Below are 56,379 nucleotides of genomic sequence, written 5' to 3' on the forward strand. Positions count from 1 at the left end.
GGACGGTGATGCCGTAGGCGCGGGCGACGGCGCGGTCCGGGTCGGCGAGCAGGGGGAAGCCGAGGCGGTGCTTGCGGACACGGTCGGGCCCGGATCGGTCAGACAGCTCTCGGGCGTGCAGGGAGAGGTGGGAAGCCAGACCGACACGGTGTCAGTCCGAGGTGGTGGAGGCGGCGGGCGCGGCGGGGGCCTGCGGGGCGGCGCCGGCGGAGAGGAAGTGCCGCAGGTAGCGCGGGTCGGTCCGCTCCAGCGAGAGCAGCACGTACAGGTCGGCGGTGTTGAAGTCCGGGTCGTGGGCGGGCTCGCCGCAGACCCAGGCGCCGAGACGGAGGTAACCGCGCAGCAGCGGCGGGATGTTGGTGCGCTCGGGGCGGAGCACGCCGGTCGGGTCCCAGCGGCGGATCGGGGCCACCCGGTACTCCTCCGGGGAGAGGTGGCGGGCCGTCATGGCGTCCCAGACCCCGGCGGCGGTGGCGCCGCCGTCGGCCAGCGGGACGGAGCAGCAGCCGGCCACCCAGGTGTTGCCGGTGTCGACCAGGTAGCGGGCGATGCCGCCCCACATGAGGTTGATCACGGCGCCGTTGTCGCGGTGCCGGATGTCGATGCAGGAGCGGCCGACCTCGACCATGTCCTTGCGGATCCCGGCCAGCCTGCGGAGGTCGAACTCGGTCTCGGAGTACAGGCGTCCGGCCTTCGCGGCCTGCTCCGGGCGGAGCAGCCGGTAGGTGCCGACGACCTCGCCGGTCTCGTTCTCGCGCACCAGCAGGTGGTCGCAGAACTCGTCGAACGGGTCGATGTCCAGGCCGGGCTCGGGGGTGTCGAGGACGGCTCCCATGCCGTTGGCGAACACGTCGTGCCGCAGCCGCTGGGCGGCCCGGACGTCCGCCTCGTCGGTGGCGAGGGAGACCGAGTAGGCCGGGGCGGCGCCGTTGCGCGGGGTGGGCAGCTTGGCGGCCGGTGAGGTGGCGGTGGCAATGGCCATGGCAGGCTCTCCAGGGGCGTGGGTTGGAGCGCGAGATCGTGTTGCCCCTATGTCTCTCCAGACCGGTTGGCGTTCGTATGACGAACCGGGGGAGTTGAGATGTGCACCTGTTGAATGCCGGACCCTTATCGGACCTTTATCCCCGACGGTCAGCGCGGCCGGGCTCCGAGCGGGGCCGTTCCCTGCGTCGCGAGTGCGTGGGCGAGGCCCAACAGTTCGTCCACGCCCGCCCGTTCGGCCCTCCGGCGGGCGGGTGGCGGGGTCGGGCGCGCGGCGAGTGCGGCGAGCGCGGCGGCCTCGGCGGGGGAGAGGGCGGCCGGCGGACGCTCGAGGAGCGCGCCGGGGTGGTGGAGGTCGTGGACCAGGGTGACCCACTCCGGGGACGGGCGCCGCCGGGAGGGCTCGGCGGTGGGCCGTCCGGCGGCCGCGACGTACCGGCCGTCGGGCGAGACCGCGACCACCTTGAGCTGGAGGTCGGTGGCCAACTGGACCGGGACGGGCACCGGCTCCAGCGCGTACGGGTCGAAGAAGTGCACCCGCCCCTCGCCCGGCGCGTAGCCGCCGACCACCCCCCAGGCCGGGACGGCGAACAGGTTGTGCAGCAGCGGCCCGGGCTGCCAGGCCGTCAGCCGCAGCACCGTGCCGTCCGGCTCCCAGCGCCCGAGGCCGCCCCGGGCACCCGAGGTGATCAGCGCGCCCGGCCCGGCGAAGGCCAGGTCCAGCAGCTCGCCGAGCTCGGCCGGCACCGAGGCGGTGGCCAGCGCGGCCCGCAGCCGGGAGTCCACCGCGACCAGCCGGGACCCGTCCGAGACCACCAGCCGCCGCCCGCTGGGCTCCACCGCCAGCAGGTCGCCCCGGGTCAGGCCCCAGGGCCGCAGGTCCACCGGCCGCGCCGCGTCCCGGCCCTCCTGGACCAGCGCCCCCGGCGCCAGCCGGAGCCCCGAGACCTGCCCGTCGCGGGTCGGCACGGTACGGGCCCCGGCCATCGCCGGGCCGGCGCCCAGCACCGCCGTCGCACCCTCCGGGCCGCGCCGCACCAGTTCGAAGACCCCCGCCGCCTCCGGGCCGGGCAGCGCCGGCCGCCAGGCGGCCACCACCTCCTCCGGGCCGAGGCAGGCGATGGCCGAATGGCCGATGGCACCCTGATGGAGCGTCAGGCTGCTGCCCCGCTCCAGGTCGAGCACCCGTACCGACTCCTGCTGCGCCGCCGAGTCGATCGCGGCCACGGCCAGGGCGGGCCGGCCGTGCGCGAAGGCCAGGTAGTCGGCGCTGAACAGGTCGAACTCGGCGGGCAGCCGGACCGGCACCGAGGCCGCCTCGGCGGCCACCAGGTCGGCCGTCCGGCGGATGCTCAACCCAGCCAGTCTGCGGGCGAGTTCGAGCTCGGCCGGGTGGTCCGGCTGCCAGCGGCGCAGCGGGAGGCGGCGGGCCAGGCGGGCGGCGTCGGCGACCGGCACCGACCGGGCCAGCGCCCAGAGGCCGGGCCAGTCCCGCTGCCGGGCCAGACGGTCGGCGAGGGCGGCCAGGGCGGCCGGGTCCTCGTGGGGCCGGGTGCGTGGTTCGGGGTGGCCGGCGCGCCAGCCGTGCACCGCGAGTGAGGGCGGCGGCGAGGGGTGGCGGTCGGAGGCGGCGCCGACCGCCGGGGTCGCCGGGGTGTGCCGCTCCCTGGGCCCGGCCGCCCGGTCCTCGCCCTGCCCGTGCACGTCCTCCCCGTGGACGTCCGCCCCGGGCCGGTCCTGTCCGGCTCCGCCCTGTCCGGCGCCGCCCTCCCCGGGACCGCCCGGGGCGGCGAACAGGCGCTGTCGGGACGGCCGTTCGGGAGCGGGCCGGTCCGAGGTGTCCGGGGCGGCGTCCTCCTCCACCCACTCCTGGCGCAGGTGACCCCCGGGCGGGCCCTGCGGGGTGGCGGGAGCCTGCGCGGGGTCGGCGGTGCGGGGGAGGGGGACGGCGGTGGCGGCGGGGCCGGGCGCGGCGAACGAGCGGCCCGGGGCGGCCGGGTGGGGCACGCGCGGGGCGGTGTTCCTCGGCTCCGGCTCGGGCGGCAGGCCGGCGGCCCGCAGCACGTCGTTCTGGCCGTGCAGGGCGCCGAGCAGCGAACGCCGGTGCACGGCGGGCGCGCGCTCCGCCAACTGCCGCCAGACGCCCACCGCTTCGGCGCCGACGGACACCGCCTCCGGGTGCCGCCCCTCCTCGGTGAGGCTGTTGCGCAGCTTGCCGAGCGCGGCCGCGAAGGCGGCGGTGTGCCGCTCCGGGTCGGTGGCCGCCAGCCAGCGGTGCACCGCCACGCCCTCCTCGGCCGCCGCCACTGCCTCGCCCCGCCGCCCGGCCCGCGCCAGGTCGTGCCGCAGCCGCAGCAGCGCGGCCGCCAGCGCAGGACGGTGCGCGGCCGGGTCCTCGGCGGCCAACTCCCTCCAGAGCCCGACCGCTTCGCGGGCCGGGTCCAGCTCGTCCGTCTCGTCGACCCCGCGCAGCGAGAGCGCACCGGCGGCCGACAGTGCGGTGGCCAGCCCGGCCCGGTGGCCCGGGTGGCGCCGCGCCAGTTCGCGGTAGCGGTGCACCGCCGCCCACCCGGCCCGGTGCGCCTCGCCCCAGCGGCCCGCCCGCTCCAGCAGTGCACTGTGCGCGACCAGCGCGGCGGCCAGCCCCGGCCCGTGCCGGGCCGGATCGGCCGAGGCCAGCGCCGAGCGCACCTCGACGGCCCGCTCCTGGGCGGCCAGCGCCTCCGCTCCGTGCCCGGCCCGGTCCAGCAGTACGGAGAGCGCGCCGAGGGCCTCACCCAGGACGGCCCGGTGCTCGGCGGGCTCGCCCGCAGCCAGCGCGGTGAGCAGCTCCACCGCTCGCCGCCCGGCGGTGGCGGCCTCCTCATTCCGTCCCAACTCGGCGAGCGAAGAGGCCAGTTCGCGGAGCACGGCGGCGTGCTCGGCCGGTTCGGGGTGCCGCGCCAACCGGTGGCCGGCGAGCTTGACCAGCAGGGCGGCCCGGCCCGGTCGCAGGTCCGGGGGAGGATCGGCGGGCAGGGTGGCGAGCACCCGCTCCAGCAACTCGTGCTCGATGCCCGGGAGTTCGGTGAGGGCCAGCAGGACGGGCGTACCGCCGGCGGTGGCCAGGGACGGATCGGCGGAGAGCAGCGGGTGCAGCAGCTGCGGCAGGACATGGGGCCAGCGGGCGGCGGTGAGGGCGAGTTGGAGCACCGCGGCCCCGGCGGCGGGGTCCGCCCCGTCCCCGTGGGCGCCGGCGCTGCTGACGGTGCGGGCACCGGGACCGGCCCCGTACCCGGCTCCGTACCCGTAGCCGGAACGGCCGGCCGCCCCGAGGCCGAGCACGGCGGCGGCGTCACCGGCGGCCCACGGCTGCGCCGGGTACCCGACGGCGTGGCCCGGGAGGGTGAGGGCGAGGAAGTCCTCGGCGAGGGTGGCGGGCCGCAACGGCGCCAGCTCGCGGCCCGGTTCGGAGGGCGGGTAGCAGAGCGCGTGGTCGGCGAGCACCGCCGAGACGGGGTGGTCCAGGCCGAGCGCGCCGAGCAGCTCGGCCGCCTGGTCGGAGGCCCGGGGGCCGCCCAGGGCGGCGGCGAAGACGGCCCTGCTCATCACCCACGGCGGAGTGCTGAACCTTCCCGCCGTCGGTCTGCGGTGCAGCAGCGCCCAGTGTGCCTGCTCGCGGTCGAGCAGCCGCACGGTGAGCGCGGCGCGGTCGACAGCGGTCGCCTCGACGACCGAAGGCTCCGCGGTCTCCGCGGGCTGTGCGGCGTCGAGGACGCTGTCCAGGGCGGAGAGCAGCACGGTGAGCGCCAGGCCGAACTCCGGATGGCCCAAGTCCCGTTCCCGCAGTGGCTGTCCGACCCCGTACTGGGCGGCGAAGGCGGCCACCGCCGCCCGGTGCAGCGCGCGCCGTGCCTCCGGCCCCAGCGGGCCGAGCGCCTGGGAGTCCGTGACGGTCGGCTGCTCGGAGGCGGCCTCCAGCGGGTGCCGCAGTCCGTCGCCGCGGGCCAGCAGCAGCACCCTGGTCGGCACCCCGGGCACGGGCGGCACCGCCGAGGCCAGCAGCCGGGCCAGCTCGGAGACCGGCCTACGGTCCGCCTGCTCGACCAGCACCAGCAGCCCGGCGGCCCGTTCGTCCGGGGTCGTACCGCCAGGGCCGGCCGGACGCCCCGGCCCGCCGCCGCCCTCCGGCCCGTCGACGCTGACCACCTGCCAGCCCGACTGCCGCTGCTCCTCGGCGAGTTGGTCGGCCAGCCGGGTCTTGCCCTGGCCGCCCGGGCCGTGCAGCCAGCGCACCGCGTGCGGACGGTCCTGCGCGCACCAGACCCGCAACGACACCAACTCCGGCTCCCGGCCGGTGAACCCGACCACCGCGAACCGGGCGTCCAGCAGCCTGCTCGGCTGCTCCACCAACCACCCGGAGTCCAGCGGCGGCGGCGACTGCCAGGCCGGCGGAAGGTACCGCCCCGCGGCATCGGCCGCGCCGGTTCCGACACTGGTGCCCCACGACTCAGCCAGCATGGACAACCCCGATCAGCTGCGCCCTCCCCGGGGCCCACCCCACCCGCTCGGTCGGGGACCATGCTGCCACCAAGGACACGGATGTGACAGGTGATTGACCTGTTTCCGGAGGAACCCCGTGCGCTCCGCGCCCGGGGGTGCCGGTCCGTCAGCTGTCGAAGCCCAGGCCGAGGCGGTCGAGGGTGCGCAGCCAGACGTTGCGGTGTCCGGCGTTGGCGTCGGCCCGGGTCAGTGACCACTGGGTGACCCCGATGCCGGCCGAGCGGATCGGCTCGGGCGGGAAGGGCAGGGGCTTGCGGCGCACCATCGACAGCTCGGTCCGCTCGGTGCGGCGTCCGGCCAGCAGGTCGAGCATCACCTCCGCGCCGAAGCGGGTGGCGCCCACGCCGAGGCCGGTGTACCCGGCGGTGTAGGCGACCTTGCCCCGGTGCGAGAGGTCGAAGAAGGCGCTGAACCGGGTACAGGTGTCGATCGCCCCGCCCCAGGCGTGGCTGAACCGGACGCCCTCCAGCTGCGGGAAGGTCTCGAAGAAGTGCCGCGCCAGGGTGGCGAAGGTCTCCGGCCGCTGGTCCCGCTCGGCCCGCACCCGGCTGCGGTACTGGTGGACGACGTCGTACCCGCCCCAGAGGATGCGGTTGTCCGCGGAGAGCCGGACGTAGTGGAAGTGGTTGGAGCTGTCGGCGAAGCCCTGCCGGTTGCGCCAGCCGACCGAGGCGAGCTGGTCGTCCGTCAGCGGTTCGGTCATCAGCGCGTAGTCGTAGACCGGGACGGTGTACGGCCGGTGACGGCGCAGCAGGGAGGGGAAGGCGTTGGTGGCCAGCGCCACCCGCCGGGCCGCGACCCGGCCGTACGGGGTGCGCACCACGACGCCGGGGCCCGACTCGGCGAGCCCGGTGGCCCGGGTGTGCTCGTGCAGCCGCACGCCCAGCTGGAGGCAGGCCCGGCGCAGGCCCCAGGCGAGCTTGGCCGGGTTCACCATGGCGACGCCCTCGCGGTCCCAGAGGCCGCCCAGGAAGGTGGGGGAGTCGATCTCGGCGCGCACCTGATCGCGGTCCAGCGGGGTGAGGCGGCCGCCGTAACGCTCCGCCAGCTCGGCGAACTCGCGCAGCCCGTCGAGCTGGTAGGGCTCGGTGGCGACCACGATCGAGCCGGAGCGCTCCCAGTCGCAGTCGATGGCGTAGCGCTCGAGGGTGTCCTCCATGCCCTGGAGGTTGCGGGCACCGAGGCGCTCGAGGGTGGCGAGCTCGTCGGGCCAGCGCTGGTGGCCGTTACCCAGTCCGTGGGTGAGGCTGGCCTCGCAGAAGCCGCCGTTGCGCCCGGACGCGGCCCAGCCGGTCTCCTGGGCCTCGATCAGCATCACGTCCAGGGAGGGGTCGCGCTCCTTGGCGATGAGCGCCGTCCACAGGCCGGCGTAACCGCCGCCGACCACCAGCAGGTCGCACCGGGTGTCGCCGACCAGTGCCGAGGCGGCCGAGGGCCGGCCCGGGTCGTCCAGCCAGAACGGAACGGGCTTCGCGTCTTCCAGCGCGCGGACGGCGTCGGCCATGGCGGGGGCCTCCTACGGGTACGGAGGAGTGGGGGCTCCTCGTCGGACCGCCATCAGAACCCCGGCCCGACTTTAAGGTCAACCGTGTTGACATAAGGACCGAGGCCTCGGCCGCCGGGGGGAGGGTGGTGACGGGGGCTCAGTGCGGGCGGGGGCGCGCTCAGCGTGGGCGGGGGCGCGCTCAGCGCGGGGGCAGTGCCCGGCCCGCCGTGCTCAGCGCGCGGTACAGCCGGTCGACGTAGTGGTGCAGCTGCTCCACCATGTCCACCGAGGCGGGGGCCAGCACCCACTGGAGCTGGAGGCCGTCCATGACCGCCAGCAGCTGCCGGGCCTCGGCGGTGCAGTCGGTGTCGCCCCGCAGCTCGCCGCTCTCCACGCCGCGCCGCAGCGAGCCGCCGGCCTCCTCGACCAGGGTGCGGTAGCGCCGGGCGAAGAAGGCGTGCGCCGGGTGGTCGGGGTCGCCCGACTCGCCGACCAGGGCGTTGAACATCCTTGTGCGGCCTGGCCGTTGGGCGTTGTGGGCGGTCAGGTCGAGCAGTCGGTGGAACCACTCGGCGACGCTCGCGCACTCCTCGGTGAAGAACCGCACGGCGTCGTTCTCGTCGCTGGCCTCCAGGACCGAGACCAGCAGCGCCTCCTTGGTGCGGAAGTGGTGCAGGAGCCCGCCCTGGGTGATGCCGACCTCCTTGGCGATCCGGGTCAGCGAGGTGGCGTGGAAACCCCACTGGGCGAAGTGCTCGACCGCGGTGTCCAGGATGCGGGTCCGCCGCTCGTCCCCCACCGCGTAGCTGCCGCGCGGCCCGCGCCGGCCTGTGGCTCCACCCTTGACGTCCATGTCCGCCACCTTAGTCACGGCCCCTCCGGCGGGCTCCGCGGTGTGACCTGGGCCACATGCTGAAAACCTATGGGGTGCTCGGTTTTCATGGTTCCCTTTGGGCACCCCAGCGAACGATGCCCCGAGGCGCCGTCGGCCCCCACCCCCGCCGACCTGCGCCGTCGCCGTGCTGCTCCCCTCTCCGCTCCGCTGACAGTCCTTCACCCCCACCTCGGAAGGCCCCGCCATGAGATCCGGTCACCGCCAACTCGCCGCCACCGCATGCGCGTTCCTGCTGGCCACTGCCGCCGCCCCCACCGGCGCCTCGGCCGCCCCCGCCCCCGCCGCCGCCCCTGCCGCCCCGGCCCGCCCGCTCGCCGGCCTGCGGGTCCTGCTCACCAACGACGACTCGATGCAGGCCGCCAAGCTGGGCAATGCGGACGGCCTCGGCCTCTACGAACTGCGGCGCGCCCTGTGCGCGGCCGGAGCCGACGTGGTGGTGATCGCCCCCTGGCAGGTCCAGTCGGGCCGGGGCACCGCCGTCACCAACGGCGGGGTGGTCACCCTCGCCCACCGCACCCAACTCCCGGCCGGCTACCAGTCCGACTGCTCCGGCACCCCGTCCGGATCGCCCGTCCATGGCCTCTGCCTCGGCGCGGCCCCCTGCGGACCGGCGAGCGCGAGCGCCACCCCCGCCGACACGGTCAAGTTCGCCCTCCGGGCCGGCCTCGCCGACCTGGCCGGCTGGACCGACGGCCCCGACCTGGTGGCCACCGGCATCAACTCGGGCCCCAATGTCAGTGCCCAGGTCAACGACTCCGGCACCGTCGGCGCCGCCCTCGCCGCCGTGGAGCTCGGCGTCCCCGCCGTCGCGTTCTCCACCGCCGGAGACGCCGACAACCTCACCTTCCCCCTGGCCAACTACCGTGCCACCGCCGACTACGGCGCCCGCCTGATCGCCGCCCTGCGCCAACGCTCCCTGCTGAGCGGCCACTTCGCCCTCAAGGTCGACCACCCCGACGTCACGGCCGGCCGGCCCGTCGGTGCCCCGCGCCTCACCACCGTCGGCGAGGGCCGGGTGGTCTGGCACGCCTACCAACCCCGTGATTCGGACTCCGCCAGCTACGACATCACCTACGGCCGCTGCTCCGACCTCCCCGGCGACCCCTGCACCGAGACCCGCCCCGACGCCGACTCCACCGCCCTCCTGCGCGACAACCGCGTCTCCCTGACGCCCGTCACCCCGGACCGCACCCTCTCCGCGCACCTGACCGCCACCCAGGACCTCCTGCGCCTGCGCCACTTCGTGGACCACCAGGCCCCGCGGCCCTGACGCCCCTCGCCGCCGCGGGCGTGCCCGGGAACCCGGGCACGCCCGACTGCCGATGTTCACCGAGATCGAGTTCGGAATTCCCGGGCCCGCCGTTTCGGCCGAGGGGGGCGGCGAGTAGCATCCGGTGGCCCGCCTGGGCAGACCCGCGATTCCCGGTGATGAAAGAGGCGTCAGTGCAACACGTCGATTCCCCTTCGGCCTCGGTGCAGGAGCAAATACCCGGGGACGTCGCGGCCCTCGCGGCCGCCGAAGGGCTCGGGGAGCTCCGGGCGAGCTTCGGTCCGAAGCGGATGAGCGCCATGGCCCTGACCGGCATGGCCTTCCTCACCCTGTTCGGGCTGGTCCTGGTGCTGCCCGGTCTGTACTTCGGCTGGCGGCTCCTGCAGACGCCCAACCTCAATGCCAAGCAGGCCGCGAAGCGGATCCGCTGCTTCGAGCACGGGCTGGTCGTGAGCGACCGCACCGGGCCGGTCGCGTTCCGCTGGGACTCGACCGCCGTGCTGCAGCGGGTGACCAGGAACCACGTCAACGGGGTCTACGTCGGCACCAGTTACCTCTACACGCTGTTCAAGCCGGACAACTCCAAGATCGAACTGACGGACTTCTACGCGACCCCGGAGGTCTGGGGCGCCGCCATCCAGCACGAGCTCACCAGGGCCCAACTGCCCGGTGTGCTGGAGATGCTGGGCCGGGGCGAGCACGTGCGGTTCGGCGACATCGTGGTGGGGGCCGGCGGGATCTCGACCGTGAAGCGGGGCGGGCTGCGGTGGGACGAGATCAAGCGGATCGAGGTCAAGGACGGGGTGGTGTGCGTGGCCAAGGAGGGCAAGACGCTCGCGTGGTCCAACACGCCGGTCCACAAGATTCCCAACTTCTTCGTGTTCCTGGCCGTGGTCGAGCACCTGCACGGCTGAGTCCTTTAACAATTCTTTGCATCTCACTTGAATCACGGGTGGGCCGGTAGGTCGCCATTGTCCGAAACGCGCGCAATAGCTGCGGATAACCTGCGCCCTGCACTGCCACGCAGCCACTGACGCAGAGGACCCCATGAGTACCCCGCAGAACCCCCAGGGCCAGCCCGTGCCGCCGTCGGAGAACGGCGCCCCGGCTCCCTTCGCCTACGACGCCGCCATCCAGGCGGAGGCGGCAAAGCCCAAGAAGAGCATGGGCAAGAAGCTGCTCTCGCTGCTCGGCATTCTCCTGGTGATCGTGATCGTGGCGGTCATCAAGGTCGCGGTGCGGGACGCCTTCACCGACGGTCCGGTCCGCGCCAAGGTCGGTGACTGCGTCACCGTCACCGGCAGCGAGAACAACCCGGAGGTCGAGACCGTCGGTTGCGGCGAGTCGAAGGCCACCCACACGGTCTCGAAGGTCATCGACAACACCTTCGACGGGAATCAGTGCGGCGACGAGTTCGACGCCCTCTCCCAGCAGCTGGGCAGCGAGAAGTTCGTGCTGTGCCTGACGCCCAAGAAGTAAGCGTCGGCTGAACACCGCCCCGGGGGGAAATCCCCCCGGGGCGGTGTCGTTCCTTGACCTGTCCGACGCCGCGTCAGGTGCGGTAGCGGTACAGGACGCGGCCGCGGGTCAGGTCGTACGGGCTGAGCTCGACCAGGACCCGGTCGAACGGGAGGATCTTGATGCGGTTCTTCCGGATCTTCCCGCTGATGTGGGCCAGTACGTGGTGCCCGTTGGCGAGCTCCACCTTGAAGACCGCGTTGCGCAGGCACTCCACGACGGTGCCCTCGACTTCGATGCCGTTCGCTGTTCTCGGCAAAGGTCCCTCGTTCCTTGGGGGTTGGGTTGATGACGTGCAGGAGGACACGGAGTCCTCAGTGGCGGATCAGCTCCACCACGCTGCCGACCCGGCGCGCACCGAAGCCCTCGACGAGGGCCGTGCCGGCGAGGTTGGACGCGTCCACCTCCGCCGTGGCCGACGGCAGCCCCGCCGCGTGCAGCGAGCCCAGGGCGTGGGCCAGCAGCGCCCGTCCGACGCCGCGCCGCCGGGCGCCCGCCAGGACGGCGACCAGCCCGATCCGTGCGCGGCGCGGGACGACCGCCACCCGCACCAGCCCGACGTACGCGCCGTCGTCCGCGACCGCGACCGCGTACCGCGCCGGATCGCCGAGGACCGTCCCCGCCGGGCGCGGGATCACCTCGGCGGGCATGGTGTGCCAGCCCGCCGCGGCGTCGATCTCCTCGCGCAGGGCGCGGTCGAGTCCGCGCAGGAGCTCCTCGTCGGCCCCGGTCCCCGGCAGCACCGTGAAGCCCGCGGGGAGGGAGACCGAGGGGGGAGCCGCCGCATCGGGTGCGGTCGGCAGCCGGTACTCGACCTCGCGCCGGGAGAAGGCGTAACCCGCCTGCCGCCAGCGCGAGTCGGGTCCGGAGTCGGCCTCGCCGACGAGTGCGTGCAGCGGGGCCGGCAGGGCGGCCGACATCGCCGCGGCGAGCGGGGGGAAGGCGGTGTCCCGCCAGACGTCGATGCTGAGGAAGCGGCGGCCGTCGGGCCGGTACGAAACGTCGCCGTGGCCGATGACGTGGCCGCCGTCGTCCACGGCCTGCCACTCGGTGTCGGTGACGCGGTGGACCAGGGGGGAAGGGTGCATGGCTGTCGCCCTCTCAGGAGTGCCTGTGTGGAGAGGCGCTCCCGACGACACCGTCCTGGTCAGTCGCACACCGTGAAGAAGAGGGGGAGCACCCACGTCGATACTGCGTTCACGGGTCTCACCTCCTGGCGTGCGGTCACGGTGATCAACACAGTAGCAAGGCCGGGACGGCGGGCCCAAGTGATTTCCCACCGCCCGGGCCCCGCGCACGACCTGACGGGCGAGATCGCGTCAAAGGCTCAAATTTCGCGCAAATCATCCCCGAACGTGACATCGGCCACAGCCGGATTCCCCTTCGACCGGTGAGGATGTGCCGCTCGGTCATGCTCGCGACGACCACCCACTCCGTCCCCGCCCGACCGCGCGACCACACTCCCCCTCACGAAGGCGACTCGACTCCATGAGTGACCGCACGACGACCACGGAGCCCCAACTCGCGGACGGCACACCGCCGTCGGCGCGATCGGCACACGTGGACGCCGGTGACGCCGGGTACCGCAAGGACCTGAAGTCACGGCACGTCAACATGATCGCGATCGGCGGGGCGATCGGCACCGGCCTGTTCCTGGGCGCCGGCGGCCGGATGGCGAACGCGGGGCCGTCGCTCTTCATCGCCTACGCCGTCTGCGGCGTCTTCGCCTTCCTCGTGGTCCGGGCGCTCGGCGAACTCGTGCTCTACCGGCCGTCCTCCGGCGCCTTCGTCTCCTACGCCCGCGAGTTCATGGGCGAGAAGGGCGCCTACACGGCCGGCTGGCTCTACTTCCTCAACTGGGCCACCACCGCGATCGCCGACATCACCGCGGCCGCGACCTACGCGCACTTCTGGGCGATGTTCAGCGACGTCCCGCAGTGGCTGCTGGCACTGATCGCCCTGGCCGTGGTGCTCACCGCCAACCTGATCTCGGTCAAGTACTTCGGTGAGATGGAGTTCTGGTTCGCCATCATCAAGGTGGCCGCACTGGTGGCCTTCATGCTGGTGGGCATCTACCTGGTGGTCACCCAGCACCAGGTCGACGGCCACACCCCCGGCCTGGCGACGATCACCGACAACGGCGGGATCTTCCCGAGCGGCGTGATGCCGATGCTGCTCCTGCTGCAGGGCGTCGTCTTCGCCTACGCCTCGGTCGAGTTGTGCGGCGTAGCGGCGGGGGAGACCGAGAACCCGGAGAAGATCATGCCCAAGGCGATCAACTCCATCATGTGGCGGATCGGCCTGTTCTACGTCGGCTCCGTCGTCCTGCTCGCGCTGATCCTCCCCTACACCGCGTACTCGGCCGGCCAGAGCCCCTTCGTCACCGTCTTCGACAAGCTCGGCATCCCGGGTGCCGCCGGGGTGATGAACCTGGTGGTCCTCACCGCGGCGCTCTCCAGCCTCAACTCCGGCCTGTACTCCACCGGTCGGATCCTGCGCTCGATGTCCCTCTCCGGCTCGGCGCCGAAGTTCACCGGGGTGATGAACAAGGGCGGCGTCCCGTACGGCGGCATCCTGCTCACCGCCGGGTTCGGCGTGCTGGGCGTGGTGCTGAACTACGTGATGCCCGGCGAGGCCTTCGAACTGGTCATCAACTTCGCCTCGATCGGCATCGTCGGCACCTGGGCGATGATCATGATCTGTTCGCTGCTCTTCTGGCGCCGCGCGGGGCAGGGTGTGGTCGACCGGCCGTCCTACCGGCTCCCGTGGGCGCCGTACACGCAGATCGTCACGCTCGGCTTCCTGGTCACCGTGCTGGTCCTGATGTGGCTGGACGGCGGCGTCGGCCGCACCACCGTGGCCTGCCTGCCGCTGGTCGCCGCCGCGCTGGCGGGTGGCTGGTACCTGGTGCGGCGCCGTGTCGCGGAGACGGCGGCGGCGGACCGGGCCTGATCCGCCTCACGAGGGCCGGCGGCTCAGGACGTGGGCCAGGAAGCGTCCGGTGGACGGTAGTCGTGCGAACGCGCGGAGGTCGGCAGGGGCGACGGACGTCGCCGGGCCGGGCAGCGAGCCCGGACGGGTGAGCACCAGGGCGGGGCGCCCCGCCCGCTGGTGGGAGGGTGCCCATCCGGCCGGGCGGAAGCCGGACCGGTGGAGCCGGTCCAGGTGGACCGCGGCGTCCGGTGCGCCGAGCACGTCGTCCTCGACCACGACCCGGTCGGAGAGCCCGGTGGAGGCGTACGCCCCGTCCGGCCCGACCCGGGCGGGCACCTCCGGGACGGGCCGGCCGCCGTGGGGAGGCCGGGCCGAGAGCAGGTGCAGCGACTCCACCGTCGAGGACGGTGCGGCGAGTTGGTGCAGCGTCACCAGCCCGGACGCCGCCCCGGTCAATGCGGCCCCGGTCGCCGCCGCCCCGGTCGCCGCCGCGCTCGTCGTCCCTGCCGAGGTGCCGCGGCCGGCGGGCGGGAGCGGGGCCGCCCCGACGCCGGTGGTCTCGGTCCACATCGCTGCCAGCAGGCCGTAGTCCGGGCCGTCGGGCAGCCGGAGGGGGTGCTGCCGGGCGCTGGCCCGCCAGGAGGTCGGGTCGCGCGGGGCGAAGGTGGCGACGAAGGGCTCGGCCGCCGTCCGGGCGACGATGTGGGAGCGCACGGCGTGGGTGGCGGTGAAGCCCTGCGCGAGCTGACTGCTGATCACGGGGCCGACCGGTGGCCGTCCGGGCCGGTTCAGCGCCACCCGGGTGTGGGTCACCAGGTGGTCCGCCTCCGGGAGGTGCTCGCGGGCCCAGGGCACCCGGGCGTCGAGCAGGGCGGCCGCCAGGCCCGGGCGGGCGCCGGGACGCTTGCCGGTGCGGCCGAGTTCGTACCGCACGGGTCCGTCCTCGAAGAGCGGCTCGACCAGGGTGTACCTGGTCGTCGCCACCACCTCGCCCTGCCCGTCCAGCAGCAGGAACAGCCGGACCCGTCCGGCCACCGCGTCCTCGGCCAGCTGCCGGGCCTCCGCGGCCAGCGCGTCCTCGCCGGGCTGCCGACCGTAGACGAGCGCCAGCAGCTCGGCCACCTGCCGGGCCGAGCGCAGCAGGGCGGCCCGCCCCAGGCCGGCCACCTCCTCGGGTGGGAGGAGCTCGAATCCCTGTTCCGAGTAGGCCCGTTGAGCGTCGATCAGACCGTGCCGGCGGCTCTCCATGGCACCAGCGTAGAACGGCCGGCGCCGCCGACCGGAGGCCGATTCCGGTCGGCGGCGTCGGGCCCGGTCAGCCCTGGTCGGGTGCGGCCAGGATGCAGAGCAGGGAGCAGGCCACGGCGGAGGACGCGGCGGTGGTGGTGGGGACGGTCCCCGGGGGCGAGTTCGCGGGGACGAAGGTGGCGGAGGCGGTGTTCTTCATGGGGAGGGCCAGCAGGAGCGAGCTGCAGTGGATCTGACGGCTCGTCCCCGCGGCCAGGTCGAAGGTGCCGGCCGCGCTGCGGCAGGCGGGCGTGGCGGCGTCGTTGACCTGGACGCCGGTGGCGGCCACCGGCCCGGCGTTGGTGACGGTGATCCGCCAGTGGGCGGTGCCGAGCAGGCGGAGCAGGCCGACCGGGCTGGTCTTCGCCCAGGGGCCGGGGCCGCCGGGGTCGCAGTCGTGCGGGTGGTCGGAGGCACAGATCTCCTTGACCACGGTCACCTTCGGCTGGCAGCCGCTGCCCGGGGCGACGGCGAGGGCGACGGTGTTGGAGCCGAAGGAACCGGCCGCGTCGACGCCGGTCGCGGTGTTGGAGAGCTGGGTGGCCGCGCAGTCGGCCGAGACCACGGTGCGGAAGCAGAACTGCGGGGCGTCGCCCTGGTAACGGACCGTCAGGACCGGCTGGTTGCCGTTCTCGAAGTCGACGGCGGAGGTGAGCACCAGCTGGGCCGAGACGGTGACGGCGGGGTGGTCGGCGGCGCTGATGCCGCTGAGGTCGATCACCCCGTCGGCGGTGAGCGGCGGACTGGCCAGCACGGCGCCGTCCGGGTCGGTGACGCTCACCCGGGAGGCGGCCAGGTCGGCGTGCGCGAGGTCGATGCCGGTCAACTCGGCCCGGGTGTACGCCTGGACGTGACCGGTCGCGCCGTCGCAGTAGAAGTCGGCGGGCCGCAGCGTGACGGTGGCCCCGCTGTGCACGCACGGCGAGGTGCCGGTGGCCGGGTCGACCGAGAACAGCACGCCCGCGTCGCCGAGGGCGATCAGGCAGCGGGTGGTGGAGTCGTAGGCGTAGCCGTAGTCACGGGTGACGCCGCCGTTGACGCCGGGGTGCTTGGCCGGGAGCGGGAAGCCGGCGCAGGGCGCGGCGTGGGTCCAGTCGTGGCAGGCCGTGGCGCCGTTGATGCCGCCGCTCCAGAGCGGGAAGTAGCTGCGGGTCTCGCCGTTGGCGGTGACCACCTCGGGGTTGAAGGTCAGCACCCCGCCGCCGATCCCGGCCAGGGTGGTGGGCGGCGTCAGCGGGGCGCCGCCGAGGGTGAAGCAGGCCGTGTTGAGGGTGGCTCCGCCGACGGTGGTGGTGCAGACGCCGTTGGCGTGGCCGGCGGCGTCGTAGGCGGTGTACGCGTTGTAGGTGTAGTACGCGGCGCTCGGGGCGGCGGGCTTCGGGGTCTCCCAGCCGGCGCAGGCGGTGCCGGTCGCCGGGTCGAAGCAGCCCAGCGCGGGCGGCACGGCGACGGTGGATCCGCCGCTCTGCGGGGAGGAGGAGGCGAAGACCTTGCCGTCGGCGACGGTGGTGGCGCCCAGGTAGAGCGCGCCGGGGGAGCCGGGCAGGTCGTGGTTGGGCGGCACGATCGCGGCGTACGGCTGACCCGCGCACGGGGTGCGGGAGCTGATGGTCAGACAGAGCACCTGCCCGGTGCTGGCGACGCCGTACAGCCGGCCGCCCGTTCCGACCAGGCCGGCCAGCCCGTTGGCGGCGGACGGGGTGCTCGCGACGGGGGCCAGCGGGAAGAACCCGCAGTTGGCCTGGGCATCGAGGTCCAGGCAGCCGACGCCGACGCTGCCGCCCGAGACGCCCGGGTAGTAGATGGTGCCCGGCCGCTGCGGGTCCTCGACGTACTGCGGGGTCAGGGTGGAGGCGATGTCACCGGTGTTTCCCGAACCGAGCGGCCCCGGCGTGCTGTTGAGCGGCCGCGGCCAGGGGCCGCCGGGGCACGGCTGCCCGGTGCCGAGGTCGCTGCAGACCACCTGCCGGGCGGCGGCGGCGACGTGGTGGTACATGTTCCAGGACTGCACCTGACCGAGGGCCGTGCGGTGCAGGATCGGGGTGAAGCCGTCCCCGCCGGTGGCCTGCACGGTGGGCTTCACCGGCGGCAGCAGCGGGGCGGAGAGCTCGGTGCCGTCGCGGCGGGCGTCCGCCTTGGTCGCGCGGACGGCGGTGGTGGCGGCGCCCTGGTCGGTGCCGGTGAAGGCGGAGCCGTCGGTGGACCAGGACGGCGTCCAGCCGGGCGGCGTGCGCAGCGAACCGGGCACGTACGTCTGGGTGGTGCCCGGTCCCGTCCCGCCGCCCGTGATCGGGTCGGTGACGGTGGCGGGAGCGGCGGCCGGGGAGTCGACCGCGTCGCGGTAGGACACGGCCCAGTCCACGGTGTCGCCGTGCTCGGCGGTGGTGGCGCCGGGGTGGGTGACGTTGCGGACCGACTTGGTCAGGGTGGACGGCGAGGCGGTGGCGCTCTCGGCGGCCGTGGCGGTGGTGGTGGACGGTGCGACTCCGACCAGCAGCGCGGCGGTCAGGGACGCGGCGGCGGTGGTGGCGCGGAGGAGGTGGCTGGTTCGGGATGCGAAGAGCGTTCTCAGCATGGATTCCCCACCTGGGTCGGTGGGCACCCGGCACGGCGCCGGAGCCCTCCCGGGGGCGACCCTAGGGGAGCGGTGCGCGCGCGAAGGAGCGATGAACGGAAGATATGGTGATCGGAAGGAATTCGGACACGAAGCACAGCCGATCGGCTGACGAATCGTCAGGAATGGTGCCCGGAACGGTCATTCGCGGCCCTGGGGTCGCGACGAGCGCCCCGGCCGGGGCCGGGGCGCTCGTGGGTCGTGCGGTGGTGGCGCCGTCACCCGCCGGTGGGCGGTGGTTTGGCCACGCTCAGGGACCAGCGGACGCCGGCCGGTGCGTCGACCTTGACGGCCGCCTCCGGGCGGGCGTTGCGCAGCCCGATCTGGTTGTAGGTGGTGCTCGACTCATGGGCGACGCACTCCAGCGGGAAGCCCAGGCCGGTGGGCTCGAGGGTGACCGTGAGGGTGCCGGCACCCTGGCAGACCACCATCACCGAGACCGGGCCAGGGGTCAGGCCGCCGCTGATGGGCAGGGTGTGACTGCCCGTCCGGTCGGACACGCTCGCGAGCATGGTCTCGTCCGTGATCCTCGGGGCCTCGGTGACCGCCTGCGACGCCACGTGCTCCAGCCGCTCGCCGGGCCGTGCGGACGCCGAGGCCTTCGCCTCGGCTGCCGACCCGGCCGGTGCCGTGCGGTCCGGCCCGCCGCAGGCCCCCACGCCCGCGACCAGCAGCAGGGTCGCGGCGAGGGTGGCCAGTGCGGTGCGTCGCTCAGCGGTCACCGGGGACCGGCTCAGGCGGTCTCCCACACGTACCAGCCGACGTTCTGCGGGGTGTAGGCGACGACGGTCTTCTTGGGCGAGGTCGAGCAGTTGCTGTAGATGGTGTAGCTGGTGCCCGCGGTCTTCAGGCGCCAGACGCCGTAGCGGGCGTGGGTGGTGCGGCGCGGCGGGGTCTCGGCCCAGGTGGCGTTGCCGAGCTTGGCGGTGAGCTTGGCGGAGAGGTCGACGCCGTACTTGCCCTCGACGTTGACGAGCAGCGAGTTGGCGCTGACCTTGAGCTCGCCGGAGATGGCCATGCCGACCTCACCGGACGCCTCGGCGCTGAACACGGACTTGATGGTGCGCGAGGTGCCGTTGTAGTTGGCCTGGTCGACGCCGACGCCGCGCATGACCTTGCCGTAGTTGGCGGTGGTGTTGTAGTAGCCGTGCGCCGGACCGCAGTAGTCCGTACCCGGGACGTTGTTCGGGCCCTTGCCCGGCGCCGGCTCGACGGACGGGTCGGTGACCTCCACCAGGTCGCCCTCGGTCTCGGTGACCGGCGGCTCGACCGGGACCTCGGTGCCCGCGTCCTCGACGGCGGCCACACCGGACGGGGCCGCGGGCAGACCGGCGGAGGCGAAGGCCGGCGCGGTGATGCCGGTGGCCATCAGAACGGTGAACGCGGAGACCACGAGAGCCTTCTTGACCTGCACACTCATTTGAAACCTCTTCACATCTGTGCCGCCCCCCGGCGGCTGATGTGAAGAAGTTATGGCCGGTCTTCATCTGCTGTACAGCCTCAAGTTGATCTTCTGAGCAAGACTTGAGCTTGATCGACTCCGATACCCGGACATGCCCGGCTATGTCGGCCGGGTTTCCTGAGCATCCTCTGAGGAAGTCCTGGGGGAGCGCTGTGACACCAGGCCAACTTGCCTGCTTCTGGGGAGATTTGGGCGAGAGCGAGCGGTCTGCCGCAAATCCGCTGGACCGGCCCGACACCCCGCGGTGAGACTGGCGCCGATGAGCACCCACCCGCCGTACACGGACATGGACCCGCGCCACTTCGGAACGCTCCTCGGCCCCGAGGACCTGGAACCCCTGCTCGCCGAGCTGGCCCTGCCCGACCACGCCCCGATGCCCGTGCTGACCGCCCTCGGCGCCTGCCTCGACCTGCGCGACCGTCTGGGCGCGGGCGACGCGATCGGCACCGCCTGCGGTCCGGCGGAGGCCGTCCGGATGGTGCGCGCCGTCGTCGAGGCCGTGACGCTGCTCACCGCCACCGAGCCGTGGGTGGTGCCGTACACGGTGCAGCTGGCCGGCGAGTACGTGCTGGAGATCCTGACCGATCTGCGGTACGGCTACCGGGAGTTGCTCGTGCCGGGTTCCCGAGGGAGCGCCGTGTACGGGCGGTTCGTCGTGGAGAACCCGGAGTACTTCGCGCGCACTGAGCGCCGTGTGGTCAGCTACTGGAACGCGTACCACCGCTTGGCGTACGCGAGCTTCCAGGGCTACCCCGGCGGCACCGCGCTCGACCTGCTGCGCGACGCCGCCTCCGAGGGGGCCGGCCGCCCGTGGCCGAACCGCACGCCGGGCCGGCGGGGCCGGCTGGACGGCTACGGCTGAAGGCCCGGACGGGAGTTGAGGCGGGCGGCCTGGCGGAAGAGGTGGTCGCGTTCGGCCGGGCTGGCGGCGTGGCGGGCGGCCTCGGCGTAGAGGCGGGCGGCGGTGGCGAGGTCGCCGTCGCGTTCGTGGAGGTGGGCCGAGACGGCGGTGTGGCGGGGGACGGAGGGGGCCACCTCCGCGAGGGCGGCGAGGCCGGCGCGCGGGCCGTCGGCCTCGCCGACGGCGACGGCGCGGTTGAGGCGGACCACCGGGCTGTCCGTCAGCCGCGCCAACTCGTCGTACCACTCCACGATCTGGACCCAGTCGGTCTCCGCCGCGGAGGGCGCGTCCGCGTGCAGCGCGGCGATCGCGGCCTGCGCCTGGTACTCACCGAGGCGGTCCCGGGCCAGTGCGGACTGGAGCACCGCCACCCCCTCCGCGATGGCGGCGGTGTCCCAGCGGCCGCGGTCCTGCTCCGCCAGGGGTACCAGGGCGCCGTCCGGATCGGTCCGGGCCGCGCGCCGGGCGTGGTGCAGGAGCATCAGGGCGAGCAGGCCGGCCACCTCGGGGTGGTCGACGGCCGCCGCCAACTGCCGGGTCAGCCGGATGGCTTCGGCCGCCAGGTCGAGGTCGCCGCCGTAGCCCTCGTTGAAGACCAGGTAGAGCACCCGCAGCACGGTGGCCACGTCCCCGGGCCGGTCGAGGCGGACCGCCGAGACGGTGCGCTTGGCCCGGCTGATCCGCTGCGCCATGGTGGCCTCGGGCACCAGGTACGCCTGGGCGATCTGACGCGTGGTCAGCCCGCCGACCGCCCGCAGGGTGAGCGCGACGGCCGAGGAGGGGGTCAACGACGGGTGCGCGCACAGGAAGTAGAGCCGCAGCGTGTCGTCCGCCTCCGACACCGGACCGGGCTCGGGTTCCTCGTGCACCAGCTCCTCGCGGCGGCGCCGGGCGCTCTCGGCCCGGGCGCCGTCGAGGAACTTCCGCCAGGCGACCGTGACCAGCCACCCCTTGGGGTCACGCGGTGCCCCGGCCTCCGGCCAGGTCCGGAAGGCCTCCACCAGCGCCTCCTGCACCGCGTCCTCGGCGGAGGCGAAGTCGGCACCCCGGCGGACGAGGGCCGCCAGCACGCCCGGGGTCAGGGTGCGCAGCAGCACCTCGTCCACCGGCGGGGTCACCCCGCCGACCCGTGGCAGTCCAGGTCGGCGTCGACGGGCGGCATCGACAGGAACGGGCGCAGCTCCAGCCACTCGTGGATCGGCTCGCCGTCCTTGCCGGGCGCGGCCGACAGCTCGCCGGCCAGCTCCACCGCCCGCTCGTAGGTGTCCACGTCGATCACCATCCACCCGGCGATCAGGTCCTTGGTCTCGGCGAACGGCCCGTCCGTGACCGGCGGCCGCCCCTCCCCGTCGTAGCGGACCCAGGTCCCCTCCGGGGCGAGCGCCTGCCCGTCGACGTACTCGCCGGTCTGCTCCAGCTTGGCGGCGAAGTCGCGCATGTACTGGACGTGGGCGGTGATCTCCTGCGGCGTCCAGTGCTCCATCGCCACGTCGTTGGCCGGCGCCGGGGCGCCGCGGTAGTGCTTCAGCAGCAGGTACTTGGCCATGATCGTTTCTCCTCCGTGCGGTGCGGCGGGGCCCATTCTGGCCGCGCTCACCCCTGGGACGGAGCCGGACACGGCTTCTCGACATCCCCGGCGGACTTCTTTTCCCGGAAGTTCTTGCGGAGGCCTCCGGCGGGCCCGGAGTCTGGGAGGAGGCACGCCGTCGCCCGGCGCGTCGTCCGGACCCGACAGGAGGTCGGCACCGAATGACCGGTCACGAGGTCCGCCCGTGGTGGCGGGACGCCGTCATCTACCAGATCTACCCGCGCAGCTTCGCCGACGGGGACGGGGACGGCGTCGGCGACCTCGCCGGCATCCGGCGCCGCCTCTCCCACCTGGTCGAGCTCGGGGTGGACGCGCTCTGGACCTCCCCCTGGTACGTCTCCCCGATGGCCGACGGCGGCTACGACGTGGCCGACCACCGCGACGTGGACCCGCTGTTCGGCACGCTGGCGGAGGCCGAGGCCCTGATCGAGGAGGTGCACCGGGCCGGTCTGCGGATCGTCGTCGACCTGGTGCCCAACCACGTCTCCAACCGACACCCTTGGTTCGGCGCGGCGTTGGCCGCCGGCCCCGGCTCGCCGGAGCGCGAGCGCTTCCACTTCCGGGCCGGCCGGGGCACCCACGGTGAGCTGCCCCCGAACGACTGGACCTCCTACTTCGGCGGCCCCGCCTGGCACCGCGTCGACGGACCGGAGGGCACCGAAGGCGAGTGGTACCTGCACCTCTTCGCCCCGGAGCAGCCCGACCTCAACTGGGAACACCCGGACGTCCGGGCCGACTTCGAGGCCACCCTGCGCTTCTGGCTCGACCGCGGCGTCGACGGCTTCCGGATCGACGTCACCGACGCGCTGGTCAAGGAGGCCGGCCTCCCCGACCGGGCCGACCACCGCCCCGGCACCCCGCTGCCCTGGGCCGACCAGCCCGGGGTGCACGAGATCTACCGCTCCTGGCGCCGCCTGACCGACTCCTACCCGGGAGAGCGGATGTTCGTCGGCGAGCTGTGGAGCCCCGATCCGGAGCGCTTCGCCCGCTACCTGCGGGCGGACGAACTGCACACCGCCTTCAACTTCCCCTTTCTCAGGGCCCCTTGGGACGCCGACGCACTGCGCGAGGTGATCGACAGCACCCTGGCCGCGCACGCGCCGGTCGGTGCGCCCGCCACCTGGGTGCTCTCCAACCACGACACCACCCGCCACGTCACCCGCTACGGCCGCCGCGACACCGCCTTCGCCTTCGACGGCGGGACGCGCCACGCCAGCCCCGTCGACCTGGGCCTGGGCACCCGCCGGGCCCGCGCGGCTGCCCTGCTCTCGCTCGCCCTGCCCGGCAGCGCCTACGTCTACCAGGGCGAGGAGCTCGGCCTCTGGGAAGTGGAGGACCTGCCCGCCGCCGTCCGCCAGGACCCGACGCTCCACCAGTCCGGGCAGACCGACCCGGGCCGCGACGGCTGCCGCGTCCCCCTCCCGTGGTCGGGCTCTGCCCCGCCGTTCGCCTTCACCCCGCCCGGCGCCGCGCGGGAGCCCTGGCTGCCCCAGCCCGGTGCGTGGAAGGACCTCACGGTCGCCGCCCAGAGCGGTGACCCGTCCTCGACGCTGGAGCTCTACCGCAGCGCCCTGCGCCTGCGCCGCGCCGAACCCGGCCTCGGCGAGGGCCCCCTCAGCTGGCTCCCCGCCGCTCCCGGCGTGCTCGCCTTCACCCGCCCGGGAGGGTTCACCTGCGTGGTCAACCTATCGGCGGGCACCGTCCCACTGCCCACCCACGAGGCCGTCCTGCTTGCCAGTTCGCCGCTCGACGGCGCTTCGCTCCCGACCGACACCGCCGTCTGGCTCCGCGCGGGCGCCCGGAGCTGACGAGGTGACAGCTGGAGTGCGCCGAAAGCGGGGCGAGGTGACATAGGGAGGGCGTCCGCAGCACGAGCGAAACAAACCGGCCATACCGTTTTGCTATGGCCGACATTTTCGACTCGTACACGACAGCGGGAGCGTGGGACGAGATGTTCGAGCGACCCGGGGTGGTGCGACCGGCCTACCAGGCCGTCCTCGCCGCCCTGAGCCCGCTGGACTCCCTCGAACTGCGGTACCGCACCGACCAGATGGCCCGGGCCTTCACCGACCGGGGCGTCACCTACGCCTACGGGGGCGAGGAACGCCCCTTCCCGCTCGACCTGGTGCCGCGTCTGCTCGACGCGGTCGAGTGGGACCGGCTGAGCCGCGGGGTCAGGCAGCGGGTGCTCGCACTGGAGGCCTTCCTCGCCGACGCCTACGGCGCGCAGCGCGTCTTCGCCGACGGTGTGGTGCCCTACCGGCTGCTCTACTCCTCACCGCACTTCCACCGCGCCGCGCACGGCATCGAGCCCGCGAACGGGGTCCGCATCCACGTCTCCGGGATCGACCTGGTCCGCGACGAGGAGGGCCGGTTCCGGGTGCTGGAGGACAACGTCCGTGTGCCGTCCGGCGTTTCGTACGTGATCGAGAACCGCCGGGTGATGACCCGGACCTTCCCGGCCCTCTTCGCGGAGCAGCCCGTCCGCCCGGTGGACGAGTACCCGCAGCGCCTCCTGGGCGCGCTGAGAGCCGGCGCCCCCGAGGGCGTGACCGATCCGGTCGTGGTCGTGCTCACCCCGGGGGTGGCCAACGCGGCCTACTTCGAACACGCCCTGCTGGCCCGGCTGATGGGCGTCCAGCTGGTCGAGGGCCGCGACCTGGTCTGCTCCGGCAACCGGGTCCGGATGCGCACCACCCGGGGCGAGAGCCCGGTCCACGTGATCTACCGCCGGCTGGACGACGACTTCCTGGACCCGCTGCACTTCCGGCCGGACTCGCTGATCGGCGTCCCCGGCCTGCTGGCCGCCGCGCACGCGGGGAACGTCACCCTCGCCAACGCCGTGGGCAACGGCATCGCCGACGACAAGCTGCTCTACACCTACGTCCCCGACCTGATCCGCTACTACCTGGGAGAGGAGCCGCTGCTCCCGAACGTGGAGACCATCCGCCCGGAGGAGCCGGGCCGGCTGGAGGAGGTGCTGGACCAACTGGACCGGCTGGTGCTCAAGCCCGTGGACGGCGCGGGCGGCCAGGGCATCGTGATCGGCCCCCAGGCGGACCGGAGCACGCTGGAGCGCCTGGCCGGTCAGGTGAGGGCGTGCCCGCGCAGCTGGATCGCCCAGCGCCCCGTCGCGCTCTCCACCTCGCCGACCCTGAGCCGCGACGGCGACGGCCGGGACCGCCTCGCACCGCGCCACATCGACCTGCGGCCGTTCGCCGTCCACGACGGCGACGACGTCTGGCTGCTCCCCGGCGGCCTGACCAGAGTGGCCCTGGGGGAGGGCAACCTGATCGTCAACTCCAGCCAGGGCGGCGGCTCCAAGGACACCTGGGTGCTGGCGACCGGCACGCCGCCCGGCCCGGTGGAGGAGGAACGGCCGAGCCCCGTGAACGAAGTGGTCCCGCGTCAGTCCGGCCCCGGCGGCACGCCCGGCGGCCCGCCCCAGGAGGAGGAACAGCAGTGATCACCACCGACACCATGCTCTCCCGGATCGCCGAGTCGCTGTTCTGGCTCGGCCGCTACGTGGAACGGGCCGACGACACCGCACGCATACTGGACGCCTATCTGCACCGGCTGCTGGACGACCCGTGGAGCGGGGAGGACGCGGCCTGCCGCTCGCTGCACGCCATCCTCGGCGTGTCGGCCCCGCCCGAGCGGCAGTGCGACACGGACTCGGTGCTGGCCCGGCTGGCCTTCGACGCGACCGGCCCCGACTCCATCGAGGGTGCGCTCGGGGCGGCCCGCGAGAACGCCCTGACCGCCCGGGACGTGGTCTCCACCGAGATGTGGGAGACCCTCAACTCCACCTGGCACCAGCTCGACGAGCACCGCCGCGCCGCCCGCCGCACCGGCCCCGACGCCTACCTCGGCCTGGTCCGGCGCCGGGCCGCGCTGTTCTTCGGACTCGCCGACTCCACCATGAGCCGGGACGACGGCTGGCGCTTCGTCATCCTCGGGCGGAGCCTGGAGCGGGTCGACATGACCGCCCGGCTGCTCGCCGTCCGGGGGTTGGCGGGGGTCCACGCCCCGGACTGGGCCACGCTGCTGAGCGCCAGCGGGGCCGAGGAGGCCTTCGTCCGCTCCCGCGGGGCCGGTAGCGATCCGGCCGAGGTGGCGTCCTTCCTGCTGCTGGACCGGGGCTTCCCGCGCTCCGTCCTGCACGCGCTGAGCGCCGCCGAGGAGTGCCTCGCCGACCTCGGCGGCGGCACGCCCTCCTGGCAGCCGCCCGAGCCCGCGCGGCTGGCGGTGGGCCGGATGCGCACCAGGCTGGAGTACCTGTCCGCCTCCGAACTCGACCGGCTGCCGGTCCTGTTGAAGGAGCTGCAGCTCGCCTGCGGCGAGGCCACCCGGGCCGTGGCCGAACGCTACTTCCCCTGCGACGGCCCGATCGAGTGGTCCCACCACGCCGTGACGCGCGAGGGGGTGTGAGCGTGGTGGCCAGCCGACTGCGGATCCGCCACGAGACCCGGGTGGGATACCCGAGCCCGGCCGGCTCCTCGTACAACGAGCTGCGGATGAGCCCGCTCACGCTGCCCACCCAGACCGTCCTGGACGCCCGGGTGGAGGTGACCCCGAGCGCCGAACTGTGGACCTACCGGGACTACTGGGGCACCCGGGTCACGGTGTTCGACCTGGCCGACTCGCACACCAGCCTGGTGCTGACCGCGACCAGCCTGGTCGAGACCGCGCCGCCGGCCGCGCTGACCGCGCCGCTCGGCCGGGCCGAGATCGTCGCACGGTCGGCCGACAGCCGGCTGACCGAGTACCTCGCCGGCACGCCGCGCACCACCGTGGGCCCGGAGCTCGCGGCACTGGCCGCCGGGGCCGCCGAGGGCCTGGACGCCCACGAGGCCGCGGCGGCGCTGACCGACCTGGTCAGGGAGCGGGTCTCCTACACCCAGGGGACCACCGGGGTGCACAGCGGAGCACAGGACGCCTGGGACCAACGGGCGGGCGTCTGCCAGGACTTCGCCCATCTGACCGCCGCGCTGCTCCGCGCCGCCGGCATCCCGGCCCGGTACGTCTCCGGCTACCTGCACCCCTCGGCGGACGCCGGGTCCGACCGGCCGGTGGCCGGCGAGAGCCACGCCTGGGTCGAGTACTGGTCGGGCGAGTGGACCGGCCACGACCCGACCAACGGGACCCGCCCCGGCGAGTCGCACGTCATCGTCGCGCGCGGGCGGGAGTACGGCGACGTGCCGCCGCACAAGGGCGTCTACCGCGGAGCGCCGGGCGAAGTGCCGCGCGTGCGCGTGGAGTTCACCCGCCTTGCCTGAGAGCTGCACGCGGTGCGCGGATGCTCGGGGGCGGTTCCCGTCACGGTGGGACCCACCCCCGAGCCCGGTACCGGAGGCTGACGGCTCCTCAGGCGGTCACGCCGAGGGTGTCGTCGAGCCAGTCGTAGACGCGGGCCTGGGTGAGCCGCATGGCGCCGGGGTGGCAGTGGGCGCCGGCGCCCTCCTCGGTGGTGAAGCGGATCAGGGTCTTCGGGCAGGTGAGGTGCTCGAAGAGCAGCTCGGGCTGGCCCTGGAAGAACATGTCCTCCTCGGCGTCGCAGACCAGGGTCGGGCACTGGATCCGTTCGGCGATGCCGCCCGCGAGGGTGTGGTCGAGGTAGGAGGCGTTGAAGGCCCGGGGCGTGTCGGCGCCCATCACGTACATGCCGTGGTTGACCGCCCAGCGGGCGATCGGGTCCTGGGCCATGATCCGTTCCATGGCGGCGTCGAGTTCGGGGGCCGAGGGTGCGCGCAGCAGCCGCTCCGCCTCCTCGCGGGTGCCGGGGATGTTGCGCACCGCGGTCAGGCCCAGGTCGTAGAGGCCGTCGACGGCGACCAGCGCGGCCAGGCGGTGCTCGAAGGCGGCGGCCCTGGGGGCGAGGATCCCGCCCATGCTGATCCCGAGCAGCGCGATCCTGTCGTTGTCCACGTCCGGGAGGGTCTCGGCGAAGTCCACGACGGGGGTTATCACCTGCTCCCAGTCGGGCCGGAAGACCAGGCCCTGGTGGTGGCGCGGGCCGGGCATGCCGGGGCCGTCGAAGACCAGCACGGTGTAGCCGCGCTCGACGCCGGCCATCGCCCCGAAGAAGTGCATCTCCTCCGCGGTGCCGTCGAAGCCGTTGTGCATGATCAGCGTCGGTCGCGGGGTGCCGGAGTCGTCGACGCGGTACAGGTAGCCCGGCAGCGTGGTGCCCTCGTACGGGATCTCGACGGGCTCGATGACCGGGGTGAACAGGGCCGCCGCCGCCCGGAAGCACTCCACGCTCCGGTCGTAGGCGTGGTCGTGCCGCGGGTCGCACGGGTTCCCGTGCAGGAAGAACTCGGCCGACCGGTAGTAGTTCGACGCCCGCAGGAACCCGTCCCGGGCACTCACCCGGTGCCCGGCGGCCAGCGCCTTCTCCGCCTCGCCCGAAACCCGGTCGGCGGTCGCCGTCCACTCGGTGTACCAGCTGGCGTAGTCGCCCTCGACGATGCGCTCGCCGGTGGAGACCACCTCGCCGAAGTCGGCTCCGCCGTAAGCGATGTGACTCATCGACCGCAGGGTCTCGTACCAGAACTGGATGTTGTTCGGGAACAGCAGCTGCTTCATCGCCCACACTCTCCTCGGCCGCGCCAAGCACTGATCTGTGCTTACGGGGAGGACTGTAGCCCCCCGAGGGAGACTAAGCAAACATCTGTGCTTACGATGTGGGGGTGACTTCGAACCAGCCGACCGCACGCGTCCGCAAGAGCCCCGAACAGGTCCGCGCCGCCGTCCACCAGGCGGTCATCGACCTGCTCTGCGACCCGGCGGGCGAGGACCTCAACATCCCCGCGATCGCCCAACGCGCGGGCGTCAACCACACCAGCCTCTACCGGCGTTGGGGCAGCCTCGACGCACTCCTCGCCGACGTGGTCACCACCCGCCTCGAACGCGACTCGCCGCTGAACGACACCGGCTCGCTCCGCGGCGACCTGCTCGCCTGGGCCGAGGCCAGCGCCGCGAGCATCCGCACCCCGCAGGGACGCGCCCTGGTGCGGGCCGTCATCCTCTCCATGCCGGGCGGTGTCCAGGCGCAGGCGCCGGACCAGCGCACCCAGCACTTCCACCGCCGGATGCACTCCATCGAACAGATCCGGCAGCGCGCCATCGCCCGGGGCGAGCACCCGCCGCCGCTGGAGCAGATCCTCGACCAGCTGATCGCGCCGTTCTACCTCCGGGCGATCTTCGGCATCGAGCTGCCGGCCACCGGCTACCCGGAACTCCTGGTCGACCGCCTGCTCGGGAGCCCGGCGGCCGGCTGACCCGTGGCGAGCCTCCCGCCGGGCCGGCACCGGGCTGTGTCCGGGCCGCTTTCCGCGGTGCGGCCCGGACACGGCCCGGACGGCCCGTCAGGCGTCGGCGGGTCGGTGCCTCTCCAGCCACTCGGTGATGAGCCGGTTGGTCTCGGCCGGCCGCTCCTGCTGGATCCAGTGGCCGCAGTCCAGACTGACCACCTCGACGTCGGGCACGAACGCGGCCAGGTTCTCGGACCGCCTGACGGTGTCCCGGTCGCCGTAGATCATGAGCGCGGGCCGGCGGACGATCGGGTCCACGTCCGCCAGCAGGTGCCAGTTGCGGTCGAGGTTCCGGTACCAGTTGACGCTGCCGGTGAACCCCGTCGACTCGAAGGCGGCGACCAGGACCGCCAGTTCGGCGTCGCTCATCACCGGCTCGCCGCGCGGGGCCTCCGCGCGGGCGAGGTCGATCAGCGCCATGCCGGGCCCGGGCTGCGCCGGGGGCTCGTCCTTGCGGTAGAGGTTGCGCAGGAAGCGGGCGGTGTTCCGGTCGAACACGGCGTCCGCGACGCCGGGCTGCCGGTTGAAGTGGACGAAGTAGAAGTCACCGCCGAGCACCTCCTCCATCGCCTCGATCCAGGGCTTCGCGCCGCGTTCCTGGTAGGGCAGGCTGAGGTTGACGACCCGGTTCACCCGGTCCGGGTGCAGCAGGGCCAGCCCCCAGACGACCATGGCACCCCAGTCGTGGCCGACGAAGGCGGCGTCCTGGTACCCGTAGTGGTCGAGCAGCGCGACCAGGTCGCCCGTCAGGTGCGCGAGGTCGTAGGCCGTCACCTCGGCCGGACGGGACGAGTTCCCGTAGCCCCGTTGGTTCGGGACGATGACGTGGTGGCCCGCCGCGACCAGGGCGGGTATCTGGTGGCGCCAGGAGAAGGCGTGCTCGGGCCATCCGTGGCAGAGCACGACGGGGCTGCCCGCGTTCCGGCGGCCCGCTTCGAAGACCTCCAGCTCGACACCGTTGACCTGGACGAGGGTGGGTTCGGGGAAATCGGCCGGATCGAACATCGCGGTCTCCTTCTGGTCGGTTCGGAATGGCCGCCCCCGGGCAGGCCCGGCTGCCCGGCTGACCGGGCGTCAGGCCGCGGTGCGGGTCGCCGCTGGAGGCGTGCCGCCATCGTGCCGAGCGAAACCGGTCACCCCGTGACCGGTTTCCCTGGAAGTCTTGGCGAGGTGCGAACCGACCGGCTGGTGGCCGTCCTCCTGATGCTCCAGCGGCGCGGCCGGGTGACGGCGGCGGAGGTCGCCCGCGAACTGGAGGTGTCCGAGCGCACCGCCCGCCGCGACCTCGACGCCCTCGCGATGGCCGGGGTCCCCGTGTACTCCCTGCAGGGCCGGGGCGGCGGCTGGCGTCTGGTCGGCGGCGCCCGCACCGACCTGTCCGGTCTGACGGCGGGTGAGGCCCGGGCGCTGTTCCTGGTGGCCGGCCCGGCCTCGGCCGCAGCACCGGCCGTGAAGGCGGCGCTGCGCAAGCTCGTCCACGCCCTGCCCGAGCCCTTCCGGTCGCAGGCCGAGGCAGCGGCGGCCGCACGGGTCACGGACCCGCTCGGCTGGGGATCGAACTGGGCCGAGCCCCGGCCGCCCCGGCTCCTCGACGTGCTCCAGGACGCGGTGATCCGGGGCGTCCAGGTACGGCTGGGGTACCTCGACGGCCAGGGCGCCGGTACCGAGCGGACCGTCCACCCGCTGGGCATCGTCGCCAAGGCCCCGTCGTGGTACCTGGTGGCCGGCACCGAGGCCGGCCGACGGACCTTCCGGATCGACCGGGTGTCCTCCGCCGAGCCGACCGGAGACCCGGTGCACCGGCCAGACGGCTTCGACCTCGCCGCGAGCTGGCGGGAGATCACCGACGAGGTCGACCGCCGGCGCATGCCCCTGGAAGCCCGGGCACTGTGCCCGCCCGACGCGATCGGCCTGCTCCGGATGGCCTTCGGCACCCGGCTGGAGGTCGGCGACCCGCAGGCCGACGGGCAGGTCCGGGTGACGGTCCGCGGCTACGACGAGCACACGCTCGCCGGTGAACTCGCCGGACTGGTCGCATGGTTGGAGGTGACCGACCCACCGGGTCTGCGGGACCACATGCTCGCCATCGGCACCGCACTGGTCGAACGCTACCGCTGACACCCGTCCCTGGGCCCGGCGGCTCTCACTCCGGCCCAGCTCGCCCGGATCGACGAACTCGCGGACGGCGACCGGCGGATCGTCGGCGCCGGCCTCCAGGACCGGACCGTCCTCGTGGACGAACGCTTCCGGGCCCGGGCCCGGCCGACCGGGACGGGCCGCACCGTCTCCTCGAACGGCGCGTCAGCGGCCGGTCCACCATGGCCACCGCTCTCGAAATGCGCTGGCCAGGACCCTTGTGCCCGGACGAGGATGGCGCCATGACGTCCTGGATCCTGACCCCCGAAGCCTTCGACTCGGTGAGCGCGAGCAGCCTGCGCCGCGACTACTACGACGAGGTCGCGAGCCGGTACTGGAAGCGGCCGGCGACGCCCGAGGAGGTCGACCGGGGCCTGGCCGGGGACGGGGTCGAGCGGCTCGCCCCGCCCACCGGCCAGTTCGTGGTCGGGCGCTACGGCGGAGAGGCCGCGGCGTGCGGCGGAGTCCTGATGCTGGACGCCGAGCGGGCCGAGCTCACCCGGGTCTACGTACGCCCGGCCTTCCGTGGGAAGGGCGGTGCGGGCCTCCTGTTGGAGCAGCTGGAGGAGGAGGCCCGCTCGCTCGGCGCCGGTCGGACGGTCCTCAACACGCGCCTCGACCTGGTCGAGGCGCGTGCGCTGTACGTCCGCCACGGCTATGCCGAGATCCCGGCGTACTGCACGGGGCCGTACATGGAGATCTGGTACGGCAAGGACCTCGGGCCGGGCCGCTGACGGCCCGGCAGGTCGCCTCAGAACCGCAGCACCTCGCGGTCCAGCGGGTACTCCGCCCGGTGCGGGCCCTCGTACGGGGACGGCGTGATCGGCAGGACGCCGGTCGGCTGGATGCCCAGGTTGTCGTCCCAGAGCCGGGGTTCGACCTGCCCCAGGACGCGGAACTCCCGGAAGGTGAACGGCGGGCTGTCGGTCGGGAAGAACTCGGGCGTGGTCATCACCTGGAAGTGCAGGTGCGGGGTGGTGGAGTTGCCGCTGTTGCCGATCAGGCCGAGCTCCTGGCCGGGCTCGACGCAGTCGCCCTCCCGGACCCGGAGCGAGCCGGGCCGCAGGTGGCCGTAGAGCAGGAAACGGCCGGGGGCGACCTCCACGGTGACGTGGTTGCCGGTGGTGTCCTGGATCGGCGGGACGGGCGGCGTGATCGGCGGCGTGTTGTCCGGGACGCCGTCCTGGACCTCCACCACCCGGCCGCCGGCCGCGGCCAGCACCGGCTGACGGTAGCTCAGGTAGCTGTCGAGCAGCGTGGGGTCACCCGCCCAGGTCTCGCCCTGCTCACCGACCCGGTACCAGTCGATCGCGAACCGCTGCGGTACGAAGAAGCGGCCGTTGATCGGGGCGAAGCCGCGCCGGTGGTGGGTGTTGCCGCAGCACGACTCGCTGGCGAACCAGGCGCCCGGGGCGACCGGTGCGGCGAGGTCCAGGGGGGTGGTGCGGCCGAGCGGGGTGGCCTGCACCGTCTCCTCGAACGGGGCCTCGCCGGAGGGGCCGAGGATGGTGCCCGCGAAGTGGTGCTCGACCACCTCGGGCACGGGCTGCCCGCCGTCCAGGACGAAGTCGAGCCAGATGACCCACTGCTGGGAGCCCTGGAGGACGGTCGGCTCCGGCGGGGGCGGCGCCGGGGTGTACGCGTCGGCCCCCGGAAGCGGGTCGCCGACGGGGTTGGCGGCCGCGGCCAGGTCCTCGCCGCTCAGTGACCCGATCACCCGGTGCGTTCGCGCGTCCTGGACGTCGACCCGGTCCAGCCGCACCTGCGCGCGGCTGGACAGCGCGTTGGTGGCGAGCAGTTCGTAGGAGAGGTGCGTCCGCCCGTCGGTGGCCTCGAAGGGTGTGGGCTCGGTCATCACGGATGCCGTCAGCGGGGTGAACCGCGTGTCGGGCGGCAGGGCCTTCGGGGCGGCTCCGGCCACCGGGGCGGCCGCCGCCAGCAGGACGGCCGCGGCGAGGGAGGCGGTGCCGAGTCCGCGGCGGCGCGGGGTACGGCCGGCCCGGCCGGCCGCGGTGGTGAGGGCGGGAATGGGTGCTGTCATGGTGCTGCTCCGTTCTCAGCGGGCGGCCTGCTCCTGGAGCAGGGCCGCGATCCTGGTGACGTCCGCGACGGTCTCGATCAGGCCCTCGATGTCCGGCGCGGAGGCCCCGTTGACGCCCACGAAGAAGGTGTGCAGGCACCCGTCGCGGGTCTCCAGGAAGCCGCCGAGGGTCTGCGCCCCGATCGCGAGCCGCTGGTTCACGCCGTCTTCGCCGGCCACCGTCCCGGGCTTGGCGAACACCTTCCCCTTGGCGGCGCAGTCCGGGCAGAACGGCGCGAGGCTGCCGTCCACGCCGAGGATCGGCAGGGCGTACCGGAAGCGCTCGGCGTCGGGGGTGGCGAGCCAGTGCGCGAGGACCTGGTTGACCGCGCGCGGGGTGACCCGGTCGACCGGGTTGCCGCCGCGGCCGTCCAGCAGCTGCACCTGGGTGGGGTCGACGCCGGCCTGCTCCAGGAAGGACCGCAGCACCGGGAAGCCGTCGTCGCAGGCGTGACCGCCGGCCGTCACCGCCATCAGGCAGATCGCGAGGTTGGCGCCGAGGTTGTGACTGACCTTCAGGACCAGCCGGGCGTACTCGGCGTAGACCGGGGAGACGTACGCCGCGACCTGCGGCGCCCCGGCGTAGTCGGCGGGCAGCGTGCCGACCGGGTTGGGCCCGGTCGGCGGGGCGGTCACGGTGACCCCGGCGCGGGCGAGGGCCTCGATCAGGGCGGTGCGGCCGAAGGCGTTCGGGTCCTGGACGGAGGAGACCCGCAGCACCGGTGCGGAGTCGGCGGCCACCGTGCCGGAGAGGGTGATCCGGGTGCCGTCGGGCGAGGCGGTGACCTGGACGTCGGTCGGGCCGCCGGGAGCGACCGTCCGCACGGTCGAGGTCACCTGGTACGGCGCGACCTGCGGCCGCCACATCAGCTCGGCCGGCCGGCCCGGCTGGGTGGGCGTGCTCAGCAGGTCGATCAGGTTGTCGTTGACGATCAGGGGAGTGGGGGCCGGGTCGAGGTTGGACCCGGCGGTGAACAGGCGCGGGTCGACCACCACGTCGCCGCGGACCTCGGTGATGCCCGACTCCCGTACCTGAGCCGCGATCAGGTCGAGCCCGGCCAGCGGGTCCTCGGGGGTGAGGGTGGCTCCGGGGAGGTCGTTGGCGTAGGTGTGGTCGATGTCGGTGAAGTCGACCGAGCCGTCCGGCTCGGTGCGCCCGCCCATCGTCAGGTCGCCCTGCGCGACCAGGGCGAGGGCGCCGTCGAGCACCGAACCCTCGCGGGTGCCGAGCGCGTGCACCGGAGTGGTGAAGCGGTGTTCGGTGCCCAGGGCGTGCCAGGCGCCCGAGACGCTGAACAGCTTGGTCACCGAACCGGGGACGAAGAACTGGTCCGGCGTCAGCGCGTGGACGGTCTCCCCGCTGACCGGGTCCATCTCCAGCAGGCCCCACTGGCCGTGCCGGTAGGCGGGCTTGTCCATCACGGCGTTGATCTCCGGGCCCAGCGAGCCCCGGGGGTCCTGCGGCGCGGCGGCGGTCAGGGTGGCGGCCGCCAGCAGCGCGGCCCCCACCCTCAGCCGGACCTGCGCCCGACGGCTCTTCGGTCCCATGCGGTGCACCTCACGGCGAGTCGGCAGAGCCCGTCCGAACGGGCTCGTTCCGCTCGCACCCTAGGCAGCCACCGCCCCCGGAATCCCCGCAGGCGGGGCCCCGACCCGCCGGAGCCCCACCGATCGGCCCAGCCGGGCCGGTGCTCAGGCGAGGTCGTAGACCACGGTCACCGGGGCGTGGTCGGACCAGCGCTCGGGGTGGGTGGCGGCGCGCTCGACCACGGCGGAGGTGGCGCCGGCGGCGAGACCCGGGGTGGCCATCTGGTAGTCGATGCGCCAGCCGGAGTCGTTGTCGAAGGCGCGACCGCGGTAGGACCACCAGGTGTAGGGGCCGGGCTGGTCGGGGTGGAGGGTGCGGACGACGTCGACGTAGCCGGCCTCGGTGAGGACGCGGGTGAGCCAGGCGCGCTCCTCGGGGAGGAAGCCGGCGCTCTTCTGGTTGGCCTTCCAGTTCTTGAGGTCGATCTCCTGGTGGGCGATGTTCCAGTCGCCGCAGACCACGACCTCGCGGCCCTCGGCCTCGGCGCGCTTGCGCAGCTCGGTGAGGTGGACGAGGAACTCCGCCATGAAGCGTTCCTTCTCGTCCTGCCGTTCGGTGCCGACTTCGCCGGAGGGGAGGTAGAGGCTGGCCACCGTGACGCCAGGGAGGTCGATTTCGGCATACCTGCCCGAATTGTCGAATTCGGCCGAGCCGAAGCCGATCGCGGTACGGGTCGGCTCCTGCCGCGAGAGGACGGCCACGCCGGCCCGGCCCTTGGCCGCGGCGGGGGCCCAGACCGCGTGCCAGCCTTCCAACTCGCGCAGCTCGACCGGGAGTTGGCCGTGCTCGGAGCGGACCTCCTGGAAGCAGATCACATCCGCCCGGGTGGCGGTGAGCCACTCCAGCAGGCCCTTCTTGGCGGCGGCCCGAATGCCGTTCACGTTCGCGGTAGTCACAACAAGAGTCACCGGGGAAGGGTATCCGGCCGGTCGGGTGGCCGGTGGAAGGCGGTGCGGTGACGGCTGCGCGTCGTGAACGCGATGTGAAGTCTTGTCCGGCGAAGGTCAAGGAAGCGCATTGGTCTTGACCATCTCGGCGGGCAAGCCCTACTGTCACTTACTGCAAAGACCTTTAATAAAGAAGGACGGATAAAGCCCGCCCCTCCCACCTGCCAGAACGTCGGGCGCGGGGCAGGCCCGGCGACCTTCAGGGCGGAGGACACGGTGGGGCAGAACCAGCTCGCGGCAGTACCGGAGCCGAAGTACTGGCACCTGCGCACGGTCCTGGTGCGCACCATCGACGCGGAGTTCTCCACCGGTCAGGTGCTGCCCAACGAGCGGGAGCTCGCCGCCCGCTTCGGCGTGGCCCGGGCCACCCTGCGCCAGGCGCTCGACCAGCTGGAGCTGGAGGGCCGGCTGGTCCGCCGCCGTGGCATCGGCACCCTGATCGCCGCCCCGCGGGTCGGCGTCCCGGTCAGCCGCCGCGAGGAGGGCTGGCCCGGGGTGAGCCGCAGTCAGGCCTGGCGCGAGGTCGGCTGCGAGAGCGCCCCCGCCACGCCGCAGCTCGCCCTGTCGCTCGGGGTCGAGCCCGGGAGCCTGGTGCACACCGTCCGCCGGATCCGTCTGGTCCAGGGCCAGGCCATGGCCACCGAGTCCCTGCACGTGCCGGACGCCGCGCTGCGCGCGCTGCCCCGGGTGGTCGGCGGTGCCGCCCAGTCCGAGGCGGACCCGGCGCGGCTGGTGCTCCGTCAGCTGGAGCGCCTGGTGATCGACGGCGAGTCCCGCGCGGTCGAGCTCGGCGTGGCCGAGGCCGAGGAGGCCGGACTGCTGCAGCGCCCGCCGGGCACCCCGGTCCTGGTGGTCACCACCCAGTACGCCGCGGCCGGCCGCCTCGCCGCCCTCTCGGTCGCCACCTACCGGGCCGACACCTGCAAGCTCACCTTCGGCGAGACCGGCCTGGTCGAGGTCACCCCGGTCGAGAACAAGCAGCCGGTCGGCGCGGCCGCCGCTTCCTGACGGCCCTTCCGACCGCCCTTGTGACCGCCCTTCTGACCGCCCGGAGGGCGGTCAGGGGCGCGGGGAACTGCGCGAATTCGGAAGAACGAGACCCGTGTGCCGGGTGCGGACAGCCACGTGCAAGTGGAACTCCGTGCCCGGCACACGGGTCTCTGTCGTCCGAGCTCGCGCAGTTCCCCGCGCCCCTGGGCGGCCCCTGCGGGGCCGGCGGCGGCGGGTCAGCGCGGGACGGAAGAAGGAGACCCGTGTGCCGGGTGCGGACAGCCACGTGCAAGTGGAACTCCGTACCCGGCACACGGGTCTCTGTCGTCCGAATTCGCGCAGTTCCCCGCGCCCCTGGGCGGCCCCCGCCGGGGGCCGCCCAGGGTTCAGCGCGGGGAGTCGACCGCGAAGAGCTGGTCCTCGACGTGGTCGAGGGCGACGCGGAGGGCGCCCATGGCGACGACCTCGGTGCCGAGGGCGGCCAGGGCGACGTCGGGGGCGCGGAGGCAGTAGAGGGCGAGCTGTTGGCGCAGGGGTTCCAACACGTCGTCAAGACCGGCCGCCCAGCCGCCGACCACCACGATCTCGGGGTCGAGGGCGAGGACCAGGGCCGCGACGTCGTGGACCAGGCGGCGCAGGAAGCGGTCCATCGCGACGAGGGCGACCTCGTCGCCCTCGCGGGCCAGCCGCAGCACCCGGGCCACCGCGGCCTCGTCCAGCGGGTCGAGCGGCTTGCCGGTGGTGGAGAGCAGGCGCTCCGGGGTGGCCTCCTGGCCGAGCAGGTGCAGCGCGCCGATCTCGCCGGCGGCGCCGCCGAAGCCGCGGTGCAGCCGCCCGTCGATCAGTGAGCCCGCGCCCGGGCTGAGGCCGGCCATCACGAAGACCAGGTCGCCCTTGCCGACCGCCGCGCCCTGCCAGTGCTCGGCGATGGCGGCCAGGTTGGCGTCGTTCTCGATCATCACCGGGCAGCGGAACGAGCGCCGCAGCCGGGCGCCCAGGTCCAGCCCGGTCCAACCGGGCATCGCGGTGCCGAGCTTGACGTTCCCTTCGCGATCCACGATGCCGGGGGAGCCGACCGCGACCGCCCAGAGGCTGTCCCGGGAGACCCCGGCCTTGCGGAGCACCTCGGCCACGGTGGCCCGGACCAGGGTGAGCCGCTCCTCGGGTTCGAGGGTCTCGACGGCCGGCTTGGCGTGGCTGCCCAGCACGGTGCCGGTCAGGTCGGCCAGGATGACCCGGATGTCGTGGACGCCGATCTCGATGCCCAGGATGTGCCCGGCCTCCGCGCGGAAGCGGAACCAACGGGCGGGGCGGCCGCGCTGACGGCCCGTGTCCTGGGACTGCTCGACCTCGGCGACCAGCCCGGCCTCGATCAGCCCCTCGATCACGCCCTCCACCGTCGGCCGCGACAGTCCGGTGTCCCCGACCAGCTGGGTCAGGGTGACGGCCTGTCCGTCGCGCAGCGCCCGCAGGGTGACCGCGGCGTTGATCCGACGCAGCAGCGAGGAGTCCCCTCCGGTGAGCCGATCCGCCAAGTCGCTGCCCTTCCGCCGTCTCACGCGCGACTGCACCGGCACGCGTGAAGGAGTACGCGGGCGACACTGTCCGGGCCCCCACGGGTGGGCCCACCGGGCAGCGCGACACGGGGTACGGCGCCGGAGGGCGTGAGCCGGATGCTACTCGGAGCGACCTCGGCCCGCGAGCGTTTCCGCAGCTCATCACCGGTTCGGTATCGAAACGGTACGTAGGCCCCGTCGCCCGGCGGGGTCGGCCGAGTCCGAACGGCGGCCGCCGCAGCGCGACCGTGCGCGGACGTGACCGCGCACGGACGTGACCGCGCACGGACGCGACCGCGCACGGACGTGACGGGGCAGCGGCGGGGGAGCGGCGGGGGAGCGGTGGCGGGGCGTCAGCCGCCGAGGCGCCAGACCGTGGTGGTCTTCACCCGGCTGTCCTCGAGGTCGGCCGCCGTCGGCACCTGGTAGACCGCCACCTCGGTGAAGGCCCCGCGCGGCAGGTAGGCCCGCCCGGGGTCGCCGACCAGCACCAGCGCGCCGCGCTCCTGAGCCCGGGTCAGGAACGGCAGCACCCGCTCGGCCATCGCCCGCTCGTAGAACACGTCCCCGGCCAGCACCACCTCGGCCGGTCCGCCGTCCCCGCCGAGCAGGTCCGCCAGGACGGCGTCGAGCCGCACCCCGTTGGCCTCGGCGTTGAGCGCGATCGCGGCCACCGCGTACGCGTCGATCTCGGCCGCCGTCACCTCCGCCGCGCCGCGCAGCGCGGCCGCGACCGCGACCAGTCCGGAACCGGCCGCCAGGTCCAGCACCCGACGGCCCGCCACCACCTCCGGGTGGTCCAGCACGTAGCGGGCCACGGCCTGGCCGCCGGCCCACGCGAAACCCCAGAACGGCGGCGGCAGGTCGGCCTGGCCCTTGCTCTCCTCGGTGTGCTCCCAGAGCGAGATGGCCGAGGCGGCCTGGTGCAGCCGCACCTCCGGCACGAACGGCACCGGTGCCAGCTCGGTCTGCTCCCGCACGAACCCCCGCAGGGCCTGCTCGTCCACCGTGGCCACACCCATGCTCCGCGCCTTCCTCTCACCGGTGCCCGGATCCTACGCCGGGGCCGCCACCTCGCCGACCGGCCGCAGCAGAGCCCGGGCCGGTCGGGGGTGACCCAGACCCTACGGCATCTGACGGCCCGTCACGTGCGCGTCACGTGTCCGTCGTACAGCCACAGCACGGCGGCAGCACGGGGGCAGCGCGGAGGCAGCGCGGCTGCCGCGCGCACGAGGCGCACCGGGGTCGCGAGGGACCGTCCCACCAGCTGGAATTCGCTCGTCCGGGTGGGTCGGCGCTGCTAGACATGCCCGTCATGAGCGACCTACGACTGCGCCCCGCCGACCCCGACGAGATCCCCGCCCTGCTGGCCTTCTGGGCCAGGGCTGCGGAGGGCACCAGCATCACCGACGACCCCGACGGAGTCGGACGCCTGATCGCCCGTGACCCGGAGGCGCTGATCGTCGCCGAACGGGACGGCGCGGTGGTCGGCACCGTGATCGCCGGCTACGACGGCTGGCGGTGTCACCTCTACCGGCTCGCGGTCGACCCGGAGCAGCGGCGGCAGGGCATCGCCGCCGCACTGCTGGCCGCGGTGGAGGAGCGGTTCGCCGCGCTCGGCGGCCGGCGGGCCGACGCGATGGTGCTCGACCACAACGAGCTCGGGCAGCACGCCTGGCGGGCGGCCGGCTACGGTCCCGAGCCGGCCTGGACCCGCTGGGTGAAGCCGCTGGGCTGAGCGGCTCCCCGGATCTCCCCACGGGTCCGTCACGGCGAGGGGGAGACGTCCGCTCCGCGCCGCTCGGGGTGCGGCGTCGCCGGACGGGGCGTCAGGGGTGCAGCGGCGCGGGCAAGTGGTGTCCGTGCGCCCCTGGCGTGCGCTCGCACAGGCGGCGCAGCCCGACTGGTGGTAGTGGTCGAGATACGTACGGTGAGAACCAGTACTGGTCGTCCCACCCCGTCAGGAGCCCGTCAGATGCGTATAGGTACCCTCGCCGCCGCCACCGTCCTGCTTGCCGTGAGCGCGCTGCCGCTCGCCGGCGCGGCCGAGGCCCAAGACCTGGACTGCCGGGACTTCCGGACCCAGCAGGAAGCCCAGGCGGAGTTCGACCGGGTCGCCGGTGACCCGAACCGGCTGGACGCCGACAAGGACATGAAGGCCTGTGAGGCGCTCTCCAACGGCGGGGTCGCCCCCGCCGTTCCCGGCGGGACGCCGCCCCCGGTGGCTAGCCCCTCGGCCTCGCCGTCGACGCCGGTCACGCCGCCCGTGCCGCACGGCGGGGTGAGAGCCGGCCACGGCCCGGTGGACGGGGGTGGCGACACCGGGCTCGCCGCCGGCCTCGGGGCAGCCTCCGCCCTGGCGGCGGGCGGGGCGTACGCCCTGCGCCGGCGGCAGGCCCGGCAGCGCGGCTGACCGTCCGTCGGATCCGGTGGGTGCGGCGACGGACCGCCGCCGCACCCACCGGCCCGGCCGGTTCGCCGAGCTGAGGAAACACCAGAGGAAGGATCCCCACATGGCCACCGCCGTGGGGCACGGCCAACGGGCCGAGAGACGGGCCAGGCGGCGGCGCCGGGCGCCGGGCGTGCTCGCGCTGGCCTCGGCGCTGTTGGCGCTGGGCGCCTGGGGCGTGGGGCTGGGTTCCTCGTCCGAGCTGCCGCCAGTTCCCGGGACGCCCGCCGCCGCGCCCGTCCCGGTCGTGGTGGTGCCGGCCGTGCCGGCGCCGGTGCACGGGATGGCCCGGTCGGTGCCCCGGCGGCTGCGGATCCCCGAGCTGGACGTGGACGTCCCGCTGGTCGAGCTGACCCTCGGGACGGACGGGGCCCTCCAGCCACCGGAGTCCGAGGAGACCGCGCTGGCCGGCTGGTACGCGGCCGGGACCAGCCCGGGCGAGACCGGCACCGCCGTGCTCGCCGGGCACGTCGACACCGCACGCGGCCCCGCCGCGCTGTACCGGCTTGCCACCCTGACGCCCGGTCAGGCCGTCCTGGTCGACCGGACGGACGGCGGCACCGCCCGCTTCGTGGTGGACGAGGTCGCCAACCACCCCCGCGAGGCCTTCCCCAGCGACCGGGTCTACGCCCCGGCCCCCAGGCCCGAGCTCCGGGTGATCACCTGCGGCGGCCGCTACGACCGCGCCCACGGCGGCTACCAGGACAACACCGTGGTCTACGCCCACCTGGAGCAGCGGCCGTGACGGCCGGTCAGCCGGCCGGGTCCGCGTCCGGGTCCGTGTAGTCGGCGGTCCGCCGCACCTCGCCGAAGCGGGGGAAGATCCGGCCGACGGCGAACTCGTGCTCGTCGGCCGCGAAGCCGGACATGGCGTCCGTGACGAACTCCACCTCGTAGCCGAGGTCACTCGCCGCCCGCGCCGTCGACTCCACGCCCATGGTGGTCACCAGGCCGCCCAACACCACCGTCCCGACGCCGAGTTCGCGCAGCCGCGCATCCAGGCCGGTGCCCTGGAACGCGCCCACGGTCTGCTTGACCACGGTGACGTCCCCGGGCTGCACCAGGCCCTCGGCGAAGCCGCTGCCGGGCGGCTGCTCGGCCACCCCGGGGCGGTCCACCCGCACCAGCACCACCGGCCGCCCCTGCGCGCGGAACGCCTCCGCGAGGCGGCGGCAGCGGGCCAGCACCTGCTCGCCCTCGTACGGGGCGAGCGGGAGGGCGACGATCCGGGGCATCAGGTCGATCAGGACCAGGGCGGTGTTCACGGGCCGAGCATAGGGGCCGCGCTGTGGTCGGCCCCGGCGGGGCGGGGGGGAAAACCCGTCGATCCGCCGGCCGGTCCGGCCTACGCTCCTGCCCATGTCCCACGCGAAGACCAGCTACGTCTGCCTGCCCTGCCGGGCCTCGTACAAGCAGCCGTACGAGGGTGCCCACGAGCGCCGCTGCCCGCGCTGCGCGGAGCCGCTGATCCACGTCGGCTCGGCCTTCGCCGCCCCCCGTCGCCGCGACACCGCCGCCTGGCGGGTCCTCTCGGTGCTGCTGCACGCGGGCGTCCGCTTCCACAAGTCCTGCTGCGGCGGCCCCGGTTACCGCCCGCAATCGGTCCGCGAGGTCCGCGAGCGGCTGGTCCACGCCCGCCGCACCGGCCGCCCGGCGGCGGAGGCGCTGGTGCGGTACGGGCTCTGACGCGGACCGGCCGTGCCACGCCCTTCGGGAGGGGGTGGCACGGCCGGTCCGTCTCACACGGTGTTCAGCACTGGGGCCGCTTGCCGTGGTTGGCGCCGTGCTTGCGGCGGGCCTTCTTCTTGCGGCGTCGCTTGGAAGACATCGCGTCTGCTCCTCTCGCTGCGGTCTGCCGGTCCTCCGTTCAACCTCGCACGGGCGGGAGAGGTCGGCGAGGCGGCGCCGCTGTGCGGGTGACGGGGCGTGAGCGGAGGGGGACCGGCCGGTTCCGGCCGTCCGGTGACGGTCACGCGGGGGAGAAGGGTGGGTGGTGTGGCACAGGTGTACGGGTGGCGGGTGCGCAGGGACGGGTGGGGCGGGGGCGGCGGATGGGGCGGGCCGCAGAAAGGCCGACAAGCGACCGGCCGGCGCATGCCAGAGGTCTAGGCCAACAGGGGCTCCCCTCCTAGGGTGTGACGCACCGTCAGCCGGGCCCGGGTGTCGACGGAGACCGTCCGCCACCACCACCCAGGGGGTACCCGCATGTCGCTACGCCTGTTCTCGCGCGTGGTCAGATCCGCGCTGCTCGCGGTGAGCGTGCTCGCCGCGCTCCTCGCCGCCGCCCTGCCCACCGCCTACCCGGCCGCGGCCGCCGTGCCGGACCGCTACGGCTTCGCCTTCCTGGACAACGCGACCCCGCCGCCCGCCTACGTCCCGGACACCACCCGCCAGTGGGGCAGCTGGCCGTCGCCGGGCGCCAACCCGGTCAAGGTCGACCAGGTGGGCGTCGGCCAGTACGTCGTGCACTTCCCGCTGATCGCGGGCCCGGGCGGGATCGCCCACGCCACCGCCGTCGGCCGCACCGGCAGCTGGTGCCAGGTCAAGGGCTGGGGCCCGGTCGGGACCGGACTCGACGTGACGGTCCTGTGCTACAAGCCCGGCGGCATTCCGGTGAACTCGCTGTTCACCGCGCTCTACACCACCAGCAGCGGGGTCCCCGCCCCGGCCGGCGGCGGCTACGGCTACACCTACTCCGCCCCCACCGGCGCGGTGATCACCCAGTACAACTCCTCCGGCGGGGCCAACACCGTCAGCCACGGCTCCACCGGCATCTGGAAGGCCTGGCTGCCCGGCCTCGGCGCCGCCACCCCGCTCGGCAACTTCCAGGTGACCGCGGTCGACGGCGTCCAGGGCGCCCGCTGCAAGGTGGCCGACTGGTACCCGGCCGCCAGCGGGCAGACCGCGATCGTCGCCTGCTTCGACGCGGCCAACAACCCGTACGACACCCGGTGGACGCTCAGCTACTCGGTCAAGCGCGCCGTGCACGGCCCGGCCTTCCCGCCCAAGTACTTCGGCCACCTCTGGTACAACGGCGGCGTCCCGGCCGCGACCAGCTTCAACTCGGTCGGCGCGGTCAACTCCCTCGCCGGGTCGGTCCCGTACTCGGTGACCATGCCCGGGGTGGCGCAGGCCCCGGACACCTCGCACACCACCGCCTTCGGTCCCGGCCCGGACTACTGCGGCGAGGCCATGCCCTGGAACCGCAGCGGCAGCACCCTGACGCTCTACCCGATCTGCTTCAACGCCAGCGGCAGCCCGGTGACCGGGCGGTTCTTCACCGCCTACACCTCGGCGTTCTGACCCGTCGTCGGCAGACCCGGCCCGGGCGCTCAGGGGGTGTGGAAGAGCACCTCCGGGGCGTCCGGGCGGGGGCCGTCGAGCACCGGCTGCGGGCGGCCCTTCAGGTGGAGGTCGAGGAAGGCGCCGACGTAGCGCCTGGTCAGCTCCACCGAGCGGGCGCCGGTCAACTCCGAGCCGGGGGCGGGCGGGTCGATCTGGTCGACGATGGCCGGGTAGTCGGTGAAGGTGAAGTGGTCCGAGCCGGTGAAGGTGATCCAGCGCTTCCAGCCGCCGAACCGGCTCCAGTTGACGTCCCAGCTGGGCTCGTGGCCCGGCGTGGTCTCGGCCGCGCCCAGCAGCAGGAACGGGCGGCCGTCGGTGGCGGGCGGGGTCATCAGCGAGCCGTCCATGTCGACCCCGGCCTTGATCCGGGGGTCGGCCGCCATCGCGGAGGCGGCCGAGGCGCCGCCGATCGAGTGCCCGGCCATCGCGATCCGCTTGCGGTCGATCATGCCCGCGAGGCGCCAGGCGGGGTGACGGCCGGTCAGCCGGTCGAGCAGGAAGGAGACGTCCTTCGCCCGGCCGTCGGTCACCTTGTCGTAGCCCACGCCCTCGGCCTGCTCACAGGCCAGGCAGGTCGGCAGCCGCCCGCCCGGGAAGGCGGTGCCCGCGCTCTCGTACGCGTGGTCCACCAGGGCGACCAGGTAACCGCGCGAGGTGAGGTCCTCGGCGAGCGAGCTCAGGGTGGCCCGGTGCACGCCGAAGCCGGGGGAGAGCACCACCAACGGGTACGTCCCGCCCAGCGGCCGGGCGTCGGTGCGGGCCGTGGTCCGGGTGGCCGCCACCACGGCCGGGTCGACGGCGTCCTTGAGCTCCGCCCCCAGCAGCCGGCGGGCCTCGTCCACCCGCAGGTACGGGGCCGGGCGGCCGGTGCCCCGGTGGGCCGGGTAGTACATGGTCACCATCAGCTCGCGCGGGCCGGACTTCGCCCACTGGTCCACCCGGCTGCGGTCCACCAGGTGCAGCACCTCCTGGCCGACGCCCAACGGGCCCGTGGGGCGGGGAAGTTCGAGCTGTGTCCGGGAGGGCTTGGTGGCCGTGGCGGCGGGTGCGGGCGCGGCCGAAGCGGTGGCGGCCAGCGGCAGCGGGAGCGCCAGGGCGAGGAGCAGGGTGGCGGCGGCGGTGAGGCGTCGGTTCATGTCTCCGAACCTAGGTCCCGGCCCCTGACGGATCGTCAGCTCGCCGGAGGATCACGCTCCTCCGCCCGGAGGATGCCCCACCTCCACCCACGGTCTGACCACCGCACCGGGAAGTCCTCCGGCGGTAGCGGTCGGTCGCCTGACGGATCGTCGGCCGACCGGAGGACGGGGATCATCGGCTCGGAGGATCCCCGTCCTCCGCGCGGGCCGGCGTCAGGGGCGCCGGTCAGAGGAAGTTGTTGGGCCAGATCATGGTCCGCCACATGTGGGCCACCGGTGAGCCGTCGAAGCCCAGGCCTTCGCGCGGCTGCCGGAAGCACCGGCCCAGGGTGTCCTCGAACTCGCTGATGTCGATCTCCTCGGCCGGGTCGAAGTCGAAGGTGTAGACGTCGTTGAGCGTGATCAGACGGGCCGTCATGTACCACCGGTGGGCGCGCACGTCCCGGTAGGCGCGGTGCACGTGCCCGGGCGGGCGGTAGTCGGGGCCGAAGAAGGCGTTGTAGGCGTCCGGGTAGTCGTAGCCCACGGCGGGGTCGGGGAAGAAGCGGAGGATCTCGTGCTGGCGGATCGCCCAGGCGACCTCCTCGCTGACGTAGGGGGCGACCAACTGGGCTCCCCAGTGACCGTGGTGACTGCGCAGCAGACCGCCGACGGCGATGTCGTGCAGCAGGCAGGCGGTGACGACCGTGTCGCCCAGGTCCAGGTCGCGGGCGCGGCGGGCGCTGTGGATCAGGTGCAGGGCGGTGAAGCGGTCCTGCGCGAGCCGCAGGCGGAAGAAGTCGGCGAGCGTGGGCCGGTCTGGCATCACGGGCAGTGTCGGGTTGTCGCCCATCATGAAGACGCGGTCCTCGCCGAGCTTCGCGATCCACTGGCCGCCGTCCAGGTGCTGGTCGGTTCCGAGGGTGGCGATGGCCGGCAGGGTGGTCATCCGCTCTAGGCCCTCCTGGCCCGAGGGCCGGGGTCGGAGGAGGAGCGAGGACCGCGGCGCGGTCCGCTCCCGCGCGGGGCGGGGCAGGACGAGGCGGGCGGGGGCGAGGGCGAGCGGGGTGGGCAGGGCGTGCGACTGAGGTTCCGCTGCGCGCACGCCGGCCTGGTCGCAGAGCCGGCCGATCCGGGCGGCCGCCTCGGGCGTGACCGGTCCGGTCAGGGCGGCCCCGTGCTCCCCGCTCAGCGCCAGCACCGCCGCCTCGGCCTCGCAGGCCCACAGGTCATGGGAGTTGAGCAGCCCGGTGCCCGGTCCGTAGCGGTGGTCCCCGCGCCGGTGGAGCGGTCCCGGCGCGGGGGCACCGGTGCCGATCGGCCACAGCACCCGGGCGCCGCGTTTGTGCCACTGCTCGCGGTCCACGCAGCCGGGCCGATAGCCGTCGATGAGGACGTGCCCGGCCAGGTCCTCACCGGACAGGAGCTCGTCCGGGTCGAGCCGTTCGGTGACGGCGCTGACGGTCACCCGGCAGGCGCGCAGGACCTCTCCGGCGTCGGCCGTGACGCGGGTGCGGGCCTCGCCGCCCGCCGCCCGGACCACCCGGTCGACCCGGCCCAGCCGGGCGGGCCGGTCACAGGCGAGGAAGGCCGCGTCGGGTAAGGCGGCGAGCAGGGTGGTCAGGACGGAGCTGCCGATCGGGCCGGCCGCACCGATCACCCCGATCCGCAGCGGGCCGCTACCGCTGGCGACGGAGTCCAGGACGTCGAGCGTCAGGGACCGGATCAGGTGGACGGTGGCGCCGTGCCCGGTCGTGACGGCCGGAACGTTCCTGCCGGGGGCGGCAGCGCCGATGCCCCGGGGGACCGCGTCGTGCCCGAAGCGGGTCAGTGCCGGGAGGGTGGCGCCGAGGCCCACCACCTGCACGCCGAATCGTTTCCGTGCGAAGCCGATCGTGTCTCGGACGATGCCCGAGATCCGCTCCGCTGACGCCTCGGGGGTCAGGTCCGTGACCAGGTCCGCGGTGACCGGGGCCTGCAGCACGACCCCGCGGCGTCCGGCGTGTGCTCCGTAGTCGGCCAGCGCCAGGGGCGGCAGGGCCGCCAGGAGGTGCTGGCTCCAGCTCGGGGTGACGCCGTACCGGGCGTCGAGCAGCGGCAGCAGGTGGTGGATCTCGGGGCCCCGGGTGGGGTCGTGACGGCTGATCAGGCTGGGCACCACGAAGGCCCGGTCGGCCGGCAGATCGGGCGTGATCCGGCCCTCGTACAGACCGAAGGCCCGCTCGACGGTGGCGAGGCTGAGGGCCGCGGCGTCCGCCGGGTCGGCGAGGTCCGGCCGGGCACCGGCCCGCCGGACCATCGCGTCGAGGAGCCGGAGCGCGTGCTCGCGGTCGGGCACGGTCCGCGGCGGACTCGTGGAGTGGAGTGCGGGAAGCATGACGATGACAACCCCCTGGGGCCCAACGGCCCGCGTGTGACGGATTCCTGGCAGAAGGGGGCATGCCGCGGTCGCGGCGGTGTGCCGCTGCGGTGATGGATTCGGATCCGGGTCTTCCCCTGCCCCCGAAGAAGATCAACGACGCTGTCGATCATGAGTCACGGTCGGGGGCGAGGAGATCGCGCCGGTGTCAGGCGATCGTCCAGCGGTGCAGTGCGCCGTCGACCAGGGCGGCCAACTCGCCTGCGGGGCGGTGGTGGTGGGTGGGGCGGAAGCCGGGGACGGTGGCGAGGCGGGCACCGGTGCCGGGGTCCCAGGTGGTGAGGCCTTCGGATGCGGCGGCGTACAGCAGGCCGTCAGCGGCGAAGAAGCGACCCTCGGGGCCGGGGAAGAAAGAGAAGTCGGTCGCGGTGCGCCAGGGGAGCGAGCCGGTGAACCCGTCCGCGTGGACGACGCGGGCTCCCGGACGCGGCTCGTCGCCGAGGAGCTCGGTACTGCCGATCGCCAGACGGTCGTCGTCGAGCCAGACCATGGGGACGTCCCAGCGGTCCGCGTAGTCGGCGACGAAGAGGGTGGCCCCGGCGTCGGCCTCGTACGGGTCCTCGGTGAGCCAGCGGTGGAGGCTCCAGACCAGCGGGGCGCCGACGGGCTGCCAGATCCAGCCGTCGTCGGCGATCCGGCGGCCGTCGGGGCTGAGATGGAGCGCGCCGTGGAAGTAGTCCAGGTACCGGTCGGAGGTGTACGGGGGCTGCGAACGGCCGGTCAGCAAGGTGCCGTCGGCGGGGTCGGAGACGTCGAGGCGGTTCCAGTCGGTGCGGTGGACGAGCAGGGTGCGGCCCTGGTGCTCGGTGAAGGCGAGGGAGAACGGGACCGTCTCGCAGTCGTCGTCACCGCCGTCGAGCCGCATGGTGACGGCGCCCGTGCTGAGGTCGAGGACCCGGCCGTAGCGCTTGTAGTCGATCACCACGGCGGCGAACCGCCCGTCGGCGCTGACGTGCAGGCGCCGCGCGGGTGTCCGGTCGGTCCACGGTTCGCTGCCGGGCGGCACGTCGAGCGGGGTGCGGGCGAGCTTCTGCCAGTGGTCGTCACCGCAGCGCCAGCGGCCGATGACCCCGTCCTCGCGGAGGAAGAACCAGACCCCGGCCGCGCCGCCCGGGGCGAGACTCGCGAGCGGGCCGACGGAGGCGGGCAGCGGTGAGACGGTGGGGCGGTGCGCACGCATGGTCGGACCTCCGCAGCGTCAGTTGATCGTCCAGCGGTGCAGGGCGCCGTCGACGAGGGCGGCCAACTCGCCTGCGGGGCGGTGGTGGTGGGTGGGGTGGAAGCCGGGGACGGTGGCGAGGCGGGCGCCGTCGGTGGGGTCCCAGACGGTGAGGCCTTCGGGGGTGGCCGCGTACAGGAGGCCGTCTACCGCGAAGAAGGGGCCGTCGGGGCCCGCGAAGGCGGTGAGGCGGAGGGGGGTGTTGAGGGCGCCGGTGAGGTCGTCGACGTGGAGGACCAGTGCACCGGGGCGGAGCCAGGCGCTGTCGTCGCCGAGGCCGCCGAGGGCGAGGCGCTCGCCGTCGAGCCAGACCATCGGACGGTTCCAGAGGTAGTCGGGTTGGAGGGGGTCGCGCAGGCTGGGGCCGTCCTCGCTCTCGTAGGGGTTCTCGGTCAGCCAGTGGTGAAGGCTCCAGAGGGACGGGGCGCCGACGGGCTGCCAGATCCAGCCGTCGTCGGCGATCCGGCGGCCGTCGGGGCTGATGTGCAGGGCGCCGTGGAAGTAGTCGAGGGCGCGGTCCTCGTCGAGTTCACGGTCCGTCAGGAGGGTGCCGTCGGCGGGGTCGGAGACGTCGAGGCGGTTCCATTCGGTGCGGTGGACGAGCAGGGTGCGGCCCTCGTGCTCGGTGAAGGCGAGGGAGAAGGGGACGGTGTAGGTCTTGTGGGTGCCGCCGGACAGGGCCATGGTGACGGCGCCGGTGGTGAGGTCGAGGACCTGGCCGAGGGACTCCCCGTCCACGTGGTCCTGGACCACGGCGGCGTACCGGCCGTCCGCGTCGGCGTGCAGTCGCAGGGCGGGGAGCATCTCGCCCCACGTCCGTGCGTCCGGCGGCAGGGCGACCGTGGTGCGGGCGAGCTCCTGCCAGTGTTCGTCCCCGGGGTGCCAGCGGACGAGGGTGCCGTCGGCGAGGAGGAGCAGCCAGCCGCCGGCCGCGCCGCCGGGAGCCAGGTCGGTGACCGGGCCGAGCGCGGCGGGCAGCGGCGAGCGCACCACGGTCGGGTCGGTCGGGCGCGGGCGTTCCACCGGGCCCGGGTGGCCGCGGGTGCCGAGCAGGCCGCGGGTGACGGCGTCGGCGCAGGGGGCGCAGAGCGGGGTCACCCGGACCATCGGGCCGACGTCGGTCGGCGGGACGCAGTCCTGGCAGACCCGGGCCTGGTCGGTGCCGTCGCCGGTGAAGTGCACGTACTGGTAGAGCGGTTCGGTCGTGGTGAGCAGGTGCTCGCAGACCGGGACCGGTGCCGACGTCAGGTGATGGCCGCAGGCGGGCGCGGCGGTGGTCCCCCGTGGATCGTTCACGGGGGCGAGTAGAACACGGCCTCAGGCGTGATCGGCAGCGAATTTCCCGGCGTCCCAGAGGCCGCCGAGGGCGGGTGCGAGGGCGGACTCGGCGAGGGCGGCGAAGGTGGGTGAGTCCGGGGCGCCGTGCGGGAGGGCGCCGAGGAGGGGGGCTCCGGCGGCGGTGGGGAGGTCGGCGAGGTTGCAGCGCATGGCGAGGTCGGGGGCGGCGGGCCAGCTGCCGATGACCACGCCGAGGGTGGCCAGGCCACGGGCGCGCAGCGCCTCGGCGGTGAGGGTGGTGGTGTTGAGGGTTCCCAGGCCGGCGGTGGCGACCAGCAGGACCTGGACCTCCAGGCCGAGCGCCGCGGTGGCCAGTGCCATGTCGGCGAGGGTCTCCCCGGCCGGGTTGTAGCGGACCAGCAGGCCGCCCGCGCCCTCGACCAGGACCAGGTCGTGGTCGGCGGCCAGCGAAGCGGCCTCGGCGGCGGCCTCGGCGGCCGTCAGCGCCGGCAGTCCGGACCGCCGGGCGGCGGTCTCGGGGGCCAAGGGCTCGGGGTAGCGGACGAGTTCGCTCAGGGTGACGTGCGGGCCGGCCAGTCGGCCGATCTCCGCCACGTCGCCCGGCTCGCCGGGGAGGACGCCGGTCTGACCGGGCTTCAGCACTGCCACCGAGGGGGCGAGCGCGGCCACGGCCGCGGTGACGGCGGTCTTGCCGACCTCGGTGCCGGTGCCGGTGACGAACAGGACGGTGCCGGGGCGGCGGGTCTGACGGGTGTTCACAGGAGCCTCAACGAAGGGGGAGTCAGCCGGCGGCAGCGGCGGCGGTCACGGCGGCCGTGATCCGCGCCAGGTCGGCGTCGGAGGTGACGTACGGCGGCATGGTGTAGACGAGGTCGCGGAACGGCCGCAGCCAGACGCCCTCGCGGGCGGCGGCCTCGGTGGCCGCCCGCATGTCGACGGGGTGGTCGAGCTGGACGACGCCGATCGCGCCGAGCACCCGGACGTCCTTGACGCCCGGGACGGCGGTGGCCTCGGCGAGTCCGTCCCGCAGGCCGGTCCCGATCCGCTTGACCTCGGTGCGCCAGTCCTGGGAGAGCAGCAGCTCGATCGAGGCGTTGGCGACGGCGGCGGCCAGCGGGTTGCCCATGAAGGTCGGGCCGTGGGCGAGCACGGGGACCTCGCCCCGGCTGATCCCGTCGGCGATCCGGGAGGTGCACAGGGTGGCGGCCATCGAGAGGTAACCGCCCGTCAGGGCCTTGCCGAGGCAGAGCACGTCGGGGGAGACGCCCGCGTGGTCGGCGGCGAAGAGCTCGCCGGTGCGGCCGAAGCCGGTGGCGATCTCGTCGAAGACCAGCAGCACGTCGTGGCGGTCGCAGACCTCGCGCAGCACCCGCAGGTACTCCGGGGAGTGGAAGCGCATGCCGCCCGCGCCCTGCACCACCGGCTCGACGATCACCGCGGCGAGCGTGTCGGCGTGCTCGGCGACCGCCTGCTCCAGCTTGTCCGCGTACGCCTGCTCGAACTCCACCGGCGGCTCCGGGACGAAGACCTGACCCGGCAGCACCCCTCCCCAGAGGCTGTGCATCCCGCCCTCGGGGTCGCAGACAGACATGGGGTGGAAGGTGTCGCCGTGGTACCCGCCGCGCCAGGTCAGCAGGCGCTGCTTGGCGGGGCGGCCGATCGAGCGCCAGTACTGCAGGCACATCTTCATCGCGACCTCGACCGCGACCGAGCCCGAGTCCGAGAGGAACACGTGCCGCAGCGGCTCCGGGGTGATCTCCACCAGCCGGGAGGCCAGCCGGACGGCCGGCTCGTGGGTGAGCCCGCCGAACATCACGTGGCTCATCCGGCCGAGCTGGTCGGTCACCGCGGCGTCCAGCACCGGGTGCCGGTAGCCGTGGACGGCCGCCCACCAGGAGGACATGCCGTCGATCAGCTCGTGGTGCCCGGCCACCGGCTCCGCCATCCGGAGCCGGACACCGGAGGCGGACTCCACCACGTAGGGGGTGGAGGTGCCGGGCATCGGGCCGTACGGGTGCCAGACGTGGGCGCGGTCGAGGTCGAGGAGGTTGTGCATGGGAGAGCGTCAGTTCCTAGGCGTTGGGCGCCAGTTCGGTGCCGGCGCCGCGGCGGCGGACCCGGACCAGGTCGGGCTGGGGCTCGTCGTTCGGGGTGCTCTGGGCGGGCACGGGGGCGGCGTGACCGCCGCACGGGCCGCAGCCTCCGCCGGTGCCGCAGCCGTGGGCCTCCTGCGCGTCGTCGGCGGAGTCGGTCGAGCAGACCGAGCCGCAGCCGCCGCCGGCCGCGGCCTCGGAGCGGTGCCGCGGCAGGGTGGCCTCGCCCGCGCCCTCCACCACGAAGCCCGCGTCGGCGATCATGTCGAGGTCGGCCTGGCCGGCCTGGCCCTCGCTGGTGAGGTAGTCGCCGAGGAAGATGGAGTTGGCGATGTGCAGGCCGAGCGGCTGCATCGAGCGCAGGTGCACCTCGCGGCCGCCGGCGATCCGGACCTCGACGTCGGGGCAGACGAAGCGGACCATGGCGAGGATGCGCAGGCAGCGCTGCGGGGTGAGGTTCCACTCCTTGGCCAGCGGGGTGCCCTCGAAGGGGATCAGGAAGTTGACCGGCACCGAGTCGGAGCCGATCTCGCGCAGCGCGTAGACCACGTCGACCAGGTCCTCGTCGCTCTCGCCCATGCCGGCGATCAGGCCGGAGCAGGCGGAGAGGCCGGCGCCGTGCGCCTTCTGGACGGTGTCCACCCGGTCCGCGTAGGTGTGGGTGGTGGTGATGTCCCCGTAGGTGGCCTCGGAGGTGTTGAGGTTGTGGTTGTAGGCGTCGGCCCCGGCCGCCTTCAGCCGCTCGGCCTGGTTGTCGGAGAGCAGGCCCAGGCAGGCGCAGACCTCGACGGCCTCGTTGGAGTCCTTGATGGCGGCGATGGTGTCGGCGACCCGGTCGATGTCGCGGTCCGTCGGGCCGCGGCCGCTGGCGACCAGGCAGACCCGCTTGGCACCGCCGGCCAGACCGGCGGCGGCCGCCTCGGCCGCCTGCTCGGGCTTGAGCCAGGTGTACTTGAGGATCTCCGCCTTGGAGCCGAGCCGCTGGGAGCAGTAGTTGCAGTCCTCGGGGCAGAGGCCGCTCTTGAGGTTCACCAGGTAGTTGAGCTTGACCCGCCGGCCGAACCACTGACGGCGCACCCGCCCGGCGGCCGCGACCACGTCCAGCAACTCGTCGTCGGTGGTGGCGAGTACGGCCAGTGCCTCCTCCCGGGTGGGGAGTTCCCGGCGCAGGCCCTTGGCGGTGAGGGTGTCGAGCAGATCCATGGCCTTGATCCTGCCCGGGCGACGTCGCCCCGCGCCAGAGGGAACCCACCAAGAACAGGGCCTCGGAGGTGTGCGAGTTGTCACAGTTCCGCCATCCGGCGATCATCGGGCGATCCGCTCCGCGCCACCGGGCGGCCGGGCGCGGCGTGGCGGGCGACCCGGGTGCGGACGTGGTCGGATCATCCGCTTAGAATCTGCGCCATGACCACGCAGGGGGAGCGCCAGAGCCGCCGGGTCCGGGGCCGTCGCCGCCGGATCATCGCCCTGTGCACCGTCGGCGGTGTGGCCGTCGCCGTGGGCGTGGTGGTGGCCGAGTCGGGCGACTGGCTCCCGGGCGCCGGACGGACCACCAAGGAGGGCCTCAGTGCGGTGCCGGCCGACGCCGGTCCGCCGACCCAGCCGCTGACGGAGGAGCAGTTCTTCACCGTCGAGCGCTACTTCCCCGTCGGCCGGGCGGTCGACAACGGCGGCTTCAAGGCCCGCCGCACGGCGGCCCGCCAGGGCCAGGCCTGCGCCGAGGTGCTGGCCGACAAGGGCCGGGACGTGCTCAAGGACACCAACTGCCTCTCCTACGTCTCGGTCAGCTACACCCAGGACGGCAACCAGGTGCTGAGCAGCGTGACGGTGCTGCGCTTCCCCGACGAGGCGTCGGCGCAGCAGGCCGAGAAGGCGCTGGTCCCCAACGCCGAGGCGATCGCCTTCGTGCCGCCGGATCCGGGCGTCCTGCCGACGCCGTCCGGCTCGCCGGCCCCCCTGCCGGGCGCGCAGCAGCAGACCAGCGTCCAGGTGGACGCGGTCGGTCACTACCTGACCGTCACCTCCTCGCGCTTCGCCGACCCGGCCTCCACCGCGGCGCCCGCCGCCCTGGACGAGGCCACCCGGGCCGTGGGGTACACGGCCCGGGCGCCCTTCATCTGGCTCTGACCCGGCCCTGAGGCCGCGTCACGGGCTTCAGGGGTAGCTGACCAGGTTGGCGACGTTGGTGGCGGAGTTGGACGGGCCGCCGGTGGAGTTCACCACGTGGGCGATGGTGCCGGTGCCGCCGAGCGAGACGGTCACCATGTCGTGGAAGCGCACCCCGCTCCGGTTCGGCGCCTCGATCGCGTGCTCGGCCACCACCCCCGGGTTGACGTTGAAGTAGCAGTAGCTGCCCAGGCCCCAGGCCTCGTGCGAGGTCACCGAGTCGGCCACCTTGTAGGCGGCGTAGCCGCGGGTCGCGCCGTTCTGCCAGGCGGCCTGGTTCGGCGGGTCGTAGGGCATCTCGTTCTGGAAGAAGTAGGTGCGGCCGCCGTTGCCGTTCCAGACCACCTGGTGCTGCTGGTAGTGCTCGACGAAGAGGCCGTAGAAGGTGACGGCGGTGCCGTTGACGGTCAGTCCGGTGGCGGCGGTGTTGGCCGTCCAGCCGACGCCGCTGCCGTGGTCGGCGCGCCAGATCCAGGTGTGGTCGCCGATCACGTCGGAGCTGTTCACCACCAGGCTCTGGGTGGCCCGGCCGACGCCCGCGCCGCCGATCCGGAAGAACACGTCGTGCAGGGAGGCCGGGTTCGCGGTGTGCCGGGCGGTGGAGCCGGCCGGGCCGAGCTGGAGCAGCACGGGGGAGTTCACCGGGCCGGCGTCGAAGAGCACTCCGGCGATCTTCACCCCGTCCACGTCGGCGACGGTCATCGCGGTGATGCCGTTGTCCGGGATCAGGGTGGCCAGGCCGAGGCCGAGCACCACGGTGTCGGGCCGGGTCACGTTCAGGGTCTGGTCGAGGTGGTAGACGCCGGGGGTGAAGAGCAGGTTCTTCCCCTGGCCGAGGGCGGCGTTGACCTGGGCCGCGGTGGCACCGGGCCTGACCACGAAGAACTGGTCGATCGGCAGTGAGCTGCCCGCCTGGCTTCCCGAACTCCACGACGTGCCGACCGAGTTGGTGCGCAGGGACGGGACGAAGACCCGGTAGGCCCCGGCCGCGTCCACGTAGAGGAAGGGCTTCTCCCGGACCACCGGGGTCTGCGCCACGGTGGTGTAGGGCGGGCTGGGGAAGGTGTTGGCCGGGGCGTTGACGTCGCCGACGAAGACCATGTTCCAGTTGGAGCCCGTCCAGCTGCCCCACTGGGAGTTGCGGGAGAGCCACTGCTGCTGGGAGCCGGAGCGGACCTGGCCGTCGATCAGGCTGTCGGCCAGCAGGCCGCCGCTGGACCAGCCGCCGTCGTCCAGCTGGAGGTTGCCGCGCACGTGCATCCGGCGGTACGGGGCGGCCTGCGAGACCGCCCAGCGGTCGGTGCCGGAGGGCGGGTTGACGGAGAGGCCCTCGGCGGAGCGCCAGAAGTTCTGGGTGGCGTTGCCCTGGAACCAGTCGGCCTCGGCGTGCACCCCGCCGTTGATGGTGACGGCGTCGGGGGTGAGGCCGAGGCCGGCCACCTGGGTGTAGAAGCCGACGTTGGCGTCGACGTTGTACGTCCCGGGCTTGAAGAGCAGGGCCTGGCGCTGGGTGCCGAACTGGTTGGTCTCCTGCTGCTGGAAGACCGCGTTCAGCTTGGCCTGCACGGTGGCGGCGGGCATCGAGGGGTCGAACACGGCGACGTTCGGGCCGAGGTCCGGGTTGCCGGGGTTGCCCGGGTCGCTGCCGGCGCCGAAGGAGAAGGACTGCGCGGTGGTGCCGTTGCAGGTGTACTGCTGGAGCACCACCGCATCGGCGGTGGAGGCGGACGGCACGTCCAGGCACTTGCCGCTGTTGCGGTTGACGAAGTGGTAGGAGCCGCCGCCCTCGTCCACCGGCAGCCACTGCTGGTTGGTGCCGCCGCCCCAGGTCCAGAGCTGGACCTTGGCGCCGTCGGCGGCGGACACGCCGGTGACGTCCCAGACCTTGGTGGCGTCGTTCGCGTTGGCGATCCGGACGTGGCCGCCGTCGGTGGGCAGCAGCTGCCACTGCTGGGCGGTGGTGGCGTTGCAGGAGTACTGCTGGACGGCGGTGCCGTTGGCGGTGGCGGCCGCCGCGGCGTCCACGCAGCGGCCGCTGTTGCGGTTGACCACGGTGGTCCAGCCGGCGGGGGTGGCCGCCTCGGCGCCGGTGGGAGCCAGCACGGAGGCGGGGGCGAGCAGCGTGGCGGCGGTCAACAGCCTGATGCCGTAACGCCGTTGTCGTTGGTTCATGGAGGTGGGGG

General features: G+C 74.0%; 48 protein-coding genes. 19 read left to right on the plus strand and 29 right to left on the minus strand.

Going from position 1 to position 56,379, the window contains the following annotated elements:
- Positions 1-151: 151 nt before the first annotated feature.
- From ACWEPF_RS27210 to ACWEPF_RS27225, 4 genes are all read right to left on the minus strand, one after another.
- Entirely contained in the window at positions 152-982 is an 831-nt protein-coding gene (locus ACWEPF_RS27210) for a GNAT family N-acetyltransferase (RefSeq protein ID WP_452174599.1), read from the minus strand.
- A 149-nt stretch (positions 983-1,131) separates the two neighbouring features.
- Positions 1,132-5,481 (minus strand): hypothetical protein, encoded by a 4,350-nt coding sequence (locus ACWEPF_RS27215; RefSeq protein WP_452174600.1) that lies wholly within the window; start codon positions 5,479-5,481, stop codon positions 1,132-1,134.
- A 148-nt stretch (positions 5,482-5,629) separates the two neighbouring features.
- Entirely contained in the window at positions 5,630-7,027 is a 1,398-nt protein-coding gene (locus tag ACWEPF_RS27220) for an NAD(P)/FAD-dependent oxidoreductase (protein ID WP_452174601.1), read from the minus strand.
- 181 nt (positions 7,028-7,208) lie between these two features.
- Entirely contained in the window at positions 7,209-7,862 is a 654-nt protein-coding gene (locus ACWEPF_RS27225; protein ID WP_452174602.1) for a TetR/AcrR family transcriptional regulator, read from the minus strand.
- Positions 7,863-8,088: 226 nt separating this feature from the next.
- Here ACWEPF_RS27225 and surE point away from each other — a divergent pair, with 226 nt between their 5' ends.
- The 3 genes from surE (at position 8,089) to ACWEPF_RS27240 (ending at position 10,653) form a co-directional block, all read left to right on the plus strand.
- Positions 8,089-9,174 (plus strand): 5'/3'-nucleotidase SurE, encoded by a 1,086-nt coding sequence (gene surE / locus ACWEPF_RS27230; RefSeq protein ID WP_452174603.1) that lies wholly within the window; start codon positions 8,089-8,091, stop codon positions 9,172-9,174.
- Positions 9,175-9,377: 203 nt separating this feature from the next.
- Positions 9,378-10,088 carry a DUF6585 family protein gene (locus ACWEPF_RS27235; protein WP_452174604.1) on the plus strand — a complete coding sequence of 237 codons (711 nt, stop codon included), beginning with the start codon at positions 9,378-9,380 and terminating at the stop codon, positions 10,086-10,088.
- Between the two features lie 133 nt (positions 10,089-10,221).
- On the plus strand, positions 10,222-10,653 hold the full coding sequence (locus tag ACWEPF_RS27240; protein WP_380148665.1) for an LppU/SCO3897 family protein: 432 nt from the start codon (positions 10,222-10,224) through the stop codon (positions 10,651-10,653).
- 73 nt (positions 10,654-10,726) lie between these two features.
- Here the strand turns inward: ACWEPF_RS27240 and infA are convergent, their stop codons facing one another.
- Positions 10,727-10,951 (minus strand): translation initiation factor IF-1, encoded by a 225-nt coding sequence (gene infA, locus ACWEPF_RS27245; RefSeq protein WP_449795326.1) that lies wholly within the window; start codon positions 10,949-10,951, stop codon positions 10,727-10,729.
- A 55-nt stretch (positions 10,952-11,006) separates the two neighbouring features.
- On the minus strand, positions 11,007-11,780 hold the full coding sequence (locus ACWEPF_RS27250; RefSeq protein WP_452174605.1) for a GNAT family N-acetyltransferase: 774 nt from the start codon (positions 11,778-11,780) through the stop codon (positions 11,007-11,009).
- A 400-nt stretch (positions 11,781-12,180) separates the two neighbouring features.
- On the opposite strand from ACWEPF_RS27250, the gene ACWEPF_RS27255 reads away from it, so the two are divergent.
- Entirely contained in the window at positions 12,181-13,644 is a 1,464-nt protein-coding gene (locus ACWEPF_RS27255) for an amino acid permease (protein WP_452174606.1), read from the plus strand.
- A gap of 6 nt (positions 13,645-13,650) precedes the next feature.
- On the opposite strand, the gene ACWEPF_RS27260 is transcribed toward ACWEPF_RS27255, so the two are convergent.
- The 4 genes from ACWEPF_RS27260 to ACWEPF_RS27275 form a co-directional block, all read right to left on the minus strand.
- The gene (locus tag ACWEPF_RS27260) at positions 13,651-14,874 is read right to left on the minus strand and encodes a hypothetical protein (RefSeq protein ID WP_452174607.1); all 1,224 of its coding nucleotides are present in this window, start codon (positions 14,872-14,874) and stop codon (positions 13,651-13,653) included.
- A 67-nt stretch (positions 14,875-14,941) separates the two neighbouring features.
- On the minus strand, positions 14,942-17,488 hold the full coding sequence (locus ACWEPF_RS27265; protein ID WP_452174608.1) for a DUF7617 domain-containing protein: 2,547 nt from the start codon (positions 17,486-17,488) through the stop codon (positions 14,942-14,944).
- A gap of 257 nt (positions 17,489-17,745) precedes the next feature.
- Positions 17,746-18,249: a hypothetical protein gene (locus ACWEPF_RS27270; RefSeq protein WP_452174609.1), complete on the minus strand. Its 504-nt coding sequence runs from the start codon at positions 18,247-18,249 to the stop codon at positions 17,746-17,748.
- Positions 18,250-18,260: 11 nt separating this feature from the next.
- On the minus strand, positions 18,261-18,947 hold the full coding sequence (locus tag ACWEPF_RS27275) for a hypothetical protein (protein ID WP_452174610.1): 687 nt from the start codon (positions 18,945-18,947) through the stop codon (positions 18,261-18,263).
- 301 nt (positions 18,948-19,248) lie between these two features.
- Between ACWEPF_RS27275 and ACWEPF_RS27280 the strand changes: the two genes are divergently transcribed.
- Positions 19,249-19,851, plus strand: a complete 603-nt coding sequence (locus ACWEPF_RS27280; RefSeq protein ID WP_452174611.1) for a hypothetical protein — start codon at positions 19,249-19,251, stop codon at positions 19,849-19,851.
- On the opposite strand, the gene ACWEPF_RS27285 is transcribed toward ACWEPF_RS27280, so the two are convergent.
- Positions 19,842-20,996 carry an RNA polymerase sigma factor gene (locus ACWEPF_RS27285; RefSeq protein WP_452174645.1) on the minus strand — a complete coding sequence of 385 codons (1,155 nt, stop codon included), beginning with the start codon at positions 20,994-20,996 and terminating at the stop codon, positions 19,842-19,844. The genes ACWEPF_RS27280 and ACWEPF_RS27285 overlap by 10 nt on opposite strands.
- An 8-nt stretch (positions 20,997-21,004) precedes the next feature.
- Positions 21,005-21,436: a YciI family protein gene (locus ACWEPF_RS27290; RefSeq protein WP_452174612.1), complete on the minus strand. Its 432-nt coding sequence runs from the start codon at positions 21,434-21,436 to the stop codon at positions 21,005-21,007.
- A gap of 203 nt (positions 21,437-21,639) precedes the next feature.
- On the opposite strand from ACWEPF_RS27290, the gene ACWEPF_RS27295 reads away from it, so the two are divergent.
- The 4 genes from ACWEPF_RS27295 (at position 21,640) to ACWEPF_RS27310 (ending at position 26,757) form a co-directional block, all read left to right on the plus strand.
- Entirely contained in the window at positions 21,640-23,286 is a 1,647-nt protein-coding gene (locus ACWEPF_RS27295; RefSeq protein ID WP_452174613.1) for a glycoside hydrolase family 13 protein, read from the plus strand.
- Positions 23,287-23,381: 95 nt separating this feature from the next.
- Positions 23,382-24,944: a circularly permuted type 2 ATP-grasp protein gene (locus tag ACWEPF_RS27300; RefSeq protein WP_452174614.1), complete on the plus strand. Its 1,563-nt coding sequence runs from the start codon at positions 23,382-23,384 to the stop codon at positions 24,942-24,944.
- Positions 24,941-25,909 (plus strand): alpha-E domain-containing protein, encoded by a 969-nt coding sequence (locus ACWEPF_RS27305; RefSeq protein ID WP_452174615.1) that lies wholly within the window; start codon positions 24,941-24,943, stop codon positions 25,907-25,909. The genes ACWEPF_RS27300 and ACWEPF_RS27305 overlap by 4 nt, the downstream gene beginning before the upstream one ends.
- Positions 25,910-25,911: 2 nt before the next feature.
- Positions 25,912-26,757, plus strand: a complete 846-nt coding sequence (locus ACWEPF_RS27310) for a transglutaminase family protein (RefSeq protein WP_452174616.1) — start codon at positions 25,912-25,914, stop codon at positions 26,755-26,757.
- An 88-nt stretch (positions 26,758-26,845) separates the two neighbouring features.
- Here ACWEPF_RS27310 and ACWEPF_RS27315 read toward each other — a convergent pair whose 3' ends face one another.
- The gene (locus ACWEPF_RS27315) at positions 26,846-28,066 is read right to left on the minus strand and encodes an alpha/beta hydrolase family protein (protein ID WP_452174617.1); all 1,221 of its coding nucleotides are present in this window, start codon (positions 28,064-28,066) and stop codon (positions 26,846-26,848) included.
- 104 nt (positions 28,067-28,170) lie between these two features.
- On the opposite strand from ACWEPF_RS27315, the gene ACWEPF_RS27320 reads away from it, so the two are divergent.
- Positions 28,171-28,761, plus strand: coding sequence for a TetR/AcrR family transcriptional regulator C-terminal ligand-binding domain-containing protein (locus ACWEPF_RS27320; RefSeq protein WP_452174618.1), 591 nt, complete (start codon positions 28,171-28,173; stop codon positions 28,759-28,761).
- 87 nt (positions 28,762-28,848) lie between these two features.
- Here ACWEPF_RS27320 and ACWEPF_RS27325 read toward each other — a convergent pair whose 3' ends face one another.
- Positions 28,849-29,799, minus strand: a complete 951-nt coding sequence (locus ACWEPF_RS27325; protein WP_452174619.1) for an alpha/beta fold hydrolase — start codon at positions 29,797-29,799, stop codon at positions 28,849-28,851.
- A 165-nt stretch (positions 29,800-29,964) separates the two neighbouring features.
- On the opposite strand from ACWEPF_RS27325, the gene ACWEPF_RS27330 reads away from it, so the two are divergent.
- Both ACWEPF_RS27330 and ACWEPF_RS27335 read left to right on the plus strand, forming a co-directional pair.
- Positions 29,965-30,912 carry a helix-turn-helix transcriptional regulator gene (locus ACWEPF_RS27330; protein ID WP_452174620.1) on the plus strand — a complete coding sequence of 316 codons (948 nt, stop codon included), beginning with the start codon at positions 29,965-29,967 and terminating at the stop codon, positions 30,910-30,912.
- A 260-nt stretch (positions 30,913-31,172) separates the two neighbouring features.
- Complete coding sequence (locus ACWEPF_RS27335; protein WP_452174621.1) at positions 31,173-31,664, plus strand: GNAT family N-acetyltransferase; 492 nt, start codon at positions 31,173-31,175, stop codon at positions 31,662-31,664.
- Positions 31,665-31,681: 17 nt separating this feature from the next.
- On the opposite strand, the gene ACWEPF_RS27340 is transcribed toward ACWEPF_RS27335, so the two are convergent.
- From ACWEPF_RS27340 to ACWEPF_RS27350, 3 genes are all read right to left on the minus strand, one after another.
- The gene (locus ACWEPF_RS27340; protein WP_452174622.1) at positions 31,682-32,971 is read right to left on the minus strand and encodes a M23 family metallopeptidase; all 1,290 of its coding nucleotides are present in this window, start codon (positions 32,969-32,971) and stop codon (positions 31,682-31,684) included.
- Between the two features lie 15 nt (positions 32,972-32,986).
- Entirely contained in the window at positions 32,987-34,558 is a 1,572-nt protein-coding gene (dacB, locus tag ACWEPF_RS27345; RefSeq protein WP_452174623.1) for a D-alanyl-D-alanine carboxypeptidase/D-alanyl-D-alanine endopeptidase, read from the minus strand.
- Positions 34,559-34,702: 144 nt separating this feature from the next.
- Complete coding sequence (locus ACWEPF_RS27350; RefSeq protein WP_452174646.1) at positions 34,703-35,494, minus strand: exodeoxyribonuclease III; 792 nt, start codon at positions 35,492-35,494, stop codon at positions 34,703-34,705.
- A gap of 267 nt (positions 35,495-35,761) precedes the next feature.
- Between ACWEPF_RS27350 and ACWEPF_RS27355 the strand changes: the two genes are divergently transcribed.
- Entirely contained in the window at positions 35,762-36,553 is a 792-nt protein-coding gene (locus ACWEPF_RS27355) for a GntR family transcriptional regulator (protein WP_345282804.1), read from the plus strand.
- A gap of 368 nt (positions 36,554-36,921) precedes the next feature.
- Here ACWEPF_RS27355 and ACWEPF_RS27360 read toward each other — a convergent pair whose 3' ends face one another.
- Positions 36,922-38,070 carry an ROK family protein gene (locus ACWEPF_RS27360; protein ID WP_345282802.1) on the minus strand — a complete coding sequence of 383 codons (1,149 nt, stop codon included), beginning with the start codon at positions 38,068-38,070 and terminating at the stop codon, positions 36,922-36,924.
- A gap of 374 nt (positions 38,071-38,444) precedes the next feature.
- Positions 38,445-39,113, minus strand: coding sequence for a class I SAM-dependent methyltransferase (locus ACWEPF_RS27365; RefSeq protein WP_345282800.1), 669 nt, complete (start codon positions 39,111-39,113; stop codon positions 38,445-38,447).
- Positions 39,114-39,397: 284 nt separating this feature from the next.
- Between ACWEPF_RS27365 and ACWEPF_RS27370 the strand changes: the two genes are divergently transcribed.
- The 3 genes from ACWEPF_RS27370 (at position 39,398) to ACWEPF_RS27380 (ending at position 41,285) form a co-directional block, all read left to right on the plus strand.
- Positions 39,398-39,829, plus strand: a complete 432-nt coding sequence (locus ACWEPF_RS27370) for a GNAT family N-acetyltransferase (protein ID WP_452174624.1) — start codon at positions 39,398-39,400, stop codon at positions 39,827-39,829.
- A 237-nt stretch (positions 39,830-40,066) separates the two neighbouring features.
- On the plus strand, positions 40,067-40,504 hold the full coding sequence (locus tag ACWEPF_RS27375) for an excalibur calcium-binding protein (protein ID WP_452174625.1): 438 nt from the start codon (positions 40,067-40,069) through the stop codon (positions 40,502-40,504).
- Positions 40,505-40,604: 100 nt separating this feature from the next.
- A complete protein-coding gene (locus ACWEPF_RS27380) occupies positions 40,605-41,285 on the plus strand; it encodes a class F sortase (RefSeq protein WP_452174626.1) in 681 nt (226 codons plus the stop codon).
- Between the two features lie 7 nt (positions 41,286-41,292).
- Here the strand turns inward: ACWEPF_RS27380 and ACWEPF_RS27385 are convergent, their stop codons facing one another.
- Positions 41,293-41,805 (minus strand): isochorismatase family protein, encoded by a 513-nt coding sequence (locus ACWEPF_RS27385; protein ID WP_452174627.1) that lies wholly within the window; start codon positions 41,803-41,805, stop codon positions 41,293-41,295.
- 94 nt (positions 41,806-41,899) lie between these two features.
- Here ACWEPF_RS27385 and ACWEPF_RS27390 point away from each other — a divergent pair, with 94 nt between their 5' ends.
- On the plus strand, positions 41,900-42,226 hold the full coding sequence (locus ACWEPF_RS27390) for a deoxyxylulose-5-phosphate synthase (RefSeq protein WP_452174628.1): 327 nt from the start codon (positions 41,900-41,902) through the stop codon (positions 42,224-42,226).
- A gap of 64 nt (positions 42,227-42,290) precedes the next feature.
- On the opposite strand, the gene ACWEPF_RS27395 is transcribed toward ACWEPF_RS27390, so the two are convergent.
- Positions 42,291-42,368 carry a 50S ribosomal protein bL37 gene (locus tag ACWEPF_RS27395; protein WP_380149272.1) on the minus strand — a complete coding sequence of 26 codons (78 nt, stop codon included), beginning with the start codon at positions 42,366-42,368 and terminating at the stop codon, positions 42,291-42,293.
- Positions 42,369-42,745: 377 nt separating this feature from the next.
- On the opposite strand from ACWEPF_RS27395, the gene ACWEPF_RS27400 reads away from it, so the two are divergent.
- Positions 42,746-43,843: a hypothetical protein gene (locus tag ACWEPF_RS27400; protein ID WP_452174629.1), complete on the plus strand. Its 1,098-nt coding sequence runs from the start codon at positions 42,746-42,748 to the stop codon at positions 43,841-43,843.
- Between the two features lie 29 nt (positions 43,844-43,872).
- Here the strand turns inward: ACWEPF_RS27400 and ACWEPF_RS27405 are convergent, their stop codons facing one another.
- The 7 genes from ACWEPF_RS27405 to bioB all read right to left on the minus strand — a co-directional run bounded on the left by ACWEPF_RS27405 (position 43,873) and on the right by bioB (position 53,233).
- Entirely contained in the window at positions 43,873-45,021 is a 1,149-nt protein-coding gene (locus ACWEPF_RS27405; RefSeq protein WP_452174630.1) for an alpha/beta hydrolase family protein, read from the minus strand.
- A 226-nt stretch (positions 45,022-45,247) separates the two neighbouring features.
- Positions 45,248-47,377 (minus strand): hypothetical protein, encoded by a 2,130-nt coding sequence (locus ACWEPF_RS27410; protein ID WP_452174631.1) that lies wholly within the window; start codon positions 47,375-47,377, stop codon positions 45,248-45,250.
- A gap of 190 nt (positions 47,378-47,567) precedes the next feature.
- Positions 47,568-48,599, minus strand: coding sequence for a hypothetical protein (locus ACWEPF_RS27415; RefSeq protein ID WP_452174632.1), 1,032 nt, complete (start codon positions 48,597-48,599; stop codon positions 47,568-47,570).
- Between the two features lie 18 nt (positions 48,600-48,617).
- Complete coding sequence (locus ACWEPF_RS27420; protein ID WP_452174633.1) at positions 48,618-49,934, minus strand: hypothetical protein; 1,317 nt, start codon at positions 49,932-49,934, stop codon at positions 48,618-48,620.
- A gap of 21 nt (positions 49,935-49,955) precedes the next feature.
- The gene (bioD, locus tag ACWEPF_RS27425; RefSeq protein WP_452174634.1) at positions 49,956-50,696 is read right to left on the minus strand and encodes a dethiobiotin synthase; all 741 of its coding nucleotides are present in this window, start codon (positions 50,694-50,696) and stop codon (positions 49,956-49,958) included.
- Between the two features lie 22 nt (positions 50,697-50,718).
- A complete protein-coding gene (locus tag ACWEPF_RS27430) occupies positions 50,719-51,993 on the minus strand; it encodes an adenosylmethionine--8-amino-7-oxononanoate transaminase (protein ID WP_452174635.1) in 1,275 nt (424 codons plus the stop codon).
- A gap of 16 nt (positions 51,994-52,009) precedes the next feature.
- The gene (bioB, locus tag ACWEPF_RS27435) at positions 52,010-53,233 is read right to left on the minus strand and encodes a biotin synthase BioB (protein WP_452174636.1); all 1,224 of its coding nucleotides are present in this window, start codon (positions 53,231-53,233) and stop codon (positions 52,010-52,012) included.
- 201 nt (positions 53,234-53,434) lie between these two features.
- Between bioB and ACWEPF_RS27440 the strand changes: the two genes are divergently transcribed.
- Complete coding sequence (locus tag ACWEPF_RS27440; protein ID WP_452174637.1) at positions 53,435-54,157, plus strand: hypothetical protein; 723 nt, start codon at positions 53,435-53,437, stop codon at positions 54,155-54,157.
- A gap of 27 nt (positions 54,158-54,184) precedes the next feature.
- On the opposite strand, the gene ACWEPF_RS27445 is transcribed toward ACWEPF_RS27440, so the two are convergent.
- On the minus strand, positions 54,185-56,368 hold the full coding sequence (locus ACWEPF_RS27445; protein WP_452174638.1) for an RICIN domain-containing protein: 2,184 nt from the start codon (positions 56,366-56,368) through the stop codon (positions 54,185-54,187).
- Positions 56,369-56,379 lie beyond the last annotated feature (11 nt).

The organism is Kitasatospora sp. NPDC004289, assembly GCF_053602875.1.

Coding starts and splice junctions, on each gene's coding strand:
- ACWEPF_RS27210 (WP_452174599.1), bottom strand. CDS start 982: ATGGCCATTGCCACCGCCACCTCACCGGCCGCCAAGCTGCCCACCCCG.
- ACWEPF_RS27215 (WP_452174600.1), bottom strand. CDS start 5,481: ATGCTGGCTGAGTCGTGGGGCACCAGTGTCGGAACCGGCGCGGCCGAT.
- ACWEPF_RS27220 (WP_452174601.1), bottom strand. CDS start 7,027: ATGGCCGACGCCGTCCGCGCGCTGGAAGACGCGAAGCCCGTTCCGTTC.
- ACWEPF_RS27225 (WP_452174602.1), bottom strand. CDS start 7,862: ATGGACGTCAAGGGTGGAGCCACAGGCCGGCGCGGGCCGCGCGGCAGC.
- surE (WP_452174603.1), top strand. CDS start 8,089: ATGAGATCCGGTCACCGCCAACTCGCCGCCACCGCATGCGCGTTCCTG.
- ACWEPF_RS27240 (WP_380148665.1), top strand. CDS start 10,222: ATGAGTACCCCGCAGAACCCCCAGGGCCAGCCCGTGCCGCCGTCGGAG.
- ACWEPF_RS27250 (WP_452174605.1), bottom strand. CDS start 11,780: ATGCACCCTTCCCCCCTGGTCCACCGCGTCACCGACACCGAGTGGCAG.
- ACWEPF_RS27255 (WP_452174606.1), top strand. CDS start 12,181: ATGAGTGACCGCACGACGACCACGGAGCCCCAACTCGCGGACGGCACA.
- ACWEPF_RS27260 (WP_452174607.1), bottom strand. CDS start 14,874: ATGGAGAGCCGCCGGCACGGTCTGATCGACGCTCAACGGGCCTACTCG.
- ACWEPF_RS27265 (WP_452174608.1), bottom strand. CDS start 17,488: ATGCTGAGAACGCTCTTCGCATCCCGAACCAGCCACCTCCTCCGCGCC.
- ACWEPF_RS27275 (WP_452174610.1), bottom strand. CDS start 18,947: ATGAGTGTGCAGGTCAAGAAGGCTCTCGTGGTCTCCGCGTTCACCGTT.
- ACWEPF_RS27280 (WP_452174611.1), top strand. CDS start 19,249: ATGAGCACCCACCCGCCGTACACGGACATGGACCCGCGCCACTTCGGA.
- ACWEPF_RS27290 (WP_452174612.1), bottom strand. CDS start 21,436: ATGGCCAAGTACCTGCTGCTGAAGCACTACCGCGGCGCCCCGGCGCCG.
- ACWEPF_RS27295 (WP_452174613.1), top strand. CDS start 21,640: ATGACCGGTCACGAGGTCCGCCCGTGGTGGCGGGACGCCGTCATCTAC.
- ACWEPF_RS27300 (WP_452174614.1), top strand. CDS start 23,382: ATGGCCGACATTTTCGACTCGTACACGACAGCGGGAGCGTGGGACGAG.
- ACWEPF_RS27315 (WP_452174617.1), bottom strand. CDS start 28,066: ATGAAGCAGCTGCTGTTCCCGAACAACATCCAGTTCTGGTACGAGACC.
- ACWEPF_RS27325 (WP_452174619.1), bottom strand. CDS start 29,799: ATGTTCGATCCGGCCGATTTCCCCGAACCCACCCTCGTCCAGGTCAAC.
- ACWEPF_RS27335 (WP_452174621.1), top strand. CDS start 31,173: ATGACGTCCTGGATCCTGACCCCCGAAGCCTTCGACTCGGTGAGCGCG.
- ACWEPF_RS27340 (WP_452174622.1), bottom strand. CDS start 32,971: ATGACAGCACCCATTCCCGCCCTCACCACCGCGGCCGGCCGGGCCGGC.
- dacB (WP_452174623.1), bottom strand. CDS start 34,558: ATGGGACCGAAGAGCCGTCGGGCGCAGGTCCGGCTGAGGGTGGGGGCC.
- ACWEPF_RS27365 (WP_345282800.1), bottom strand. CDS start 39,113: ATGGGTGTGGCCACGGTGGACGAGCAGGCCCTGCGGGGGTTCGTGCGG.
- ACWEPF_RS27370 (WP_452174624.1), top strand. CDS start 39,398: ATGCCCGTCATGAGCGACCTACGACTGCGCCCCGCCGACCCCGACGAG.
- ACWEPF_RS27375 (WP_452174625.1), top strand. CDS start 40,067: ATGCGTATAGGTACCCTCGCCGCCGCCACCGTCCTGCTTGCCGTGAGC.
- ACWEPF_RS27380 (WP_452174626.1), top strand. CDS start 40,605: ATGGCCACCGCCGTGGGGCACGGCCAACGGGCCGAGAGACGGGCCAGG.
- ACWEPF_RS27390 (WP_452174628.1), top strand. CDS start 41,900: ATGTCCCACGCGAAGACCAGCTACGTCTGCCTGCCCTGCCGGGCCTCG.
- ACWEPF_RS27395 (WP_380149272.1), bottom strand. CDS start 42,368: ATGTCTTCCAAGCGACGCCGCAAGAAGAAGGCCCGCCGCAAGCACGGC.
- ACWEPF_RS27400 (WP_452174629.1), top strand. CDS start 42,746: ATGTCGCTACGCCTGTTCTCGCGCGTGGTCAGATCCGCGCTGCTCGCG.
- ACWEPF_RS27405 (WP_452174630.1), bottom strand. CDS start 45,021: ATGAACCGACGCCTCACCGCCGCCGCCACCCTGCTCCTCGCCCTGGCG.
- ACWEPF_RS27410 (WP_452174631.1), bottom strand. CDS start 47,377: ATGCTTCCCGCACTCCACTCCACGAGTCCGCCGCGGACCGTGCCCGAC.
- ACWEPF_RS27415 (WP_452174632.1), bottom strand. CDS start 48,599: ATGCGTGCGCACCGCCCCACCGTCTCACCGCTGCCCGCCTCCGTCGGC.
- ACWEPF_RS27430 (WP_452174635.1), bottom strand. CDS start 51,993: ATGCACAACCTCCTCGACCTCGACCGCGCCCACGTCTGGCACCCGTAC.
- bioB (WP_452174636.1), bottom strand. CDS start 53,233: ATGGATCTGCTCGACACCCTCACCGCCAAGGGCCTGCGCCGGGAACTC.
- ACWEPF_RS27440 (WP_452174637.1), top strand. CDS start 53,435: ATGACCACGCAGGGGGAGCGCCAGAGCCGCCGGGTCCGGGGCCGTCGC.
- ACWEPF_RS27445 (WP_452174638.1), bottom strand. CDS start 56,368: ATGAACCAACGACAACGGCGTTACGGCATCAGGCTGTTGACCGCCGCC.